Here is a 56,772-nt window from a genome sequence, read left to right as displayed (position 1 = left end):
TGGCCGTGGCCGCAATGCATTCCGGCGTGCCAAACAGCTTCAAGTATAGCTTCTATGTATTTGTTTATTCTGTGTTTGCATCGATCGACAGCGCATGAATGCCGTTGTCCATCAACCCTTCAAGCGCCGCATAGATCATCCGGTGACGCTTCAGCGGCAGTTGGCCGGCAAACGCGGCACTGACGATCCGCACATGGAAATGCCCCTTGCCCTCGCCCGCGTGGCCGGCGTGCTTGTGGCCTTCGTCGATGATTTCCAGCGCCGTCGGTGCAAAGGCCGCTTCCAGCCGCGCGCGGATCTGCGCCATGACCGGCGACCCGTTCATGCTGCCGGCAGCGCCTTGAGGAACGGCTTGACCGAGGTTTCGCGATAGACACCGGCAGCGATGTACGGATCGGCGCCCGCCCATTCCTGCGCCTGCGCCAGCGAGGCGAACTCGGCCACGATCAGGCTGCCACTGAAACCGGCCGGGCCCGGCTCGGGCGAATCTATGGCGGGAAACGGGCCGGCCAGCAGCAAGCGGCCTTCGTCCTGCAACTGCTTCAACCGGGCGATATGGGCCGGGCGCGCAGACTTGCGTCCCGCCAGTGATTCGGGATTGTCAGTGCCGACGATGGCGTACCACATGGCGAACTCCATTTGAGGTTGATGAGGTCGAGGCCGCTCCGCGTAGGAGCCCACCCTGTGGGCGATCGCTTTTCGTCACGCTTGAATTAAAAGCATCGCCCACAGGGTGGGCTCCTACACACGCGCGATGTCAGGCCTCGGGGCGCATATAGGGGAACAGCAGCACGTCGCGGATCGAGGCCGAATCGGTCAGCAGCATCACCAGCCGATCGATGCCGATGCCCAGGCCACCGGTGGGCGGCAGGCCGACTTCCAGCGCGCGGATGTAGTCGGCATCGAAGTGCATGGCTTCGTCGTCGCCGGCGTCCTTGGCGTCGACCTGGGCCTGGAAGCGGGCGGCCTGGTCTTCCGGGTCGTTCAACTCGGAAAAACCATTCGCCAGCTCCTTGCCGTTGACGAACAGCTCGAAGCGGTCAGTGATGCCCTTGTCGGTGTCGCTCTCACGCGCCAGCGGTGACACCTCGACCGGGTGGTCGGTGATGAAGGTGGGCTGGATCAGGGTGTGCTCGACGGTCTTCTCGAAGATTTCCAGCAGCAGTTTGCCCCAGCCGTAACCGGGCTTGACCTGCACGCCGACGCGCTTCGCGTGCGCGGCCATCGCCTCGCGGTCGCGCAGCTCCTCGCGCTTGATCCCGGGGTTGAGTTCCAGCACCGCGTCTTCCATGCGCCAGCGGCGGAAGGCTGGGCCGACGTCGATGTCGGCGCCGTCCCAGGTCAGTGCGGTGGTGCCCAGCACGCTCTGCGCGATGTCGCGGATCAGGCCTTCGGTGAGGTCCATGATCTCGTGATACGTGGCGTAGGCCTGGTACAGCTCCAGCATGGTGAACTCGGGGTTGTGCCGGGTCGACACGCCCTCGTTGCGGAAGTTGCGGTTGATCTCGTAAACGCGATCGAAGCCGCCGACGACGAGGCGCTTCAGGTAAAGCTCCGGCGCCACGCGCAGGTACAGCTCCAGATCCAGCGCGTTGTGATGCGTGGTGAACGGCCGCGCGGTGGCGCCGCCGGGGATCATGTGCATCATCGGCGTTTCCACTTCCATGAAGCGGCGCGTGGGCGCTTCCAGCCACTGGCGCATGCTGCCGATGATCTTCGAGCGCAGGATGAAGGTGCGGCGCGCTTCCTCGGTGACGATCAGGTCGACGTAGCGCTGGCGGTAGCGCTGCTCCACGTCGGCCAGGCCGTGGAACTTGTCCGGCAGCGGACGCAGGCTCTTGGTCAGCAGGCGCAGCTGATCCACCCGCACGGAAAGCTCGCCGGTCTTGGTGCGCATCAGCAGGCCTTCGGCGCCCACGATATCGCCCACGTCCCAACCCTTGAACGCTTCGTAGGCCTCGCCCAGCGTGCCCTGATGCACGAACAACTGGATGCGGCCGGTCTGGTCCTGCATCTGCACGAAGCTGACCTTGCCCTGCCCGCGCTTGAGCAGGATGCGTCCGGCCACCTTCACCCGTCGCGCGAGGGCGTCGATCGCTTCGGCCGTATGGACGTCCTTGTCGGCGTATTCGGCCTGCAGGTCGCCGGCAAAGCTGTCCACCCGGAAATCGTTGGGGAACGCGATGCCCTGCGCGCGCAACGCCTTCAATTTTTCGCGACGCTCGGCGATAAGCCTGTTTTCGTCAGGCTTGTTTTCATCGGGCTTGCTGTCGTCGGTGATCGGGGTGTCGGTCGATGCGCTCATGGAAACTCTGTTGCTCCGGGCAGCCGCCGCGATGGGCGCGTGGCTGGTTGTCGATGACTGTTGTCGGATGACGGCTCGCGCGCGTCAGTCGCCCTTGCTGAAAACCTTTTTGACCGCATGCGTGGTGGCGTTCCAGCCGTCGCGCGCACCGTGCCCCACGGCCACGCCCGCGTCTTTGGCGCCATGGCCGATGCCCACGCCAGCGTCCTTCGCACCGTGGCCGATTTTCTTGCCCACGCGGGCGCTGGCGTGACCCACGTCGCGGGCGCCGTCGGCGATGCCGTGGCCGGCCGATTTCGCGCCCTGCTTGACGCTCTGGCCGAAGCTTTCCTGGCCCGCGTGGGCGGTCATGCCAAACATGGCAAGGCCGGCGCACATCGCCAGCAGGATGCCGTTCTTCTTGCGATTCATGGCTTCACTCCCATTCGGGCAGATACAGGGAACCCGGACGTAGGCACTCAGGCGTCACTGCGCTTGGAGCCGGCTTCGAGGCCCGACTTCAAACTCGCTTCGATGAATTCGTCCAGGTCGCCGTCCAGCACTTTCTGCGTATCGGTGCGTTCGATGCCGGTGCGCAGGTCCTTGATGCGGCTCTGGTCCAGCACGTAGTTGCGGATCTGGCTGCCCCAGCCGATGTCCGACTTGGTCGCTTCCAGCGCATCCTTCTCGACATTGCGCTTCTGCACTTCCAGTTCGTACAGCTTCGCGGCCAGCATCTTCATCGCGGTATCGCGGTTGGCGTGCTGGCTGCGGCCGGTCTGGCAGGCGACCACGGTATTGGTGGGGATGTGCGTGATGCGCACGGCCGATTCGGTCTTGTTGACGTGCTGGCCGCCCGCGCCGGAGGAGCGATAGACGTCCGTTCGCAGGTCGGCCGGGTTGATGTCGATGTCGATGTCGTCATCGACTTCGGGCGACACGAACACCGAGGTGAAACTGGTATGGCGGCGGTTGTCCGAATCGAACGGCGACTTGCGCACCAGGCGGTGCACGCCGATCTCGGTCTTCAGCCAGCCGTAGGCGTAGTCGCCCTCGACGCGGAAGGTGGCGGACTTCACGCCAGCCACGTCGCCGCCGGAGACTTCCATCAGCTCGGTTTTCCAGCCGCGGTTTTCGCACCAGCGCAGGTACATGCGCAGCAGCATCTCGGCCCAGTCCTGCGCCTCGGTGCCGCCGGCGCCGGCCTGGATATCGACGAACGCATTCATCGCATCCATCTTGCCGGAGAACATGCGCTGGAATTCCAGCTTGCCGACCTGGCTCTCGAGCCGCGTCAGGTCGGTGATGACCGATTGCGCCGTCTCGTCGTCCTCGTCGGCGATGGCCATTTCCAGCAATTCACCAGCGTCGGTGAGCCCGGCGGTGAGCGTGTCGATGCCGTCGACGATGGTGTGCAGGCGGGCGCGCTCGCGGCCCAGTTCCTGCGCGCGGGCCGGGTCGTCCCACACGGTGGGGCTTTCCAGCTCGCGGGTTACTTCTTCCAGACGTTCGCTTTTTGTAGCGTAGTCAAAGATACCCCCTAAGCGACTCGACCCGGTCCCGAAGGTCCGCGATCTGCGCATGGATGGGATTGGTCTCGATCATCGTGAAATCTTGGTGGGAGGCAAGCACGCAAGAATACCAGAGGAGGCACCGCCCTCGCCGCCCTACGCACTACACTGGCCGCGCTTATCTCCGAATGGAGTCCGCCATGCCGATCGACCGCCGGGCGTTTCTGAAACTGGGTGGACTGACCCTGGCCGGCGCCGCGCCCGGCCTGCTCCACGCCGGCGACGCGCTGACAATGCAACCAGCTGAACCACTTCGCCCCGCCGACCACTCGCTGCGCATCGGCCGCGGCCTGGTGGAACTGGCGCCGGACCACATCGTTTCCACCCGCACCTACAACGGCCAGTTTCCCGGGCCGCTGTTGCGGCTGAAGCAAGGTCGGCCGGTGGTGGTGGACGTCCACAACGACACCGACACGCCCGAGCAACTGCACTGGCACGGGCAATTCCTGCCCGCCGCGGTGGATGGCGCGGCCGAAGAAGGCACGCCGTACATTCCGGCCCACGGCATGCGCCGGATTGCCTTCGTACCCGGCCCGGCGGGGCTGCGCTTCTATCACACGCATGTGCGCGCCGGCGCCGATCTCGACCAGGGCCAGTACAGCGGCCTGGTCGGCCCCGTATACATCGAGCCGCCGCACGAGTCCGGCGCCTGGGACCGCGAGGTGTTCATGACGCTGAAGGAGTTCGATCCGTTCTTCAGCAAGGGCGGCGACATGGCGATGGATTTCCTGCAGCCCGACAAGCGCGACCCGATCTTGCAGCAGCGCGGCGAAACAGCGATGAAGGCGTCGCTGGCCGATGGCGCCGCGCACGGGTATGAGGTGGGCTACCAGTCGTTCTCGATCAACGGCCGCATGCTCGGCCATGGCGAGCCGATCCGCGTACGCGCCGGCGAGCGCGTGTTGCTGCACATCATCAACGGCAGCGCCACCGAGATCCGCAGCCTCGCCCTGCCCGGTCACGCGTTCACGGTGGTGGCGCTGGATGGCAACCCGGTGCCGCACCCGGCCACGGTGCCGGTGTTGTGGCTGGGCACCGCCGAACGCATTTCGGCCATCGTCGAGATGACGCATCCGGGCGTGTGGATACTCGGCGACCTCGCCGATGACGATCGCAACCGCGGCATGGGCATCGTGGTCGAGTACGCCGGCCACGGCGGCAAGCCGCAATGGATCAAGCCGCCGCCGTTCCGGTGGGACTACCGCCGCTTCGCCTCGCCGGATGCGCCACCACCAGCCACTCCCGACGAGACCATCGAGCTGACATTCGCCAAGCGCAACGCGGCGCTCCATGGTTTCAACCAGTGGACCATCAACGGCCAGCCGTTCGACATGCGCGCGATGCAGCCGGGGTTCCGCCTGCAGTACGGCAAGCGCTATCGGCTGCGCATGCACAACGCCAGCGACGACATCCACCCGATGCACCTGCACCGGCACAGCTTCGAGATCACCCGCATCGCCGGCCAGCCCGTCGCGGGCGTGGTCAAGGACGTGGTGATGCTGGGTGGCTACCAGAGCATGGATGTCGATTTCACCGCCGACCAGCCCGGGTTGTCGTTGTTCCACTGTCACATGCAATTACACATGGACTTCGGCTTCATGGCGCTGTTCGACTGCGCATGAGCGATGCATCCGCGCCGGCCGGCTCTGCCCGGGAAGTGCTGAGTGCGTTTCTCAGGCTGGGCATGACTTCGTTCGGCGGACCGATCGCCCATCTGGGCTATTTCCATCGCGAATTTGTCGAACGGCGACGCTGGCTGGACGACGAGCATTTCGGCCAGATGCTGGCGTTGTGCCAGTTCCTGCCGGGGCCGGCGAGCAGCCAGCTGGGCTTTTCCATCGGCCTGCTGCGAGCCGGTGGCTGGGGCGGCGTTGCCGCCTTTGTCGGCTTCACGCTGCCATCGGCCCTGTTGATGTTTGCCTTCGCCGCGCTGAGCGCGCATTGGTCCGGCGCGCCGGGCCAGGCGGCGATCCACGGCTTGAAACTGGTCGCCGTGGCGGTGGTCGCCCAGGGCTTGCTCGGCATGGCGCGCCGGCTCACGCCAGACTTGCCGCGCCTGCTGCTCGCCGTGTTCGCCTCCTTGCTGGTCACAGTCAGCGGCAACGCATGGATGCAATTGATCGTGATCGCGCTGGGCGCCCTGCTGGGCCCGTGGCTGTGCCGCTCGGTGACGGCGCATCCGGGTCAGCCGCTGACGCTGCGGCATGGACGGCGCAGCGGCATCATGCTGCTGGCCGTGTTCGCCACGCTGCTGCTTCTGTCGCTGTTGCCGTGGGCCGATGCACCGGCGTGGGCCCGGATCACCGCCGGTTTCTATCGCACAGGTGCGCTGGTCTTCGGCGGCGGCCACGTGGTGCTGCCCCTGCTGAAACAGACCGTGGTCGATCCCGGCTGGCTCGATGGCAACAGCTTCCTCGCCGGCTACGGTGCCGCCCAGGCGGTACCCGGCCCGATGTTCAGCCTGGCGGCGTTTCTGGGCGAGCGCATCGGCATCGGGCACAGCGGCGCACTGGGCGCCGCCATCTGTCTGCTGGCGATCTTCCTGCCGGGGTTGCTGCTGGTTTCAGCGGCATTGCCGTTCTGGCGGGCACTGGCCGCGCGCAACGATGCGGCGCGCGTGCTGGCCGGCGTCAACGCCGCCGTGGTCGGCCTGCTGGCCGCCGCGCTGTACAACCCGGTGTGGACCGGTGCCGTACAGCGCCCGCGGGACGCCATCGTCGCGTTGAGTGCCTTCGCCCTGTTCGCCTGGGCCCGCTGGCCGGCACTCGCCATCGTGGGATGGTGCGTGACGGCCTCGCTGCTTGCGGCGCTGCTCTGACGACTCAGGCCAGCGCTTTTTCGTGCACGCCCTTCACCGCACGACCGGACGGGTCGGCGGCCGCGGCGAAGGACGGATCCCAGGCGATGGCCGCCGGCGACGAGCAGGCGATCGACTTGCCGCCCGGCACGGTGGCCGCGCAAGCCTCACTGGGATAGTGCTGCTCAAAGATGCGGCGGTAGAAATACGCTTCCTTGGTGGCCGGCGTGTTGAACGGGTAGCGCGCGGCCGCGGCGGCGAATTCGCGATCGCTGACGGACTGCTCGGCGTGGTCCTTCAGGCCGTCGATCCAGCCGTAGCCCACGCCGTCGCTGAACTGCTCTTTCTGCCGCCACAGGATTTCCTTCGGCAGCGCACCGTCGAACGCCTCGCGCAATACGTGCTTCTCGATCTTGCCGTTGCCGGCCATCTTGTGCTTCGCGTCCAGGCCCATCGCGGTGTCGAGGAATTCCAGGTCCAGGAACGGCACGCGCGCTTCCACGCCCCAGGCCATCATCGACTTGTTGGCGCGCAGGCAGTCGTAGCTGTGCAAAGTGTCGAGCTTGCGCACGGTTTCCTCGTGGAACGCCTCGGCCGACGGTGCCTTGTGGAAGTACAGGTAGCCGCCGAAGATCTCGTCCGAGCCCTCGCCCGACAGCACCATCTTCACGCCCATCGCCTTGATCCGGCGCGCCAGCAGGAACATCGGCGTGGCGGCACGGATGGTGGTGACGTCGTAGGTTTCGATGTGGCGGATCACCTCGGGAATCGCATCCAGGCCTTCGGCGAAGGTGTAGACGAAGCCGTGGTGCACGGTGCCCAGCGCGTCGGCGGCGATCTGCGCGGCAGCCAGGTCGGGCGAGCCTTCCAGGCCGATGGCGAACGAATGCAGCCGCGGCCACCAGGCCTCGCTGCGGTCGTTGTCCTCGATCCGCTCACGGGCGAAGCGCGCGGCGCAGGCGGCGACCAGCGACGAATCCAGGCCACCGGACAGCAGTACGCCGTAGGGTACGTCGGTCATCAGCTGGCGGTGCACCGCCTGCTCGAACGCCTCGCGCAAGGCTGCCGGGGTCAGGTCGTGGCCGCGGGTGTTGGCGTACTCGCGCCAGTCCTTCTTGTAGTACTGACGCAGTTCGCCGACGGCGCTGTCGTAAACGTGGCCGGGCGGGAACGGCGCCACGTCGGCGCACAGCGTGGCCAATGCCTTCATCTCCGACGCCACGCACAAACGACCCTGCGCATCGTGACCCCAGTACAGCGGGCACACACCGATGGGATCGCGCGCGATCACGTAGCGCTTCGCCGCGCCATCCCACAGCGCGAACGCGAAGATGCCGTTGAGCTTGTTGACGAAATCGCCGGCGGCATCGGTGGCAGCCTGCTCGCGGTACAACGCGTTGATCACTTCGCAGTCGGAGCCGGTGGTGAAGTCGTAGCTGCTGGCGGCGCGCAATTCGCGGTGGTTGTAGATCTCGCCGTTGACCGCCAGCGCCAGCTCGCCGTCGCGCGAACGCAGCGGCTGGGCGCCGCTGGTCGGGTCGACGATGGCCAGCCGTTCGTGCACCAGGATCGCGCCTTCATCGACGAACACGCCGCTCCAGTCCGGACCGCGGTGGCGCTGGCGCTGCGACAGCTCCAGTGCCTGGCGGCGCAACGCACCCAGGTCGTCGCCCGGCTGCAGATCAAACATCCCGAAAATCGAACACATGCCACTACCCCTTTCTCGTCAATGTGGTTGATGGTGTCGCCGGTTGCCCGGCAAGATTCTGTCGCACCCAAAAACAAAAAGGCCCGCACTGGGCGGGCCTTTTCGCGTATGGGATGAAACTTCAGCTACGCGCCGGCCCGCCAATGGTTGGCGTTATTATTCGCGCGATTATTATTGCGACCGACCAGCACACCAGGACGCGCCAGAGCGGCGGCGTCGATGAAAAAACTGGCGGGCTGAAAATGCATGCTGGTCAATAGAACAGATTGGACGTCCATACGCAAGTGCCGCGTTGCAACATCAAGGCAGTAATTCGGCGATCCAGCGTTTGGCCGTCTCCAGGTCAGCCAGCGAAAACAGGCGGAACTCGCCGGGCATCATGAAACCCATGGCGTTGGCGGTGGCGCGCAGCCAGGTCACATCGGTCACCAGGGCCACTCGCTCCCAGCCGCTGAAATGGCGCGCACCCATCTTCACGTCGTCCCACATGGCGCCGGGATCGAATCCGGTGAAGTCCTCGTCGATCACGTACAGCAAGCGCAATTTGCGGTTGAGCGCGAACGCCGCCTCCACGTCGGGCACGACCACGCGCTCGTAGTCGTCGGCGGTGACCCGGCCGTGGGCGCGAAAACCCAGCGTGCCGGCGGGCAATCCTTCCATCTGCTTGATCATGGCGTTCTCCGGGCATGGGACGCCGCAAGCGTGAAACACCGCCTGTGAAGAGCGGGCAATGGCTGGCGTGGAGATTCAGGCCGGCTCGATATGCCGCAACAGCAGCCGCGGCGATTCCCGCCCCTGCCAGTCGTTGATGGTCAGCTCGTAGGCGGCGCGCAGCGAGGTCGGCGGCGGATGACCGTGGTAGGCGTTGAACATCACCGCGTCGTGTTGGGCGCCGTCGCGCGGGTCGCGCAATTGCAGGCGCAGGTGGCGCTCGCCCATCACCTTCCAGCTGATGCAGTCGAAGACATCGTCGAACAACGGCTCGGGGAAAGCCTGGCCCCAGGGGCCGGCGTGGCGCAACTGCCGCGCCAGCGCCAGCGAGGCCGCGCCGGGCGGCAAGCCACCGTCGGTGAGAAGCACGGCCTGCAGGCGTTCTGCGTCAATCAACTCCTGCGCGACCGCGTCGAAGGCCGCCGCGAAACGCGGGTAATCGCAGGTTTTCAGGCTCAACCCGGCGGCCATCGCGTGACCGCCGAAGCGCTCTATCAGGCCGGGGTGGCGCGCGTCGATCACGGCCAGCGCGTCGCGGATATGGAAACCGGCGATCGAGCGGGCCGAGCCGCGCAGGTCGTCGGTGTTGTCCTCGCTGGCAGGCGCGAACGCGATCACCGGCCGATGCAGGCGATCCTTCAACTTGGACGCCACCAGCCCCACCACGCCGGCATGCCAGGACGGCTCGTACAAGGCCACGCCGATCGCGTCGGTGTGCGCCATGTTGGCGGCCATCACTTCTGCCTCGGCCACCATCGACGCCTGCAGGTCGCGCCGTTCCTGGTTGATCGCGCTGAGTTCTTCGGCATGGCGGCGCGCCTGCCCCACGTTGTCGGTGAGCAGGCATTCGACGCCCAGTCGCATGTCTTCCAGGCGACCAGCAGCATTCAGCCGAGGGCCGACGGCAAAGCCCAGATCGCTGGCGCACAGCGTCGCCAGGCTGCGCTTGCCCGACTCGACCAGTGCCGTGATACCGGCGCAGGCCTGGCCGCTGCGGATGCGCTGCAAGCCGGCGGCCACCAGCACGCGGTTGTTGAAATCCAGCGGCACCAGATCCGCCACCGTACCCAGCGCCACCAGGTCCAGCAGACTGGAAAGGTCGGGACGCGCGGGCGAGCCGGCCGGAAACAGCCGCGCGCGCAACGCCAGCAACAGGTAGAACATCACCCCCACGCCCGCCAGCGCCTTGCTGGGAAAGCCGTCGCCGGCCAGGTTGGGGTTCACCATCGCGTCGCAATCGGGCAGTTGTTCGCCGGGCAGATGGTGGTCAGTGACGATGACGCGGATGCCGCGCGCTTTCGCCGCCGCCACGCCCGCCACGCTAGCCACGCCGTTGTCCACGGTGACGATGAGTTGCGGCGTGGGTTGCAGCGAGGCCACCAGCGCCGGGCTCAACCCGTAGCCATGGATGAAGCGGTTGGGCACGGCATAGCCGAGATGCCGCGCGCCCAGCAGTCGCAACCCGCGCATCGCCACGGCGGTACCGGTGGCGCCGTCGCAGTCGTAGTCGCCGGCGATCAGGATGCTCCAGTCGCCTTCGATCGCCTGTACCAGCAAGTCGACCGCCTGCTCCATGCCGCCCAGCATCTGCGGCGACAGCAGCCGGGCCAGCCGGTGCTCCACCTGCTCGGGGCCGAACACGCCGCGGGCGGCGTAGATCCGCTGCAACACCGGGTGCACCGAATCGGGCCAGCCGCTGACTTCGCCCAGACTGGCGCGGCGACGCAATTGCAGCGGGCTCGAGGCCACTGCGCTCAAGCGCCCGCTCCACGCCAGAAACGCCAGCGGTGCCAAGGTTTGCGCTGCCAGCGCTCGCCGCTGGCGAAGTGCAGCATCACCGGCTGACGCGCCAACAACGATTGCAGCGCGGGCCACCATTGGGTGGCGATGTCGCCGGCCGGCAGATCCTGCAAGTCGATCAGCCAGCCCTTGCCCGCCGCCGCCACCGTCTCGGCCGTGCGCGATTGATGCGCGGTTCCGGCGCGTGCCGCCAGCGCGTTGAGCACCACATCGTCACTGACCACGCCAGCCCATTCGCTGCGCAACGGACCCGGCAACACGCCGCCACCCCACAGCCACAGGCTGTTGACCGGCGACAGCCCCTGGGCCCGCCGCTGCGCATTCAAGGGATGCTGGTGCAGCAGGATCTGCACCTCATTGAGCAGCATGCGCCAGCGCTTGCCTTGCGGACCTTGCGGCAGGTGTTGCGCCAGATCCTCGCCCATCGCCTGCTCCGGCGCGGCGAACGTGGGCAACGGGCTGTCCTTGGCCAGGCGCAGGTGCCAGCGGTCGGGCGCGGTGATTTCCAACAGCATGCCGGCGTCGCCGAACACGGGTTTCAGGGGCGCGGCCAGCGCTTGCGCGTCGGCCATGCTCAGTTCCATCTGGCCGCATGCCAGCAGGCGCACGCCGTTGATGTCCGGCTGCACCCAGGCGGGGTCGGCCGACAACCAGCCATGCCCCGCCGCATCACCGCTGAGGTAATCACGCGTCAACGCCGCCGCCGGCAACGGCGAGCCCGCGCCGGGGAAATGATCGCCAAGCCCGTCGAGATACCCGATGGAACCGTCTGCCAGCCGATCGGCGCGAACCAGCAACTGGCGTAGCGGATGATCCGGCGCGAAGCGCGGCAGTGCGGGCAACCACAGGTGCAGCGGACGTTCGGGCTTCGCACTCACGACTTCATCACTCCTACGCTTCCAATCGTTCCACCAGTTCCAGCCACTCGGTTTCCAGCGCTTCTTTCTCGCGGCGCAGCTCGGTCTGGCGCTGGCCCAGCCGCATCAATTCCTGGGTGGGGCCGTTGTAGGTTGCCGGGTCGGCCAACTGGTTTTCCAGCGCGGCCAGCTCGGTGTCGATACTGGCGGTGCGGGTTTCGATGCGCTTTACCCGCTGGCGTGAGGTTTTCTCGTCCTCGCGCTGGGCGGCCGCTTGGCGGCGACGTTCATCGGGCGACACCTCCGGCGTTTTTGGCACCGGCTTGACGGTGGCGCTGGCCTTGGCGGCCTTCTTGTTGGCGGTGCCCCGGGTGCGCAGCCACTTGGCGTAATCGTCCAGATCGCCGTCGAAGCTTTCCACGCTGCCATCGGCCACGCGCCAGAAGCTGTCGCAGACCAGACCCAGCAGGTGACGGTCGTGCGATACCAGCACCAGCGCACCGTCGAAATCGGCCAGCGCGTCAGCCAGCGCCTCGCGCATGTCCAGGTCGAGATGGTTGGTGGGCTCATCCAGCAGCAGCAGGTTCGGCTTGTCCCACGCGATCAGCGCCAACGCCAGGCGCGCCCGCTCGCCGCCGGAGAAACCGTCGACGGATTCGAAGGCGCGGTCGCCGGCAAAATTCCAGGTGCCCAGGAAATCGCGCATCACCTGCGTGGCCACGCCCGGCGCCTTGTCCTGCAGGTGATCGAGCGGGCTCGATCCCTCGCGCAGGCTTTCCACCGTGTGCTGGGCGAAGTAGCCGATCTTCAGGTCCTTGTGCGCCTTGCGCTCGCCGCTGAACGGCTCCAGCTCGCCCACCAGGGTTTTCACCAGGGTGGATTTACCGGCGCCGTTCGGACCCAGGAGACCGATTCGCTCACCGGCTTCAATGGAAAAGCGCACGTCGCCCAGCACGATATGGGTAACTTCGCCGTTGCCCTCGCGGCTGGAGGGATCGACCGCGTAGCCTGCGGTGACGTCTTCCAGTTGCAGCATGGAATCGGGCAGCCGCCCGGGTGCGGGGAACTGGAAGCTGAAAGGCCGCTCGGCGCGCACCGCTTCGGTGCCAGCCAGTTTCTCCAGCCGCTTCATGCGCGACTGTGCCTGCTTGGCCTTGCTGGCCTTGGCCTTGAAGCGGTCGACGAAGGACTGCAGGTGCGCGCGCTCGGCCTGCTCGCGCTCGTGCGAGATCTGCTGCTGGCGCAACTGCTCGGCACGCAGGCGTTCGAACGCGCTGTAGTTGCCGGTGTACAGCTTCGCGCCACCGCCATCGAGGTGCATTGTGTGGGTGATCACGCCGTCGAGGAATTCGCGATCGTGCGAGATGATCAGCAAGGTGCCCTGGTAACGGCGCAGCCATTCCTCCAGCCACAGCACGGCGTCGAGATCGAGATGGTTGGTGGGTTCGTCCAGCAGCAGCAGGTCGGACGGGCACATCAGCGCGCGCGCCAGGTTCAAGCGGCCGCGCCAGCCGCCGGAGAACTCCTTCACCGCGCGCTCGTGCGTCTCGGGCGAAAAGCCCAGCCCGTGCATCAATTTGCCGGCGCGGGCGCGGCCGTCGTAGCCGTGCAATTCCTCGATGCGGTGATGGGCGGCTGCCATCGCCTCCATGTCGCCGCGCTCGCCGGCATCCGCCTCGGCGGCCAGCGCCGCGGCCAGTTCCTCGTCGCCGCCCAGCACATAATCGATGGCGGCATCGGGCAGCGCGGGGGTTTCCTGGTCCACCGAGGCCAGCCGCACCTTGGCCGGCATGTCGAGTTCACCCGCATCGCTTTCCAGCTTGCCCTGCAAGGCAGCGAACAGGCTGGACTTGCCGCAGCCGTTGCGGCCGATCACGCCCAGCCGCCAGCCGGCCTGGATCACCAGGTCGATATCGGAAAGCAGCAGGCGACTGCCACGGCGCAGCGCGAAGTGTCGAAAAGCAATCATGGAATGAGCAGGTATCCGGAAGCAGGCGTGCGGTCGCCACAGCCGTCCATGATAGCCGCCCGGCCATGCCACCGCCGATTCGGGCGACGATCACGCAGGTGAATGCCGATCACGTCGCACCCGGCGCCGCTGGACATGGCGTAGCATCGGCAGTTCTGATAAAACGACGCCGCATACAGCTTGTATGGAGAGGGGAATCCATGGTCACGTCCACGAACGGCTTGCCGATCATCGTCATGCTCGCTGCGCTCACCGGTCTTGCGGCCTCGCCCGCGGCCCACGCCCAATCCCGCACCACCCATGGTGACAACCTGCTGATCCACCGCGTGCAGCAGGAAAAGGGCATGAACCTGCCCAGCCGCGGCCTCAGCATGGCGCAGGTCGAACGTGATTACGGCGCGCCGTTGCGCAAGCTGACGCCACGCGGTGGCGACACCAAGAAGCACCCGGTCATCAATCGGTGGGACTACGCCAAGTTCATCGTGTATTTCGAGCACAACCACGTGATCCACTCGGTGCTCAACACGCCCGCGGGCAACAACACCAACCCGGCGGCGGTGCAGTAACAAGCGCTGGATAACGCCTTGCGGCATCGCGATGGGTGCCGCTCCCTTTACACTTGCTGTTTCGCCCGCCGGGCTTCGAAACGCGAGTGCCGACATGACCGCCAACCCCCAACTACGCCTGCCGGCGGAATGGGAGCCGCAATCCGCCGTACTGATCGCCTGGCCGCACGCCGGCACCGACTGGGCCGACCGCCTGGCCGCAGTGGAATCGACCTACGTGGCGCTGGCTGCCGCGGTCACCCGGTTCCAGTCGCTGATCATCGTGGTGGCCGACGCCACATTGATGGCGCACGCACGGGAAAATCTCGCCGCCGCGGGCGCCGATCTATCGCGTATCCGCTTCGTCGAGCTGTCGTACGACGACACCTGGCTGCGCGATTCCGGCCCGATCACGCTGGCCGCCGGCAACCATTTTCAGCTCGCCGATTTCCGCTTCACCGGCTGGGGCGGCAAGTTCGGCGCCGCGCAGGATGACGCGCTGGTGGCCGGGCTGGTCGACGCCGGCGTGTTCGGCAATGCCGCGCACAAGCGCATCGACTGGGCGCTGGAAGGCGGCGGTATCGAAAGCGATGGCGCCGGCACGATCCTCACCACCTGGCGCTGCCTGGTGCAGCGGCATCCGGACCAATCGCGCGAGGAGATGAGCACGATCCTGCGCGACGGCCTGCATGCCGAACGCGTGCTGTGGCTGGATTACGGCTATCTCGAAGGTGATGACACCGACGCGCACATCGACACCCTCGCCCGCTTCGCACCCGGCGACCGTATCGTCTACCAGGCCTGCGACGACGCCGGCGACCCGCACCACGACGAATTGCAACGCATGGCCGCCGAACTTGCCGCGCTGCGCACAGCGGATGGCCGTCCATATCAGTTGTATCCGTTGCCGTGGGCGCAACCGATCATCGACGAAGGCCGCCGGCTCGCCGCGTCCTATGCGAATTACCTGATCGTCAACGGCGCCGTGCTGGTACCCGCCTATGGCGACGACGCCGACGACGAAGCGGCGCGCATCATCGGCACGGCGCATCCCGGGCGCGAGGTGGTGCAGGTGCCATGCCGGGCGCTGATCTGGCAGAACGGCAGCCTGCACTGCATCACCATGCAATTGCCCGCGGGCGTGGCGCACTGACAAGTGGCTCGCCGCCCATGCGACGGCCTTGGCGGCGCCATCACCCCCACCCGCTAAACTGAGCCGATTGGCCCATTCGGCAGGACATCCCATGACCCGCAAGACCCTCAAGGTCGCGCTGCTGCAGGAAACCGACCGCGGCAGCCGCGACGCCAACCTCGATGCCATCGAAGCCGGCCTTCGCGAAGCGGCCGGCGCCGGCGCAGAACTCGTGTTGCTGCAGGAGCTGCACAACGGCCCGTATTTCTGCCAGCGCGAATCGGTGGAGGTCTTCGACCAGGCCGAAACCATTCCTGGCCCCGGCACCGCGCGCATCGGCAAGCTGGCGCAGGAGCTGCAGCTGGTGGTGGTGGCGTCGCTGTTCGAGAAGCGCGCCGCCGGCCTGTATCACAACACGGCGGTGGTGTTCGACCGCTCCGCCGAGATCGCCGGCAAGTACCGCAAGATGCACATCCCGGACGATCCGGCGTTCTACGAAAAGTTCTACTTCACCCCGGGCGACCTGGGTTTCGATCCGATCGACACCTCGGTGGGCCGGCTCGGCGTACTGGTGTGCTGGGATCAGTGGTATCCCGAAGCGGCGCGCCTGATGGCGCTGGCCGGCGCCGAACTGCTGCTCTACCCCACCGCCATCGGCTGGGACCCCACCGACGAGCAGCCGGAAAAGGATCGCCAGCGCGACGCCTGGATCACGGTGCAGCGCGGCCACGCCGTGGCCAACGGCCTGCCGCTGCTGGCGTGCAACCGCACGGGTTACGAGGCCGACCCGAGTGGCGTCGGCGCGGGCATCCAGTTCTGGGGCAACAGCTTCGTGGCCGGGCCGCAGGGCGAATTCCTGGCACAGGCGGGCACCGACCAGCGCGAGCTGCTGCTGGCCGACATCGACCTGCAACGCAGCGAACATGTGCGCCGTATCTGGCCATTCCTGCGCGACCGCCGCATCGATGCCTACGCCGACCTGCTCAAGCGCTTCCGTGATTGAGCCGGCGCCACTTCACTCCGCTTGTTCCGCATGCCGGTCATCCCCATGCTTGAACTTCACCCCGACCGGCCTGCTGACGCATGAGTGTTCCTGAAACCGATTCCACGTTATCCGCGCCGTTGGCGTTGCAGGACCAGCCCGTCGAGCGGGTGATCCGCGGCGGCGTGGAATACGTGGTGCTGGGCACCGCGCACGTATCGCGCAGCAGCATGGAGGCGGTCGAGGCGATGCTGGCGCACGAGAGCTTCGATGCGGTCGCCGTGGAACTCTGCGAGAGCCGTGCCCAGGGCATGCGCGATCCCGAAGCGTTCAAGCAGATGGATCTGTTCAAGGTGATCCGCCAGGGAAAGGCCGGCATGGTGGCCGCCAGCCTGGTGCTGTCCACCTTCCAGAAACGGCTGGCCGACCAGTCCGGCATCCAGCCCGGCGCGGAAATGAAGGCGGCGATGGATGGCGCCGAACAACGCCAGTTGCCGCTGTGGCTGATCGACCGTGAGGTGGGCACCACGCTGAAACGCGCCTGGCGCAGCGTGGGTTTCTGGCAGCGCTTCGGCTTGCTCGGCGGCTTGCTGGCCAGCGTGTTCGAGCGCGAGCAGATCGAGCAGGTCGAGATCGAGAAGCTGAAACAGGGCGATTTGCTGGAGAGCGCCTTCAGCGAATTCGCCAGCGAGTCCAAGCCGCTGTACGACAGCCTGATCGGTGAGCGCGACGCGTTCATGGCCGCGCGGCTGCGGCAGGAGTCGGCGCGTTCATCGGCATCGGAAACCCCGGCGCGGCGCGTGCTGGTGGTCATCGGCGCCGGACACCTCAAGGGACTGTGCGAGCAGTTGCGCACGCAGCAGGATGAGCCCTCCGCCAAGGTCATGGAGCTGGCCACCACGCCGCCCAAGGCACGCTGGCCGAAATGGTTGGCGGTGGCGCTGGTGTTGCTGGTGTTTGCCGCCATCGGCTACGCCTTCCATCGCAATACGGCGCTGGGCGCGCAGGCGTTGCGTGACTGGGTGTTGTTCACCGGGGGCTTCGCCGCGCTCGGCGCACTGGTCGCGGGCGGGCACCCGCTGAGCATCGTGGCGGCCTTCATCGCCGCGCCGATCAAACCGTTCCGCCCAGGCATTCCCGCCGGCGGCATCAGCGCGATGGCCGAGGCCTGGGTGCGGCGTCCACGCGTGGTCGATTTCGATACCCTGCGCGACGACATCGTGCACTGGAGCGGTTGGTGGAAAAATCGTGTCGCCCGCACGCTGCTGAATTTCTTTCTCGTCAGCGTGGGCACGATCATCGGCGAGTACAGCGCCGGCATCCATATTTTCAAGAGTCTGGTCTGAGCAGTCAGGCAGGCGCCGACGTACTCGTGTTGTCCCCGCGTCAACGCAACGTCTATACTTGGCCGGTTGCATACACTCCACACCGTCGCACCCGTGGGAACGAATTCGATGACTCGACTGCAATTGCTCGGCCTGGCCGTGGCGACCACTCTTTTTGCCGCCACCAGCGCACATGCCGAGGGCGACAAGGCCGCCGGCCGCAAACTGGTTTACACCTGCGCCGGCTGCCATGGCGTACCCGGTTACACCAATGCTTATCCGCAATATCCGGTGCCCAAGATTGCTGGGCAGAATGAGCAATACATCGTCAATGCCCTGCACGGGTACAAGAGTGGCGATCGCGTCCATCCCACGATGGATGCCCAGGCCGAGAGCTTGTCCGATACGGACATCCAGAACATCGCCGCCTATCTCTCCAGCCTCGCCAGCAAATAAGTCAGGGACTTCCGCATGAAACATGCACGCATTCTGCTTTCATTCGGCGCCGTCCTGGCGTTCGCCTCCACATCGTTGCTGGCCGCTGACGCGGGCAACGCGGCGAATGGCAAGGAAAAGGCCGCTACCTGTTTCGCCTGCCACGGCACCGACGGCAACGCGGTTGATCCGCAATATCCGCGCCTGGCCGGTCAGTACCAGCTGTACCTTTCCCACGTGCTGCACGAATACAAGAGCGGCCAACGCAACAACCCGATCATGAAGGGCATGGTTTCCACACTGTCCGACCAGGATATTGCGGATGTGTCCGCGTACTTCGCCGGCCTGCCGAGCAAGCTGGATACGCTCAAGGGTCACCTACAGGGCGACAACTGAGCCACTCGATCCACGATCGAAAAAAGCCCGCTTCGGCGGGCTTTTTGTTTCCGGGCAGAACAGCGTCAACCTGGCTCACACCGCGGCGGATGTACCCTCGTGCTTGCGGTAATACGGCTTTTCGCCACCCGCGTGATCGGTAGCATCGCGTACGGCGGTGATCTCGGGCACCCGCTCGCGCAAGGTCTTTTCCACACCCTGCTTCAGCGTCACATCGACCATGCCGCAACCGTGGCAACCGCCGCCGAACTGCAGCAACACCACGCCATCGGCATCGATTTCCAGCAGGCTGACACGGCCGCCGTGTGACGCCAGCTTCGGGTTCACCTCCGCTTCCAGCACATAACGCACACGCTCGATCAGGCCGGCTTCCACGCCTGGCACATGCCCCTTGATCATCGGCGCACGGATGTTGAGCTGGCCGCCGGTGGAGGTCGGTTCGAAATCGATGGTGGCGTTGTCCAGCCAGCGCGCACTGTCACCGTCGATATGGAAGTTGAAACCGGCGCACTCGATGGTCCATTCGCCGCCGATCAGGTCGATCGGCTCGCAGAACTCCAGCTCGCAGTTCGCCGCCGGTGTGCCTGGCGCCGTAACGCGCAGGCGAATGCTCAAATCGTCGATACCCTGTTGTGAAAGAAGGCGCAGGAAATGCTGCTGTGCGCGTTCCGAGATGTCGATCATGCCCACTCCGCCAAAGCTTGCGCCGCTGTTGCGGCTAATCAGCACCATTTTAGTCCAGTTTCCACCTGCACGCGCGGCTTTGACTTTTCAGGCGGCAACATCAACGCTGCATGGCTTCACCACGGATCCCCGGAGTAGCGCATGAAAGCGAACCATTTGTCCGCGCAGCATTGCCAGCCGCGCAAGGGAAAGGCGGATGCGGTAGACGCGTCACAGACGGCGGAGTTGTTGCAGCAACTGCCCGGCTGGAAACTCCTCGACGATGGAACGGCCATCACCAAGGATTTCCGCTTTGACGACTTCCACCACACGCTGGGCTTCATCGCCGCCGTCGGCTTCATGGCCAACCAGGAAGACCACCATCCCGATCTCGAGGCCGGCTACGGCCACTGCCAGCTGACGTGGTCGACCCACGATGTGGGCGGACTGTCGATGAACGATTTCATCTGCGCGGCGCGGGTCGAGGCGCTGCTTGAGCGCTGATCAGATATCCGTACGCGACTTGTCGCGGGTATAGACCAGCCGCTTGCCCTTGACGGCCAGCACGTCGAGAAAGGCCTTCAGGTCGTCCGGCAACGGCGTGGAAAAACTGTACGAGCGCCCGTCCAGCTCGAAACTGAGGTGCGCCGCGTGCAGGAACAGGCGCTGCAGGCCCATTTCGCGGAAACGCTTGTTCATCTCCCGGTCGCCGTATTTCGGGTCGCCCGCCAGCGGATGGCCGATATGCGCGGCATGCACGCGGATCTGGTGCGTGCGACCGGTGCCCAGCGTGGCCTGCATCAGGCGCGCGCCCGGGTACTGCTCCATTTCGCGGAAGAACGTCAGCGACGGCTTGCCGCTTTCAGCCACCCGCACCATCCGCTCGCCCCCTTGCAGCACCGACTTCAGCAGCGGCGCATTCACGTCGAACTTCGCCTTGGACGGGTGCCCGAGCATCAGGCACAGGTATTGTTTGGTGACCTCGCCGGCACGAATCAGCGCCTGCAAGCCGGTCAGGCCGGCGCGCGTGCGGGCAAAAACCAACACGCCGCTGGTATCGCGGTCGAGCCGGTGCACCAGTTCCAGGTGTTCCTGTGGCCGGGCCGCGCGCAGCAGTTCAATGGCGCCATGGCTGACACCGCTGCCGCCGTGGCTGGCCACGCCGGAGGGTTTGTCGATCACCAGAAAGTGTTTGTCTTCGAACAGGATCGCATCGGCCACCGAGGCCACCAGACCAGTGGCTGGTGCCCGGCCTTCCTCACGCTCGGCCACCCGGACCGGAGGGATGCGCAGCGTATCACCGTCCGCGAGACGCGTATCCGGCTTGGCCCGCTTGCCGTTGACGCGCACCTGGCCGGTACGCAGCAGCCGGTAGATCATGCTCTTGGGAACGCCTTTGAGCAGGGTCATCAACGCATTGTCGATTCGTTGGCCATCCCGTTCGGGGCCAACCACGACTTGACGCACACCTTGAGGTGCATCGGGGGAAGTTACCGTTTGCATTGAAAAAAACCTGCTTAAATAGGATACTCGGCGGGCGTCCACTTGGCCCGCCGATACATGGCTCGGGAGAGGTGGCCCACCCGCAACGTCGGCGAGGATGGCGGCGGTTGCCCGTTCGGCACCGACCACGATCTCCCTTTCATCGTAACGGTTGGGTTGTTGTTTGTCCGATGCCATGTGGTATCGGATACGACAACGCAAGTAGATCGAATCATCCCCGACACCGGGAACGGTGCCGTCATTTTGCCGCTTTACCGCTGCGGCGCGATCCCCGGCAGGCCGCCATTGAGGCGCCACCGCGGCACGCGACGCGCGGCAGGCCGAGGAAATCCACCATGAAACGTATGTTGATCAACGCGACTCAGCGTGAAGAGTTGCGCGTGGCCATTGTCGATGGCCAGAACCTGTACGACCTGGATATCGAAATCCCTTCGCGGGAACAGAAAAAATCCAATATTTACAAGGGTCGCATCACGCGGGTTGAGGCTTCACTTGAAGCCTGCTTCGTCGAGTACGGCGCCGAACGCCACGGCTTCCTGCCGCTGAAGGAAATCTCCCGCGAGTACTTCACCGCCGGCCTGGACCCGCACAAGTCCAACATCCGTGAGTTGCTGAAGGAAGGCCAGGAAGTCGTCGTCCAGGTCGAGAAGGAAGAGCGCGGCAACAAGGGCGCCGCCCTGACCACCTTCATCAGCCTCGCCGGCCGCTACATGGTGCTGATGCCGAACAACCCGAAGGCCGGTGGGGTCTCGCGCCGTATCGAGGGTGAAGACCGGCAGGCACTGAAGGAAGCGCTGGAGCACGTCACCGTACCCGACGATGTCGGCCTGATCGTGCGCACCGCCGGCCTCGGCCGCGACGCCGAAGAACTGCAGTGGGATCTGGATTATCTGCTGCAGCTGTGGAAATCGATCTCCGAAGCCGCCAGCAAGCAGAAGGCACCGTTCCTGATCTACCAGGAATCGAAGCTGTTCATCCGCGCCCTGCGCGACTACCTGCGCAGCGACATCGGCGAGATCCTGATCGACGAGGAATCGCTGTACAACGATGCCCGCGATTTCATGCAGCAGGTCATGCCCAACGCCCTGCGCAAGCTGAAGCTGTACCGCGACGACACCCCGCTGTTCACCCGCTACCAGATCGAGACCCAGATCGAGAGCGCGTTCGATCGCCAGGTACGCCTGCCCTCCGGCGGTTCGATCGTGATCGACCAGACCGAGGCGCTCACCGCCATCGACATCAACTCGTCGAAGGCGACCAAGGGCAGCGACATCGAGGACACTGCGTTCAACACCAACTGCGAGGCCGCGGTGGAAATCGCCCGCCAGGCGCGCATCCGCGACGCCGGTGGCCTGATCGTGATCGATTTCATCGACATGGACAGCCCGCGGCATCAGCGTGAGGTGGAAGACCGCCTGAAGGAGGCGCTGAAGCTCGACCGCGCGCGCGTGCAGATCGGTCGCATCTCTCGCTTCGGTTTGCTGGAAATGTCGCGTCAGCGCCTGCGCCCGAGCCTGGGCGAAGCCAGCGAGATCGTCTGCCCGCGTTGTGAGGGCCATGGCCACATCCGCGGCGTGGAATCGCTGTCGCTGTCGACCCTGCGCCTGATCGAAGAGCATGCGATGAAGGACAACACCGGCCAGGTGCTGGTGCAGGCGCCGCCGGCCGTCGCCAACTTCCTGCTCAACGAAAAGCGCGCCAGCGTGGTGGAGATCGAACTGCGCCACAAAGTGCACGTGGTTGTGGTGGCCGACGACAAGCTGGAAACGCCGCACATCGAGATCATGCGCATCAAGGAAGCGGAGATGGGCGAGCACAGCAAGCCCAGCTACGAGCGCCTCACTGCAGTCGCTGCCACCGAATTACCGAAAATGGGCCAGACCCTGGGCAGCAGCGAACAGCCGGCCGTCAGCGGCATCATGCCCGCCAGCCCGGCACCCATCCGCGAGGAAATCGCGCCGGCTCCCGTTGCTGCGGCACCAGCATCCAAATCGACGGCACGCGCCAAGCCATCGCCGACCACAGCACCCACTGGCGGCCTGATGGCGCGCATGCTGGGCTGGTTCCGCAGCAGCATGGAAGCGGCGCCGGTGGAAAAGTCGGCCGAAAAATCCGCGGCCAGCGGCGCCGATCGCAACAACCGTCGCGACGAGCGTTCCGGCCGCGGCCGTTCGGGGCAGCCTGCCCAGCAGAACGGCACGCCGGCACGTCAGTCCCGCCGTGACGGCGCATCGCCGTCAGCGGCCAAATCCTCCTCGTCACAACAGCCCAAGGGCAACCGCCAACGCAACAGCGAGTCCGGTCAGCCCCGGCAATCGCAGCCGGCGCAGAATGCCGCCCCGGCCCGCCAACCGCGTCCGCCACGTCCGGCTGCCACGGAAAGCGCCGCGGCCGTCACCCCGCGCCCCAACGCCCAGCCGCAGGCCAAGCCCGAGCGCCAGCCGCGCCCAGCCGTTGCCGAGCCACTGGAAGCCGCACCGCTCGCCGACGCCGCGCTGGAAGCGAAGCAGCTCGCCCCGGCTGTGACTTCGGTCGCCCCGGAAGCCGAAGAATCGCTCGATGCCGATGGCAGCCCGTCCCGCCGCCGCCGGGGTCGCCGCGGTGGTCGTCGTCGGCGCCGGCACGACGAAACGACGGTTGCCGCTGGTGGCACGGAAACCCAGGTGCCATCCATCGACGATGAGGACCGCGACGACGCAGCCAGCGATGTTGGCACCGAGAAGTCGAAGCCCACAACGCCCGTGCAGAACGCGCCAAAGGCAGTCGTCGACACGGCGGCCACCGACGAACCCGCACGCCGCGTCGTGGTGGAACCGTCCAACGTCACCGTAGCGGCCACCGCCGCTGTCGTCGCCAACGCATCCGGCAACATCACGGAGCAGGATCGCGCTGCACCCGTCGCCGCCGCAGCGGCCGTCACCGAACTCGAGCTGCCGCCGCTCCCGCCGATTCCCGCCCCCATGGCGGACTCGGCCGCTGCGCCAGACGACGCCGATATCGTGGTCAAGGCTTCGCCTGTCGCACCGTCGGTAGCGTCGCCGGTGGCTGCTGCCATCCCGGCATCGATCGCATCGGCCGACGCACCCGCACAGGCGCCTGCCAGGCAGCCAGCGCAAGAAGCAGCCGCAAGCGAGAAGACGAACACCGTCACGACGCCCGGTGTCCACACACCACTGGTAGCGGCCGTGGCAGCTGCGATCAACGGACCGCGTCGTGAGGATGTCGCGTTCGCCACCGTCTCCACGCCGGCACCCACACCAAAACCGACGATCGCGGTCGCCGCCGAGGAGGTCGCGCCGAAAGTGGTAGAGCTGTCACCCGCACCCGCGATCCCGGCACCGGAACAAGGTGACCTGCTGTCAGCCAATCGTGCTGCTTCCGAAAGCCACGACATCAGCACGACCGAGACCAATCGTCCAGCCGGACAGCCGCAAGCCGACTGAACCCGCGGCACAGCTGGGTAAACAAAAAAAGCCGGGCAATGCCCGGCTTTTTTTGCACCACGTCGTCTGCGATCAACCGCCGATGGCGTGGCCCGGATTGTCGATCAAACCATGCACCGTCATCAGGTGTGCCAGGTTGAGCACGTGATCCACCCGCAGCTTTTCCATCAGGCGCTGCTTGTACGTCGACACGGTTTTCGGGCTCAGGTTGAGCTGCTCGCCGATCAGGGTCAGCGGCTTGCCGCACACCAGCATCATTGCCACCTCCAGCTCGCGGCTGGACAATGCGTCGAATGGCGAGGTGCTGCCATCGAGAGTCGCCAGCGCCAGCTGTTGCGCCACGGCAGGCGCCAGGTAGCGCCTGCCGGTCGAGACCTGGCGAATGGCGGTAACCAGCTCCTCGGCCCTGCATCCCTTGGTGAGGTAGCCCAGCGCCCCCGCGTCCAGCAACCGTTTCGGAAAACGCGCGTCATCAACCACGGTGACCACCACGATGCGGGTCGACATCTTCGCGCGATTGACGCGCTCGGTAAGTTCGATGCCGCTCATGCCCTGCATATGGACGTCCACCAGCGCGATGTCCGGCTTCAGCGTGCGAATCAATCGCAAGCCGTCTTCCGCATTTCCCGCTTCGCCCTGGATACAGATGTCCGACTGCTGCTGCAAAATCATCCGGAAGCCGGTGCGCACCAGCTCATGATCGTCCACCAATATGACATTGATCACCGCGTGCCCCTCCCTGGTTAGGCTTAGTGAAATTAGGCTGCTGAACAAATCATTGCAAGCCATGAAGGCGCCGCCCACGAAAACAGGCAGCCACCTGCCGACGCCACGCACCGTGATCTGGCATCCCCGCCAATCATCGCTGCGGTAAATCGATCGCCAAAATTTGCCACGCCCACCCTTACCTCTTATGTAAGCGCTCGCCCTGGCATACCGTGCGGGAATGTCTGGCCTGCAAGCCGTCGATGGCATCCGGATCCCCGGTTGGATACCAAAAGACGATGGCGGCAGCATAAAAAAAACCCGCCGAGCGGCGGGTTTTTCCATTCCGCAGCAGTCTGCTGCGAAAGTACCAAATGGTGCCCAAGAGGGGACTCGAACCCCTACGACTCTCGTCGCTACCACCTCAAGGTAGTGCGTCTACCAATTCCGCCACCTGGGCAGGTGTGTTTCTACCGCGCCCTTTTCAGGGTTTTGTCGCAGGTTTCGGCTGGGGTGCAGCCGGTATTTCGCCTTGGTTGCCGGCGGGAGCCGTTGTGGCCTCGGGTACGGCCGTGGCCGGCGAGGTGGCTTGCGGCACTTCCGAGCTGACGGCTGTCTTGCTGGCGGGTACTTCAGCGGGCTTGGTGGCCACGCCGGACATCACGCCAAGATCGACGGCATCCTGATGAGCGTTGCCGTTGTAGTTCAGGTAAACACCCATGCCCAGACTGAGGGCAAAAAACACCGCGGCGAGCGCACCGGTGGCCCGGGTCAGGAAGTTGGCCGAACCGCGCGCACCGAATACGGTGGCAGAGGCACCGCCGCCGAAACCGGAGCCGGCACTGGCGCCCTGACCGTTTTGCAACAGGATCAGCACGGTCATTGCCGCCGCGACCAGGATGTAGAAGACGCTGAAGATGACGAACATGATTTCTCGGAACCTATGGCGCTTGATGCGCCGCGGCGCAGATGTCTAGGAAGTCGGTTGCAGTCAAGGCTGCGCCGCCTACCAACCCGCCATCGACGTCCGGTTGCGCAAACAGCTTTGCGGCGTTGACCGCGGTGACGCTGCCGCCATAAAGCAGCCTAGTCAGACGGGCGATTGTAACATCTTCTTTTTCGAGTTTGCTACGAATGAACGCGTGAACGTCCTGCGCCTGTTGCGGCGTTGCCGTCTCGCCGGAGCCGATCGCCCACACCGGTTCGTACCCGACCAGCGCCGTGTCGAAACTCGCAATGCCGTTGAGTCGCAGGACCGCTTCGAGTTGTTCGCCGATGACGTTTTCGGTTTCACCACTGTCACGCTGCTGGCGGGTTTCACCGACACAAAGGATGGGGGTGAGCCCTCCCGCCCTCGCGGCCGCGAATTTTCGCGCGACGCATTCGTTGCTTTCGCCGTGATAGCGGCGGCGCTCCGAATGACCCACCAAGACATAGTCCACGCCGACTTCCGCCAGCATCGCGGCGCTTACCTCGCCGGTATAGGCGCCCTGTCCTTCATGCTCGCTCACGTCCTGCGCACCCAATTGCAGGGCCGTGCCGACGAGTTGTTCGCTCAAGGTGTTGATGTATGGATACGGGGGAAACACGGCTACATCGATGTCGGCCGGCATGCTGGCGGCAATGGCGCCGGCCAGGTCCGAGGCCATCGAGCGACTGCCGTACATCTTCCAGTTTCCGGCCACAAGTTTTCTGCGCATGGTCTGCTTCATAGGCGAGCGAGCGGCAAGCTTACTGATGCCCCTGCCCCCCGGCAAACTGGTCATGCCGCCTGCCACAATCCAGTACCACTTTGCCTATAAATTGATACCACGGGCACCATCGGACCATACCAATTCACATTTGTGTGCGATCGCGAGTCGTGAGAGACCGTGATCGGCGAGGGCCAGCAACGCGTGTCGGGACCGGGGCCAGCAACGCGTTGACCGTCACAACCGCAGATAAGGCGCCAGCAAACCTTCCAGCCACCCCATGAATTCGCGAACCCTGCTGGGCAGGTTGCGGCGGTTGGCGTACAGGATCGACAACGGCATCGGTTCGGCTGGAAATTGCGGCAGCACTTCCACCAGTTGTCCCTGCTCGATCCACGGTTGCAGGCTTGCAATGGGTGACTGGATCAGCCCCAACCCGGCCAGGCAGGCCGTCGTATAGGCCTCGGTGTTGTTGACCGTCAGCACGCCCTCCATCGGCAGGCACGCGTATCCGGTGGCGGTGGGATATTCCCAGCCTGCTGGTTTGCTGCCCAGCGTGGATGCGTAGTGGATCAGCCGATGTGCCGAGAGATCCTCCAGCGTTTGCGGCGTGCCGTGGCGGCGCAAATAATCGGGGCTGGCGCAATTGATGACGCGCAGGTTGCCGAGCGGACGGGCCACGAGGTTGTTTTCCGCCAACGGGCCGGCGCGCAACACGCAGTCGAAACCCTCGCGCACCAGGTCGACCACGCGATCGGTGCTGCTCAACTCCAACTCGATCGATGGATGCGCCTGCAGGAATTCCGGCAATCGCCTGATCACGATGTTGCACGCCATGCCGGTGGACATGTCCACCCGCAAGCGCCCGCGCAGCGATTGACCACCTTGCTGGAACATTGACTGCAGCTCGTCCATGTCCCCCAACAGGTCCTTGCTGCGCTCGTAGAAGGCCTGGCCGTCATGGGTCAGGCTGACCTTGCGCGTCGTCCGGTGCAGCAGCCGTGTGCCGAGCAGGCTTTCCAACTGCTGCACGGCCATGGACGCGCTGGCCTTGGGCATCGCCAGGCTCTCGGCGGCGCGCGTGAAGCTGGCCATTTCCGCCACCCGCAGGAATATCCGCATCGCATCGAGTTTGTTCACGCGCTTTCCCGTGGAGGTACCGAGGCCTGACCAGGCACCTATTGTTCAAAAATGACAAACATACAAATCAATTAATGCCAATTTATCCCTTGTCTGTCGATCAATAAAGTCGCCTCTCCCACATCTGATCGGAGACAACCATGACTCGCCACGCACCTTCCATCGCCCTCATCACCGGCGGCAGTCGCGGCCTGGGCAGGAACGCCGCACTGAAATTGGCCGAACAAGGCACCGACGTCATCATCACCTACCGCACCAATCGCACCGAAGCCGAGGCCGTCGTGGCGCAGGTCGAGGCCATGGGCCGGCGGGCAGTGGCGCTGGCGCTCGACATGGCCGACAGCCGGCGCTTCGATGCCTTCGCCCAACAGGTGGGCGAGGTGCTCGAAAGCCGCTGGCAGCGCCAGCAGTTCGACTTTCTCGTCAACAACGCGGGTACCGGCGGGCACGTCAGCTTTGCCGAAACGACGGAAGCGCAGTTCGACGAACTGGTCGACGTGCACTTCAAGGGCGTGTTTTTCCTCACCCAGAAGCTGTTGCCGCTGATCGCCGACGGCGGACGCATTCTCAACGTCTCCAGCGGCCTGACGCGATTCACCCTGCCCGGCTATACCGCTTATGCGGCGATGAAAGGCGCCATCGAGGTACTCGCGCGCTACCTGGCCAAGGAACTGGGCCCGCGCGGTATCACCGTGAATACGCTGGCGCCTGGCGCCATCGCCACCGATTTTGGTGGCGGCGCAGTGCGCGACAACGCGCAGTTGAATGCTTTCGTGGCCTCGCAGACCGCCTTGGGTCGGGTTGGCGAAGCGGACGATATCGGCGGAGTGGTGGCGTCGTTGCTGACGTCCGCCAATGGCTGGATCAATGGCCAGCGGATCGAGGCCTCGGGCGGCATGTTCCTGTAACCATCGGCGGAAGTTCCACGGCGCCAGTCATGACACCACCGTCGTGACACCGCCAGCTCCACGGAGGGAGCTGGCGCTCAGGCGTTGCTGGCACGTTCGATGCGGCGATCCGGAATCAGCCACAACAACGCCGCCAACACGTACATGGCCTGGCCCGCCCACGGCCGCCAGAACGTCAACGCGATGCCCGTCAGATAGAGCAGTGGCGACAGTTTGCCCTTCCAATCCGACCCGATCGCCGTGGCGAGCACGGCGTCGCGGCCATCAGCCACGATAAGCGTGCGCTGCAGCAGCCAATAGGCGACCGCCGCCATCAACAGCACCACGCCATAGACGGCCGTCGGCGACGCGGCGAAGTGGTTTTCGCCCATCCAGGCCGTGGTGAATGGAAGCAACGACAGCCAGAACAGCAGGTGCAGGTTCGCCCACAGCACACGCCCCGATATGCGGTGCACGGTCGAGAGCATGTGGTGATGGTTGTTCCAGTAAATGCCCACGTACACGAAGCTCAACACGTAGCTGAGCAGAACCGGAGCCAGCGGCGCGAGCGATGCCAGCGCATGGCTTTCAGGCACTTTCAGCTCCAGCACCATGATGGTGATGATGATCGCGATGACGCCGTCGCTGAACGCTTCCAACCGCCCCTTGCCCATGTGTCGATCCCCGTTGGGCGCCCGACGGCCCCCAGGCGGCAAAGCTTGCCTCAGGAACGACGCGGTTGCACGGCAAACGTTGGATGGGTCTGCCTGTCGTTCCACCACTCGACAAAGCCGCGCATCATCCCCATCTTCAACCGCACACCAACCACCGGAGATTTCGATGACAGCCACCACTGATCGCGCCATTCTTGCCGGCGGCTGTTTCTGGGGCATGCAGGATCTTCTGCGCCGCCAGCCCGGCGTCGTCTCCACCCGCGTGGGTTATTCCGGCGGCGACGTGCCGAACGCGACGTATCGCCATCACGGCACCCATGCCGAGGCCATCGAGATCGTGTTCGATCCGCAGGTCATCAGCTACCGTACCCTGCTGGAGTTCTTCTTCCAGATCCACGACCCCAGCACCATCAATCGGCAGGGAAACGACCGGGGTACCAGCTACCGGTCGGCCATCTTCTACACCAGCGAAGCGCAGAAGGAAGTGGCCGAAGACACCATGGCCGACGTCGACGCGTCCGGCTTGTGGCCGGGCAAGGTCGTGACCGAGCTGGCGCCCGCGGGTGACTTCTGGGAAGCCGAGCCCGAACACCAGGACTATCTCGAACACTTCCCCACCGGCTACACCTGCCACTTCATCCGGCCGGACTGGATATTGCCGCGGCGCGCCTGAAGCACGACGTCGCCAAGCGTTGTCGTCCCGCTCGCGGGACAACAGCTTTCAGTGCGCCTTCTTGGGCCGCGCTGGCCATGGCGCAACGCGCCAGCAGGTGTAGTAGAAAACCTTGAGCTGTGCGCGCACCGGCTGCAACGGCATGGTGAAGCCATCACGGAAGGCATCGCTGCGGCCGCCGACCCATGCGCCGACCGACCACGCCGATATCAGATCCACCAGATCGGCAGGCGGCAGATCACGGCGGATCACCAGCGCGTTGCCCATCGCCTGCGCGCCGCCGCGTGGCTGGCTCAACCGCTTTTCGTCGCCGAGCTGAAAATAGGAACTACCACCACGCAAGGCGATTTGCCGCGCACGCGCGATGCCCACTTCGTCATACGCCGTCACCGTGGTCTTGCCCGGTTGGCACTGGACCGTGAGCCGGTGCGTTCCCTTGCGATCCGCCAGGCGCAAATCCAGTCGTGGCGCAGGCCTGGACAAATCATAAGTGGCCGTCGTCGGCAGCCGGCCATTGTTGGCCAGGCCAGACGCGGTCATCTTCTCGGCCGTCAGCCACGCCTCGCTGCCAAGCATTTCATCCTTGATCCCCATCGCTTTCAGATAAGTGACGGCATCGGGTGAGTGGCGCGTGGCCTGCGTCTGTGGCGAGCTGAATCCGATACGATCGCGCCCGCTGGGCACCCAGCGATACAGGCCACCGAGATAGGCGTAAAGACAGGCATCCATGCAGATAGCCGTCTTGGCCTCGACGCTCGCCCACTTCGGCTGCCGTGGCGTACCCAGATGCGTGGCCATGCCGCCAGCGCGAAACATCCTGCCCAACGCCATGCCGGCAGCGCGGTCAGCGCCGCGCGCGTTGAGATAGACGTCCGAACCCCTTTCGATGCGACCGGACGCAACCAGCGCCGCGAACCGCTGTGGCGCACCGGCATCGATCTCGCCATGCAGATACACCTGCGGGTAATGCGTCAATGACAGCGTCAGCCGATCGCGGACGACGTCGATCTTCAGTGGCTTTCCGCGGCCGGTCGACGCGCTGCCGAACGCGGGCATCGCGACAGACAGGAGCAACAGCACGCACAGCAGCGCGGCACAGCGCGCGGCGTGGCGGACAATCGAAATGGGGCCGGGATTGCGGTGCACTTGCATGACTCGGGATCAGGCCCTCCAGTGTGTGGGTTGCTGAATGTCTCGAGAGTGAATATCCGTCCGGATCCATCGCCTGCCGGTCGCCATTGATTTTGGAAACGATCCATTCCAAAATGACGGCATGAGTCCATCCAATCCACCTAGGACCACGCGCCCCCGAGGACGCGGACGGCCGCGAGAATTCGACATGGCCAAGGCCCTGGACGGAGCAGTCCGGGTTTTCCGCGAGCGTGGTTACAACGCAACGACGATTGCCGATCTCACCCAGGCCACCGGGCTGGTCGCGGGCAGTATCTACAAGGCGTTCAAGGACAAGCGCGGGATATTCCTGGCCGCCTTCGACCGTTATGTCGAGGAAAGGGACGCCATGCGCCATCTTGCCCTGCGCCATGCGGGCAACGGGCGTGAGCAGCTCGGGGAGTTGCTTGGCCTCTACGCCGCGGCATCCTCCGGATCAGAGGGAAAGCAGGGTTGCATGGTGGCCGGTAGCGCGACCGAGCTGGCAACCATGGACGCGGACACTGCACGGCGCGTGCGAGCCGCCTATGCCCGCAATGAACGACTGCTCGTCCGCACCATCCGCGATGGTCAGGCGGATGGATCGATCCGGGCGGATCTGGACAGTGCAGCGGCCGGTCGACTGATGCTGTGCGTCCTGCAGGGCATGCGCGTCGTCGGCAAGACCGGGCGATCGCACGACGACATGAACGCGCTGGTCTCGCTCGCCCTGAAAGTCCTCGATTGATTTTTTTTGACTTATTAGGAAATGAACATTTCCTTTTTGCATTGGTAGAGGAATCCATGATGAAAGACCGGGAAGACAACAATGCACAGGCTGGAGAACGGTTGCCTGATTTTCCGTCGAGCGCGAGGCCCGAGCTGTCGTCGCCGGGCTTTGTCCACCGGTTCGCAAACGTCGACGGCGTTCGGCTGCATTACGTCCGCGGCGGGCGGCCAGGGGGCGACACCATCGTCCTTCTGGCCGGCTTTCCGCAGAGCTGGTATGCATGGCGCCAGGTCATGCCGTGCCTGGCATCGACCCACGACGTGATCGCGATCGACCTGCCCGGACAAGGTGATTCCGACCGACCCGACGGTGGTTACGATACCGGCGCGCTGGCAGCGAAGGTGCACGCGCTGCTGCAACAGCTCGGGGTCAATCGCTATGGCCTGGCCGCGCATGATGTGGGCGCCTGGGTCGCCTACCCGCTTGCCGCCCGCTACGGCAGTGAAGTACGGGCGCTGGCACTGCTCGACGCCGGCATCCCGGGTGTGACCTTGCCTGATCGCCTGCCGGTAGCGCCGGAACAGGCGTGGCGCACCTGGCACTTCGCCTTCCATGTGATTCCGGATTTGCCCGAGATGCTGATCGCCGGCCACGAGCGCGAATACCTGGCCTGGTTTCTGCGTCGAAAGGCGGCCGATCCGTCGGTTTTCAGCGAACAGGATCTGGATGAGTACCTGCGCGTCTTCACGCTACCCGGTGGACTGCGCTCCGGCCTGGCCTATTACCGGGCAACGCCCGAATCCGCACGCCAGAACCGCGCATTCGCCGCCACGGGGAAACTCGCGATGCCCGTGCTGGCCCTGAGTGCGGATCAGGGTTCGATCCCCGATATGGCCGCACCGTTAAGAGCATTTGCCGAAGACGTACGCGGAGGCAGGATCGCCAACTGCGGTCATTTCATGCCGGAGGAACAGCCCGCCGCCGTAGCCTCCGAGCTGGCAGCCTTCTTCCAAACCTCGGACGAGGCCGCCGGATGACCGCCAGCGGCCTCGTGCCGTTCAGTCCGCCTGCCAGGCCAGCGCCAGCTCGGCGGCGAAATCACGATAGCGACGGGGCGGATGGCCAAGCAGCCCTGCAAGTGTTTTCATCGCAAGCGGTTTGCCGAGCATGCCATCGACATGGAATCGCGCGAGCATCAGGCGCAGGTCGTAGGCCGACCACGAAGGCATGATCCCGGCCATGAAACCTTCGAACGCAGCGAGGTCATTGCCCGCGTACGTTATCGGCTTGCCCAGCACACCGGACCAGAGCGTTGCCAGCGCATCGCCGGTCAATACATCCGGCCCCACGATTTCGATCACCTCGCGCGGCAGCGGCGTCGGCGCATTCGCGCGGCGCAGCAGCGCGGCGACCGCGATCTCGGCGATGTCACGCACATCGACCATCGATATCCCGACGTCGCCCACCGGCATGCCGTAGCGCCCCTGCAACAAGCCGTCCCTGAGCCTGGCGTCGTTCTGCATGAAGTACGAAGGGCGCAGCACCGTCACCGGCAAGTCGAGCTGTTCGATCATCCGTTCCACCGTGTACTTGCCGGTGAAATGCGGCACGTCGGTATACGTATCGCTGTTGAGCACCGACAGATAGACGATGCGTTCGATACCCGCCTCGCGCGCCAGGCTCAGGGTACCGATCGCCTGGGTCACCTCGTCGGCGACCACGGCGTTGAGCAGAAACAGCATATCGACCTGTTTCAATGCGGCCCGCATCGAGGGGATGTCGGTCATGTCGCCCTTGACGGCGGTGACGCCGGCGGGAAACGACGCCTTGTCGGGGTTGCGCGTCAGCGCATGGACGCTGGCGCCCTGTGCCGCCAACCCTTGTACGACCAAGCTGCCAATGGTGCCGGTACTGCCCGTGACCAGAATGTTCATGAGGTGTCTCCTGTCTCTGTGGATGTGGGAGCCACATCCTGGTGTTTCATGGAAACCCGCGATAGCCGCATAATCTGGACATCCCGTCTCACTCATGGAACACCCATGGATCTCCTCGCCCTGGCCGATTTCAACGACGTGGCGCGACATGGCGGCTTCGGTCGCGCCGCGCGGATCACCGGCCGCCCCAAGGCCACGCTCTCGCGTCGCGTGCGCCAGCTCGAGGACGCGCTGGGTGTGCGTCTGTTCGAGCGTGGCGGCCACACCTTGCGCCTGACGATGGAAGGGCGCGAGCTGCAGGAGCGCACCCAGTCGCTGCTGGAACACATCGACGAAGTGGGCGATGCGCTGCGGCGTGGGGTCAGCACGCCACGCGGCCGGCTGCGGGTCAGCGCGCCGGTACTGTTCGGGCAGCGCGGCCTGGGCCGCATCGCCGCGGATTACGCCCTCGCCTATCCGCAGGTACAACTGGAGGTGGTGGCGGAAGACCGCTTCGTCGATCCCGTGGATGACGATTTCGACCTGATCATCCGCGCCAACCCCGACCCTTCAACCGAGTTGTCCGGCCGATGCTTCCTGCGCGACGTGATGGTGGCAGTGGCCACGCCGTCGCTGCCTCTGCCGACAAAACGAGCTGACGCCGCGGTGCCGGTCATCACGTTGTCGCGCACGCCGGCCGACGCCTCCTGGCAGCTCAGCCGCGCGCGCGGCGTGCGCAGCATCGCGACCCGTACGGTATTGCGGCTGTCGTCGATGTCGATGATCCGCGATGCAGTCATTGCCGGCATCGGTGCGGCCGCCATGCCGCGCTCGCTGGTACAAGCCGATATCGACGCCGGTCGCCTGATCGTCTGGGGCGTGCTCGCCGCCCATCCGGTGGAGGTGTGGGCGCTGTACCCCTCGCATCGGCATGTGAGCGCGCGCGTCTCGGCGTTCGTGAAGCTGCTGCTGGAGCGGTTCGAGAACGCCTCGCCCGCCGCCTTCGCCGGGCTCACCCATGCAAGCTGATGCCTGTGCATCGACAACCCGCCGGAAGCGACTTCACCGCGAAGGAAGAGGATTCTGGTAATTTCGATATCCATGCAACGGCGACGTCATGTCGCCGCCGGGCATGCCACCAACGCAGATTGATGACTCCGACGTTACCGCCCCTTGCCGACGTACTCGACCTGATGCCCGATGCCGTGTGCGTGGTCGACGTCGATGGACGTTTCCTGTTCGTCAATGCCAGTTTCCAGCGCATTTTCGGCTACATGCCCGACGAGGTGCTCGGCCGGCTGATCTTCGACCTGGTCCATCCCGACGACCGCGACGCCACCGCCAGACAGGCCGAATCGGTCATGGCAGGCGAACTGCAGCGCCACTTTCGCAACCGCTACATCCACAAGGACGGCCATGACGTGGACATCCAGTGGTCCGCGCGCTGGCTGCCCGACCATCACGTGCGTATCGGTGTCGGCCGCGAAGTGACTGAGCTGCGGCGTCTGGAACGCGAACTGGAATATCGCGCGAACCACGACTCCCTGACCGGTCTGGCCAACCGTGATCGCCTGCGCACGGAAATCCGCTCCGCCATCGACCACGCCGCGCACGCCGATCACGGCTTCACGCTGCTTTACCTCGACCTGGATGGCTTCAAGTTTGCCAACGATCGCGCCGGACATGATGCCGGCGACCAACTGTTGCGCGACGTCGCCGTGCGCCTGCAAGAGAGCATCCATCCCGACGACGTGTTGGCCCGCATCGGCGGCGACGAGTTTGTGGCGCTGCTTCCCGCTTGCCACGACACGGCTTCGGCCCAGCGGGTAGCCGATTCATTGCGCGCTCGCCTCACGCAACCTTTCAGCCTGCCCGATGGCCCGTTCCTGCTGGACGTCAGCATCGGCATCGCCCGTTTCCCCACGGATGGCACCGACGCGGACAGCCTCCTGGCCCACGCCGACCGCACCATGTACGCCGCCAAGCGACAACGATCGTTGCCCGGTTGAGCGGAACGTCGCACAACGGCACCGGCGCTGACTCGGGCAAACGACCTCATCTGAATTGTTCCGCCGCGATGGCGTTGCGCGGAACTCAGGCGTCGGCCGCCACAGGCAATTCGGCCAGAAGCCGTCCGATGCTGGCGCCCAGCGCAAGATCATCCGCCACACCGAAATGCTGCTGACGCAAACGTCCTTCCGCGTCGATCAGAACCAGGGTTGGCGTACCTTGCATGGCATAGCTGCGCATCGTCCGGGGCAACGGGTCGCCCTCATCGTGTGCGTCCACGCCCACCGGAAAGTCGTAGCGATACTCATGCAGGAAGGCCGCCAGCGAAACCGGACCCTGCGCGTCGTGATGTTCGAACACGGTGTGCAATCCCACGACGGCGAGGCGCTCATCCGCAAAGGCGCGCCGTACACGTTGCATCTGCGGCAGCGCCTGCATGGCGCAGGCGGGGCACAACATCTGGAACGCATGCAGCAACACGACCCTTCCGCGCAGGTCGGCCAGGGCCAGCGGTTCACTGTTGAACCAGCGCGACACCTGCCACGCGGGCGCCATGGGCGAGGTCATACCCTTCTCCTGTCGAGACTGCATGACATCACAGTTTACGCGCTGCACGCGCGGCGGATGATCCCCACGCGGCAACTTGCTAACCTGCCCCGACAAGCATCGGGAGGCACCATGACAGTCCACGGCATCCACACCATCGACACCGGTTTCGTGCGCCCGCGTTTCGATGCCGCCTACCTGATCGTGGAAAACGGACGCGGCGCGTTTATCGATTGCGGCACGAATTTCGCCGTGCCGCGCATGCTCGACGCACTGCGCCAGGCAGGCCTCACGGCGGATGATGTGGACTGGCTGATCCTCACCCACGTCCATCTGGACCATGCCGGCGGCGCCGGTGCATTGATGGCGCAACTGCCCCACGCACGCCTGGCCGTGCACCCGCGCGGCGCACGCCACATGATCGACCCCGCGCAACTCTGGGCCGGCGCCAGCGCGGTCTATGGGGAGGCGGTGATGGAGCAGACCTATGGCCGGCTGCAGCCCGTCCCGTTGGAGCGCGTGGTGGAAGCGCCGGACAACCACATGATCGACCTGGCGGGGCGACCGCTGCGCTGCCTGGATACGCCCGGCCACGCGAAACACCACCTGTGCGTTTACGACGAGCGCTCCAACCGCTGCTTCAGCGGCGATACGTTCGGCCTCAGTTATCGCGAGTTCGATACCGCCAACGGACCGTTCGTCATTCCCACCACGTCGCCGGTGCAATTCGACCCCGAGGCATTGCATGCATCGCTACATCGTTTGATCGCCCTGCAACCGGAGGCGATCCATCTCACCCACTACGGCGCGGTCGAGCAGGTGGAAAAACTTGCCGACGATCTGCACCGCCGGATCGACGCCATGGTGGCGCTGGCCCGATCGACAGGCGAGTTGCCCGACCGGCAAGCGCGCCTGATGGAGGCTCTCACCGATCTTTACGCCCAACACGCCGCCGCGCACGGCTGGACCGGCAGCCGCGCAACGCTGTGCGAGCTGCTGGGCATGGATATCGAACTCAACGCGCAAGGATTGCTGGTGTGGCTGGATCGGCAAGCGCGGCACTGAATCCGCTCAAGCCATTCGCGTACCGTTGGGCACCGGCCTCTCCAGCGTGGTGATCACCACGCCCTGCTCCGTCGCAAAACCGGTCAACAGGAACTGCGAACGGAACGGGCCTATCTGCTTTTCGGGGAAATTGACGACGCCCACGATTTGCCGGCCGACCAGCTCCGCGGCGCCGTAGAGCGCCACGATTTGCGCACTGGTTTTACGCTCGCCGTACGGGCCGAAATCCACCCAGACCTTCCACGCAGGCTTGCGCGCTTCCGGAAATGCCTCCACCCGCGTGACCGTGCCCGCAACCATGACGACCTTTTCGAAGTCCGCCCAGGATATTTCGGCGCCGGGGGCGCGCGCGATTTGTTGCCCCATATCGCTCATCGTTCCAGCTCACTCTTCAACCAGTCGCGGCTTTGCTGCCACCAGTAGTGGGTTTGCGCCCCCAGGTAGCCCCAGGGGCGATGTGTGCTGCGCAATCCGTAATCGCGGAATTGTTTCCAGCTCTCGTCGCCGTGCGCGATGGCGGCAGCAAGCAGTTCGCCGGCGGCGCAGGTTGGCGCCAGCCCGTGCCCACCGAACGCCTGCGCCCACCACAAACCTTCCGTATTGCCACCGATCTGGGGCATCTGGTGTCTCGCGTAGCTCATCAGGCCCGACCACGCGTAATCGATGCGCACGCCCCGCAGTTGGGGAAACACCCGCAGCATGTCAGCGGTGAGAAGCTGTTCTATGGCACGCGCGGAACGTTCGCGAATCGAGATGCGAGCGCCCCACAGCAGGCGCGTGTCGGGCAGTGGTCGATAGTAGTCGAACGCAAACCGGGTGTCGTACACCGCCGCCCGGGTCCGCAGACAGGTTTGCAGCCGTTCGCCCAGCGGCTCGGTCACCATGACATAGGTGGCGATCGGCAGGATCGCGCGATCAATCGATTCTTCGAGCCCCGCCAGATAACCGCCACAGGCCAGCACCAGCTGATCGGCGAGCACGCTGCCGTGCGCCGTATCGACACGCCAGCGCGAACCCTCACGGCGCACCTGCAGCGCACCGCTGTTTTCGTGCAGGGTCACGCCACGGCTCGCCGCCGCACGCGCCAACCCGGTCGCGTAATTGAGCGGATGCAGATGCAAGGCATCGGATTCGTACAGCCCGCCGTGGTACCGCGCGCTGTCGACCATCTGGCGCAGCTGCGTCGGCGACAGGGTCTCCCAGTGCACGTCGTAGTGATCGGCAAGCAACTGCTGGCGTCGACGCAGGATGGACGGGTCGCGAAACCAGTTGGCCCAGATCACGCCCTCGTCCACCACGTCGCAAGCAATGTCGTATTGCGCGATACGTCGACGGATGCGCTGCACTGCTGCGGTGGTCAGCGCAAACAATGCGCGGGCACGCGGCGCACCCGATTGATCGAGCAGGCTCTGCTCGCCCAGCGAATAACCGGCAAAAACGAAACCGCCGTTGCGTCCGGACGCACCGAAGCCGACCTGCTCGCGCTCCAGCAACATCACTCCGCGCACGTCGCGCTCGGCCAGGCCCAGCGCGGTATTCAGCCCCGCGTAGCCGCCACCCACGACGACCACGTTCGCCTCATGCGAGCCATGCAACGTTGGATACGGCGCATACGCCGTGGCGGTGGCGCGGTAATAGGAGGTTGGCAGGCCGTCGGGCATGGCGTCACCCTACAACCCGGGCGCGCAACCCGACGAGTGCCGAGGGTCGGGTGGTGCACGGGTTTCAGCTCACCGCTGCGCGTGCATGCGCTGGCGTGCGGTCAGAGGTCCGCGAGAAACGAGCGCACCGTCGGCTCCAGCGTCGGGTCCTGCATCGCCATGTGCATGGTGGCGCGCACCAGGCCGGCCTTGTTGCCGCAATCGAAACGGGTGCCTTCGAAGCGATAGGCCAGCACCTTGCCCTGCTCTTTCAGCAGCGCGTCGATGGCGTCGGTCAGCTGGATCTCGCCGCCGGCACCGGGCACGGTCTGTTCAAGCAGCTGGAAAATCCGGCTCGGCAGGACATACCGGCCCACCACGGCAAGGTTCGAGGGTGCGTCGGCGGGCTTGGGCTTCTCCACCATGTGGTCGATGCGCGCGCTGCGCTCATCGATCGCGGTTGCCGCGACGATGCCGTATTTGTCGGTTTCGTTGTGCGGCACCTCTTCCACCGCAATCACGCCCGCCTGCTGCTCGTCGCCCAGCTCGGCCATCTGCCGCAGCGCACCCTTGCCTTGGCCGTTCCAGATCAGATCGTCAGGCAACACGATGCCAAACGGTTCGTCGCCCACGACGGGCTTGGCACAAAGCACGGCATGGCCGAGGCCAAAGGCCTCGGGTTGCGTGACAAAGATGGCGCGGACATTCTTGGGCAACGTCCCCTGCACCAACGCCAGCAACGCCTCCTTGCCCTTGGCGTGAAGCTTGGCCTCAAGCTCGTAGGCCTTGTCGAAGTAGTCGGCGATCGCGTGCTTGTAGCGGTTGGTCACGAAGATCAACGTGTCCGCGCCCGCATCCACCGCCTCATCCACCGCGTACTGGATCAGCGGTTTGTCCAGCACCGGCAGCATTTCCTTGGCCACCACCTTGGTCGCCGGAAGAAAGCGTGTACCAAGCCCCGCCACGGGAAACACCACTTTGCGCAGAGGCTTGCTCACTTACTTGTCTCCTGATTCATTGCGACGGATGGACACCACGTTGTCGGGCTGCGCCACTTCGCTCCAGCGGAACGAAGGCAGCAGGCTGGAAACGCAGCGCCGCAGATCTTCCTCCCTGAAATCCCGTACCGCGTCGACGGATTTGTTCAGCAGCGCATGCAGCAGTTCCCACGACACCTCGCGGTGCTGCGCCAGGAAAATCTTGGCGTGCGCGGTGCCACTGTAGTTTTCCAGCGGGTGGAACAATTCCTCGAACAGCTTCTCGCCGGCGCGCAACCCCGTGTAGACGATGGGAATCTCGCTGCCCGGCTTCTTGCCGGCAAGCCTGATCATCTGTTCGGCGAGGTCGCGGATGCGAACCGGCTCGCCCATGTCCAGCGCGAAAATCTCGCCGCCCTTGCCGAGGCTTGCCGCCTGCAGGATCAGCTGGCATGCCTCCGGAATGGTCATGAAGTAACGCGATATCTCCGGATGCGTCACCGTCACCGGGCCACCGGCGCGGATCTGGCGGCGGAAAAGCGGTACCACGGACCCGGCCGAATCCAGCACGTTGCCAAACCGCACGGTCATGTAGCGTGTCGACGTCTGGGCATTGAGGTTCTGGCAATAGATTTCGGCCACGCGCTTGCAGGCGCCCATGACGCTGGTCGGGTTGACCGCCTTGTCGGTGGAGATCAGCACGAAACACTCGACGCCGGTCTCGCTGGCCAGATCGGCCACCGTGCGCGTACCGAGCACATTGTTGCGGAAGGCCGAACGCAGCTGCGTCTGCAACATCGGCACATGCTTGTAGGCTGCCGCGTGGAATACGACCTGGGGCTGCGCCTCCACGAACACCTTGTGCATGGCGGTGCGATCGCCGCAGTCGGCCAGTACACCGTCCAGGATGAGTTCGGGGAAATCGGCGCGCAATTCCTGGGTGATGCGATACAGGTTGTATTCGCTCTGGTCGACAACGACGAGCGATTGCGCCCCCAGCCTCGCCAGCTGCCGGCACAATTCGGAACCGATCGAACCGCCACCGCCGGTAACCAGCACGCGGCGTGTGGTCAGCGTCTGGCGGATCGCGGTCCAGTCCAGCTCCACCGCGTCGCGACCCAGCAGATCCTCGATCGCCACGTCCTTGATTTCGTTGAACTGCGCGCGACCGGCCACGACGTCATCCAGACGTGGCACGGTGCGATACGGCAAATCGGTGGCGTCACACAGCGCAACCACGCGGCGCATCTCGTTGGTCGAGGCACCGGGCATGGCGATCAACAGCATGTCCACCGCCGCTTCCCGCGCCACGTCAGGCAACTGCTCCAGATCACCCAGCACGGGGTGGCCATTGATGCTGGCGCCGCGCAACGTCATGCGGTCATCCACGAAACCCACCACGGCGTAGCCGCTGTCGCGGCGCAGGTCACGTGACAGCACCTCGCCGGCACGGTCGGCACCGACGATCAAGACCCGTTTGATGGACACGCCACGACGCGAGTCATCCCGACTGTCTTTCCAGAACCGGTAGGTGAGCCGCGGTACACCCAGCAACCCGGCCAGGACCATCGGATACATCAGCAGTACCGACCTCGGGACGCCCTCCAGACGGTTGTAGAGGAACAGCGACAGCCCGATCGCCAGCGCGCCCATGAGCACGGCACGCAGGATGTTCCACAGGTCTGGCAAGCTGGCGAAGCGCCAGACGCCCTTGTACAACCCCGTCCAACGGAAGATGAGGCCCTGTACCAGCAACACGATGGGAAACTCGAACAGCATGAAGCTGACGATCTCGTCCGGCTTCAACGCATAGCGCAGCAGTTTGCTGATCCACCAGGCCAGCGCCGTCGCCGCGAGGTCGTGCAGCACCACGGCGACACGCGGATGGATGAAGGCGGCCATCTTACGCAGCAACATGGCGACCTCCTGCGGTAGGGCGCTGCAGGCAGCGACGTTTCATGACCAGCCAGAGCACCGCCGCAATCGCGTAGATTGCGACAGCAATCGGCAAGGCGGCCTGCGGATGGCTGGCCATCCACCATGCAGCAGGCGCCGCTATCAACAGGTTCCAGACCAGGTAACGCGCGTCAACGCCGGCATGCGACATGCCGCTGCGCACCATCCATTGATAGAGATGTTCACGGTGAGCGCTATGCCACGAGCGTCCGCCCGTCATTCTCGTGAGGAGGGTCAGGCTGGCATCGGTGACAAACGCCGACGAAAGCACCAGTGCCGCCCATGCCAGCGACGGTTCAACGCGCCACAGCAGGACGGAAAAAACAAACACCAGCAGTCCCGCGCTGCCGCTGCCCACGTCACCCATGAAAATGCGCGCAGGCGATCGGTTGTAGAACCAGAAACCCACACCGGCCGTCATGACCGTACCCGCCCCGATCGCCAGAGCCGGCTCTGCAACGGACCAGGCCAGGCAGCCAAGGGCGCCCGCCACGAAAACGATTTGCTGCGCAAGCAAGCCATCGATGCCATCCATGAAGTTGTGCAAGTTGATGCTCCACATACCCGCCAGCAGCAATAACGGGAACCAGTACCACGACAAGTTTGTAGCGATCAGCGTGAAGGAAAACAAAACGACGGCGGCCGCCTGTGTCCCCAACCGCGGCCATACCGGCAGCGGGCGATGGTCATCCCACCACCCGACCAATGCGACCAGAAACAACGCTGCCGCCATTCCCGCCACAACCAGCACGGATATCGGCTTTGATAATGTCAGCAGTGCTCCGGAAGCGCAGATGAACACAGCCACTACCACGCCGATACCGCCACCGCGCGGCGTCGGAATGCGGTGGGAGCGACGATGGCCGGGTTGATCGAACATGCCGCGTCGGCGCGCGTAGTAAATGGCGGCACCCACCAGCAGCGACGTCAGAACGAATGACGATACCAACCACCCCGCTGCCAGCCCTGGCACGACAAATCCATGCTCATTCATTGGCAACCCCGTGAATGGGCCGGATGGTGCTCCAGTTCTTGCAGCTGGGGCATTGCCAATGATGGGCTTTGGCGCCGAAACCACAACGGCTGCAGCGATACATCGCCTGCCCTTCCAGCAGCTTGCGCATCAGCTCGCGCAATATCTGGAAATTCTCCCTGGCCTCACCGTCGATCTTGTCCATGGTGGCGTCGATCAAGGTCATCAGCCCGCGCACCGACGGCCGCTGGCGCAATTGCGCGGTGAGAAACTCCACCGCCTGCCGGTCGCCGTCGCGCTGCCGATACAAGTTCGTCAACGCCAGAACCGGTGACACACCGTGATAACGATCGAGCAGGCCACGCAGAAAATGCTCCGCACGGCCCATTTGCCGCGACCGTTCATAGCTGTCGAGCAGCGGCGGCAGGATATCCGGCACAAACGCCACATCCGCTTCGACGGCGGCTTCGTAGGCTTCCACTGCCGCGTCGTACGCGCCGTCTTCCGAGTGCAGGCGGCCGGTCAGCATGAAGGCACGCACGCATTGCGCCTGGCTCGCGAACGCCTGGGCGAGATAATCGCGCGCCTCGCTTCGCGCGCCGTGCTGGCGTGAACGCTCGGCGAGCTCGCAATAGAACTGCGCCATCATCGGCGTCTCGTCCTCGCCCGTCATGGTCTCCAGCCGGCGCGCGTGTTCGATCGCCTTGTGCCAATCCCGCTCGTGCTGGTAGATCGCGATGAGATGACGCAACGCCGACGGCGCGTGGGCATCCATCGCCACCAGGTCACGGAACAATGCCTCGGCGCGATCAAGCAGCCCGGCCCGCATGTAGTCCTCGCCCAACTCCAGCAGGGCCACCGTTTTCATGGCGTCATTCAAGCCGGGGCGTGACACCAGGTGTTGATGCAAACGAATGGCGCGATCCACTTCGCCGCGACGGCGGAACAGATTACCGAGCGCCAGGTGGGTTTCCACCGTATCGCGGTTGTACTCGGCGAGTTTGAGGAACACCTCGATCGCCTTGTCCTGCTCTTCATTGAGCAGGTAGTTCAGGCCACGAAAATAATCAGATGAGAGTTCGCTGACCTTAGCGCCCGAGCGACGCACGCCTGCCCGGCGCGAGGTCCACCAACCGAGCGCGAAGGCCGCCGGCACCGCCATCACCAGCAGATACAGGAGGCTCATGCGCCAGCCGCTGGCTTCTTGTTTGCCTTGCGTTGTTGGCGACGATGGCTGGTGCTCACGCCAAACCAGGCGGTAAGACCACCGAGCAGCCAACCAATGACCAGACTCCCCAGCAGGCCGGCGCCCTTGGGCAACTGGATACGCGCAAAGCCCAGGTCGTAACCGACGAGGTCGGCATTCAGCGCCCCCAGCAAAACGCCAGCAGCGAGGAAGGCAATGAGGAGTAGCAATACGAGCAATCGCATGGCAGGACTTTACCTGATTGACTGACGTCGTCACAGCCAGGCCGCATGCACGATCAGGCATGGGTCAGCAAATGATGCGGATGGGTGGCCATCAAAAAAAGAAAGGCAGGAACGACACCTGTCGCCTGCCTTGATCAACGCGTGGCCGTGCTTCAGGCCGTCGCGCTTTCCAGCTGCAGGTTCACGCGTTCGCGCAATTCCTTGCCGGGCTTGAAGTGCGGCACATGCTTGCCGGGGAGCGCAACCGCTTCACCCGTTTTGGGATTGCGGCCCATCCTTGGCGGACGGTAATGCAACGCGAAACTGCCAAAACCGCGTACTTCGATGCGTTCGCCATGGGCCAGCGCGTGACTCATCTGCTCGATCACACTTTTTACGGCCATCTCCACGTCCGCGAACGCAAGATGGGTCTGGCGTCTTGCCAGCGCTTCTATCAATTCGGATTTGGTCATGGTCCCCAATGTCCGTGACATGAAACAGCGGGGCGGCGTGATGCCGCCCCGCGTCAACTCGGCAATGTCGCTGCCGATCAATCAGCCTTGTTGAACTGCTCTTTGAGCAAGGCACCAAGCTTGGTCGTACCGCTTGCGGCTGCCGAGTAATCGACGGCCACGTCGGGTGCATCTTCCTCGTCCTTGGCGCGAATCGAGAGCGCCAGCTGGCGACCCTTGCGATCCATGCCGGTGAACTTGGCTTCGACCGCGTCGCCCACCTTCAGATGCTGGGTGGCATCGTCGATGCGCTCCTTGGCGATGTCGTTGGCGCGCAGGTAACCCTCGACGCCTTCGCCCAGATCGATCACGGCGCCCTTCGCGTCGACTTCCTTGACGGTGCCGTTGACGATCGTGCCGCGCGGATTGGCAGCCATGAACTGGCCGAACGGATCCTGCTCCATCTGCTTGATGCCCAGCGAGATGCGCTCACGCTCCGGATCGACGGCCAGCACCACGGCCTCGATCTCTTCGCCCTTCTTGAAGTCGCGCACGAGATCTTCGCCGGACACCTGCCAGGAGATGTCGGACAGGTGCACCAGGCCGTCGATGCCGCCGTCCAGGCCGATGAACACGCCGAAGTCGGTGATCGACTTGATCTGGCCGGAGACCTTGTCGCCCTTCTTGTGCATGGCGGCGAAGGCTTCCCACGGGTTCGAGCGGGTCTGCTTGATACCCAGCGAGATGCGGCGACGCTCCTCGTCCACGTCCAGCACGGTGACTTCGGTTTCGTCACCGACCTGAACCACCTTGGCCGGGTTGACGTTCTTGTTGGTCCAGTCCATCTCGGACACGTGCACCAGGCCTTCCACGCCCGGCTCGATCTCGACGAAGCAGCCGTAATCGGTGACGTTGGAGACCTTGCCGAACAGGCGGCTGCCGACCGGGTAACGGCGGGCGATGGCGACCCACGGGTCGTCGCCCAGCTGCTTCAGGCCCAGCGAGACGCGGTTGCGCTCCTTGTCGTACTTCAGCACGCGCACGTCCAGCTCGTCGCCGACGTTGACGACTTCGGACGGATGACGCACCCGCTTCCACGCCATGTCGGTGATGTGCAGCAGGCCGTCGATGCCACCCAGGTCCACGAATGCGCCGTAATCGGTGAGGTTCTTCACCACACCCTTGACGACGGCACCCTCGGTCAGGCGCTCAAGCAGCTTCTCGCGCTCCTCGGAGAACTCGGTCTCGACGACGGCGCGGCGGCTGACCACCACGTTGTTGCGCTTGCGGTCCAGCTTGATGATCTTGAACTCGAGCTCCTTGCCCTCGAGGTAGGTCGGCTCGCGCACCGGGCGCACGTCGACCAGCGAACCGGGCAGGAACGCGCGAACGTCCTTGATGTCGACGGTGAAACCGCCCTTGACCTTGCCCGAGATCATGCCCTTGATCGTTTCTTCCTTGTCGAACGCCTGCTCCAGGTCGTCCCACACCATCGAGCGCTTGGCCTTCTCGCGCGACAGCTTGGTTTCGCCGAACCCGTCTTCCAGGGCTTCGAGGGCAACCTTCACCTCGTCGCCAACCTGCACCTCCAGCACGCCCTGCTCGTCCTTGAACTGCTCGATCGGGACGATGCCTTCGCTCTTCAGGCCGGCGTTGATCACGACGACGTCGTTGCGGATTTCCACAACGATGCCGGTGACGATGGCGCCGGGCTTCAGCTTGGAGATAGCCTGTTGGCTCTGTTCAAACAGTTCGGCAAAACTTTCAGTCATGTTGATTCCATAGTGGGAAAGGACCGCTGGCTGTGGCGTCTATGTTGGCCACGAAATCATCGATCCACCGGTTGAGGGTGTCTTCGGCGGTTCTTCGAACCGGTCGCAAGCCACCGTTGGCCAAAATCCCCTGCCGCGGCAGGGGCGCAAAAACCGCCGTGCAACCGGTCAGGGCTGCACGACGGCAAGTACTTTCGCGACGACCTCGTCGATGCCCATGCCGGTGGTATCCACCAGCAACGCATCGGCGGCGGGCTTGAGCGGCGCGACCGCGCGCGATGCATCGCGGCTGTCACGCGCCTCAATTTCGCGCTGAAGGCCGGAAAGTGTAACGCTGAGTCCCTTGTCTTTCAACTGCTTATAGCGTCTTTTCGCACGCTCGGCGGCGCTGGCGGTGAGGAAAACCTTGAACGCGGCATCGGGGAAGATCACCGTGCCCATGTCGCGCCCGTCCGCCACCAGCCCGGGTGCCTTGCGGAAGCCCAATTGCAGGGAAACCAGGGCCTCGCGCACCGATGGCACCGATGCGATCGCCGACGCCGCCGCCCCGGCTGTCTCGGTGCGCAATTCATCGGTGGCATCGTGGCCGTTGACGATCACCCGCGTCTCGGCGCCCTTCTTCGCCCGGAACTGGATCCGGGTGGTCTGCGCGCAGCGCGTCACCGCCTCCACATCCGACAGGTCCAGCCCTTCCATGCCGGCCGCATAGCCGACCGCGCGGTACAGCGCGCCGGAATCCAGCAAATGCCAGCCAAGTTGCTGTGCCACCAGCGCGCTGATCGTGCCCTTGCCCGATCCGGACGGCCCGTCGATGGTCAACACGGGAACGGATGAAGCGTGCGGCATGGAAATTCCTGGTCGTAACGTCGAATCGCGAAGTTTAACCCGTCACCGCCACGAAGCCCGACGTGGACACCGGCTTCCTCCGTATTTCCGCGCTCACCGCTGCGCGCATGACTACGCCCCTTGCTTTTACCGCCTCGATACCGGCACATTCATACGACCGTTTGAGGTGGCACCGCCATGAATTACCCGCACCTGTTCGCTCCGCTGGATCTCGGCCATGTCGTCCTGCCCAACCGCATCCTGATGGGGTCGATGCACACCGGGCTCGAAGACAAGGCTCGCGATTACGACAAGCTGGCGGCCTATTTCGCGGAACGGGCACGCGGCGGCGTAGGCCTGATGGTCACCGGCGGCATCGCCCCCAGCATCGCCGGCTGGCTCAAGCCCTTCGGTGGTCGACTGACCCTGCCCTGGCACAAACCGCGGCATCGCAAGCTCACCACCGCCGTGCACGCCGAAGGCGGGCGCATCTGCCTGCAGATCCTGCACGCCGGCCGCTACGGCTATCACCCGCTGTCGGTGGCGCCGTCGAAAATCAAATCACCGATCACGCCGTTCACACCCCGCGCGCTGTCGCCACAAGGTGTCGAGCACACCATCGACGACTTCGTCCGTTGCGCACGGCTGGCGCGGGAAGCCGGCTACGACGGCGTGGAAGTGATGGGTTCGGAAGGCTATCTGATCAACCAGTTCATCGCCGAACGCACCAACCACCGCAACGATGCCTGGGGCGGCGATGCCGAGCGGCGGATGCGGCTGCCGATCGAAATCGTGCGCCGCACGCGCGAGGCGGTCGGTCGCGACTTCATCATCATCTATCGCCTGTCGATGCTCGACCTGGTCGAGGGCGGCCAGCAATGGGATGAAATCGTGACGCTGGCCAAGGCCATCGAGGCGGCCGGAGCCAGCATCATCAATACCGGCATCGGCTGGCATGAAGCGCGTGTGCCCACCATCGTCACCAGCGTGCCCCGCGCCGGTTTCTCCTGGGTCACCAGGAAACTGAAAGGCGAGGTGTCGATCCCGCTGGTGGCCACCAACCGCATCAACATGCCCGAGGTGGCCGAAGGCGTTCTTGCCGCTGGCGAAGCGGACATGGTCTCCATGGCGCGGCCGCTGCTGGCCGATCCGGCCTGGGCGAACAAGGCAAAGGCCGGGCACAGCGAACGCATCAATACGTGCATCGCCTGCAACCAGGCCTGCCTCGACCACGTGTTCCAGAACAAGCGCGCCAGTTGCCTGGTGAACCCCCGCGCCTGTTACGAAACCGAATTGCGCGCCGAGCCCGTTGCCACGCGCAAACGCATTGCCGTGATCGGTGCCGGCCCTGCAGGCATGGCGTGCGCCAGCACGCTGGGCGAGCGCGGCCATGCGGTGACGCTGATCGAGCAGGCCACTGAAATCGGCGGCCAGTTCAACTACGCCAAACAGATCCCGGGCAAGGAGGAGTTTCACGAGACCTTGCGCTATTTCCGACATCAGCTGGCCGATACCGGGGTCGACGTGCAACTGGGCACGACCGCGACGGCCACCTCGTTGCGCGATGCCGGATACGACGACGTGGTGATAGCCACCGGCGTCACGCCGCGCGCCGTCAATTTCCCTGGCCACGATGACCCGCGCGTGCTGAGCTATCTCGATGTGCTGGCACGCCATCATCCGGTGGGCGCGAAAGTCGCCATCATCGGTGCCGGCGGCATCGGTTTCGACGTCGCCGAATTCCTGGTGGAACACCCGCCCTCACCCACCACCGACACCGTGCGCTGGACGCGCGAGTGGGGCGTGGACATGAGTCTGCAGAACCGTGCCGGCCTGCAGAAACCCCAGCCCGAGGCACCCGCGCGACAGGTCTGGCTGCTGCAACGCAGCCAGGGGCGGCTTGGCGCACGGCTCAACAAGACCACCGGCTGGGTTCACCGCGCCACGCTGAAGGCCAAGCAGGTCACCATGCTGGGCAACGTGGGCTACCAGCGCTTCGATGACGATGGACTGCACATCACGGTCGACGGCGCATCTCACGTCTTGCCGGTCGACCACGTCGTGATCTGTGCCGGACAAGAGCCGAACCGTGCGCTGGCCGATGCCCTGATCGCCGCCGGCCTGCGCGTGCACGTCATTGGCGGCGCCGACGTGGCGGCGGAACTGGACGCCAAACGCGCCATTGCGCAAGGCACGCAGCTGGGCTGTCGTCTCTGACCCGACGCGCGTTCCGCCAGCATTGGCGGATCGCAAAAACAAGAACGCCCCGCAAGTGCGACGCGTCAATATGGGCCCGAGGGGGAGGGGAGCCAGATATCGCGATAGCGTCGCTGCGGGGCGAGGGCCACCATCACCAAGGGGGAGGAAGTGATGGGACAGGGATAGTTTATGACCGACGCAATAAAGAAACCAATATATATTTAGCGCTCCACTTAGTCGGTATTGCTATATGTTCGATTTCCGCCAGCTGCGCTACTTCGTCGCCGTCGCCGAGGAACTCAGCTTTACCCGCGCCGCCATTCGGCTGCATCTTTCGCAACCGCCCCTTTCGCAGCAAATCCAGGCACTTGAGCGCGACCTCGGGGTTCGGTTGCTGGAGCGCGACAAGCGCAATGTGGCGCTGACCGAGGCCGGCAGGGTTTTCCTCGAAGAGGCCCGGCAGATCCTGGCCAAAGCCGAAGAGGCACGCAGTCACGTCCTGGCGGCTGCCGCCGGCTACAGCGGGCAGCTGCGCCTGGCGTACACCGTATCGGTATCGTTTCACCCCGCCCTGCCCCAGGCCTTGCTGCGTTACGGCCAGATCGCGCCGAACGTGCGCATCCAGCTCAATGAGATGTACAGCGAACCCCAGTTCGCCGCGTTGCTGGCCGGGCAGATCGACGTGGGCTTCGTCCGTGACGAACCGCAACATACGAAGGACGCCCGCAGCCTTCGCCTCACCGTGATCGACCGCGAACCGCTCCTGCTGGCGCTGCCGTCGGGCCATCCGCTGGCCGCCAGGAAAAGCGTGCGGCTGGCCGAAGTGGCCGATGATGCCTTCATCACGCAACCACGCGAGCTGGCCGCCACCTTGTACGACCGGCTGGTGAAGCTGGCCGCCAAGGCCGGGTTCAAGCCACGCATCAACCAGCACGCGCAGCAGATCAATGGCTTGCTGGCGCTGGTGGCCGCCGGCCTCGGGCTTGCCCTGGTACCCGCCACCATGCGCACGGTAAGGCTGGCGGGGGTGAGCTATGTGCCGCTGGAAGATGCCGACGCCTACCTGCTGCTGGCCGCCGCCAGCCGGATCCAGGACCAGTCCCCGGCACTGGAGAAATTCCTGGCCACGGTGGCGGAAGTCGCGGTAGTGTCCAGCTTGTGATAAACGCGACAAGCCATTACACTTGCTGGCTTGTCCATTGTTTAGTATCAGGAGCCGGCCGTGAAGGTGCTTAACTCTTTGAAGTCCGCCAAGGCGCGGCACCGCGACTGCAAGATTGTGCGTCGTCGCGGCAAGGTGTTCGTGATTTGCAAGAGCAACCCGCGTTTCAAGGCTCGCCAGCGCTGATTTCAGCCAAGGTTGAGTTGAAGAAAAAGGCCGCGAAAGCGGCCTTTTCTTGTTCCATCTCGGGGGCCGCGAAAGCGGCCTTTTCTCGTTCCTGGCCCGGCGCCGATGGCGCCGAACCAATGTGACCAGATACGCGCTCAGATATAGCGGACGCTGATGATCTCGTAATGCTTCACGCCGTTGGGTGCCGTGAACTCGATGCTGTCGCCGGCACTGTGCCCGATCAGCGCGCGCGCGATCGGTGACGACACGGCAATCATCTGGCGTTTGATGTCCGCCTCCAGGTCGCCCACGATCTGATACGTCACCGCCGTACCGGCATCCTCGTCTTCCAGCTCCACGGTGGCACCGAAAACCACCCGCTCGCCGGGCTTGAGCTGCGCCACGTCGATGACCTCGGCGTTCGACAGCAAGCCTTCCAACTGGCCGATGCGGCCCTCGGTGAAGCTCTGCTGTTCGCGGGCGGCGTGATACTCGGCGTTTTCCTTCAGGTCGCCGTGCGCGCGTGCCTCGGCGATCGCCGCGATGATCCGCGGGCGATCGACGAACTTCAGTTGTTCAAGCTCGGTGCGCAAACGTTCCGAGCCCGCTTTGGTGATCGGTGGGCGACTCATCTGGTCAGCTCCCTGTGCAGTTCCTGCAGGCTGTGCACTTCGCCATCGCTGTGGAAATCCAGCGAGTGGACCAATGCGCGTGCGCCTGCCACGGTGGTGGAGTACGTAACACGGCGCTGCAGCGCCTCACGGCGGATCGAGAACGAATCGGCGATGGCCTGCTTGCCCTCGGTGGTATTGACGATATAGACGATCTCGCCGTTCTTGATCAAGTCCACGATGTGCGGGCGTCCTTCGAGCACCTTGTTGATGCGCTCGCAAACCACGCCATGCTCGGCCAGGTAGCTCGCCGTACCCGACGTGGCCACCAGGGTAAACCCGCGCGCCAGCACTTCCTTGGCCACCGGCAGCAGGCGCTCCTTGTCGGCATCGCGCACTGACACAAAGACCTTGCCGCGCGGCGGCGTGCGGATGCCGGCGGCCTCGTGGCCACGCGCAAACGCGGCGCCAAAGCTGCGGCCCACGCCCATCACCTCACCGGTGGAGCGCATTTCGGGACCGAGGATCGGATCGACGTTCTGGAACTTCAGGAACGGGAAGATCGCTTCCTTCACCGAGTAGTACGCCGGAATAACCTCACGCGTGGCGCCCAGTTCGGCCAGCGTGCGGCCGGCCATTACGCGGGCGGCGATCTTGGCCAGCGGCACGCCGGTGGCCTTGGATACGAACGGCACGGTGCGCGAAGCGCGGGGGTTCACTTCCAGGATGTAGACCGTGTCGCCCTGGATCGCGAACTGGGTGTTCATCAGGCCGACGACCTTCAGCTCGCGCGCCATCGCCGCGGCCTGGCGGCGCAGCTCATCCTGTATCTGCGGCGACAGCGAATACGGCGGCAGCGAGCAGGACGAATCGCCCGAATGCACGCCGGCCTCCTCGATGTGCTCCATGATGCCGCCGATCAGCACCTGGCCGGTGGCGTCAGCGATCACGTCGACATCCACCTCCACCGCGTGGTCGAGGAAACGGTCCAGCAGCACGGGCGAATCGTTGGACACTTTCACCGCATCGCGGATGTAACGCGACAGGTCGGCGTCGTCGTGCACCACTTCCATCGCGCGGCCACCCAGCACGTAGCTGGGGCGCACCACCAGCGGATAGCCGATCTCGCGCGCCAGCGCCAGCGCCTCGTCGGCGTTGCGCGCGGTGCGATTGGACGGCTGTTTCAGGCCGATCTTCTCGATCATCTGCTGGAACCGCTCACGGTCCTCGGCCAGGTCGATGCTGTCCGGGCTGGTGCCGATGATCGGCACGCCCGCCGCTTCCAGCGCACGCGCCAGTTTCAGCGGGGTTTGGCCGCCGTACTGCACGATCACGCCCTTGGGTTTTTCCAGCTCCACAATTTCCAGCACGTCTTCCAGCGTCAGCGGCTCGAAGTACAAGCGATCCGACGTGTCGTAGTCGGTGGACACGGTTTCCGGATTGCAGTTGACCATGATGGTTTCATAGCCATCCTCGCGCAGCGCCAGCGAGGCATGCACGCAGCAATAGTCGAACTCGATGCCCTGCCCGATGCGGTTCGGACCGCCGCCCAGCACGATGATCTTGTCGCGGTTGGTCGGCTCGGCTTCGCACTCTTCCTCGTAGGTCGAATACATGTAGGCAGTGCTGGTGGCGAACTCGGCCGCGCAGGAGTCCACGCGCTTGTATACCGGGCGCACGCCCAGCGTGTGGCGCAGGTGCCGCACGGCAGCCTCGTCGGAGCCGAGCAGCTCGGCCAGCCGCGCATCGGAGAAACCGAGCCGCTTCAGTTCACGCAGCCGCGGCTCGTCCAGCGCGGTGACGCCTTGAGCCGCTACTTCGCCCTCGGTCAGCACGATGTCCTCGAACGCGGCCAGGAACCACGGGTCGACCCGGCTGAGGTTGAATACTTCCTCCAGCGACAGGCCGGCACGGAACGCGTCGGCCAAATGGAACACGCGGTCCGGCCGCGGCTCGCGCAATTCGCGCTTCAGCGTGGCCAGGCCGTCTTCGGTGCTGATATCCAGCCCGGTCGGGTTGAGTCCGGTCTTGCCGATTTCCAACCCGCGCAACGCTTTCTGCAGCGACTCGTGGAAGGTACGGCCGATCGCCATCACCTCGCCCACCGACTTCATCTGGGTGGTGAGCCGGGCATCCGCCGACGGGAATTTCTCGAACGCAAAACGCGGAATCTTGGTGACCACGTAATCGATGGTCGGCTCGAACGATGCCGGCGTCAGGCCACCGGTGATGTCGTTCTTCAACTCGTCCAGCGTATAGCCCACCGCCAGTTTCGCGGCGACCTTGGCGATCGGGAAGCCGGTGGCCTTGGAAGCCAACGCCGACGAACGCGATACGCGCGGGTTCATCTCGATCACCACCACGCGGCCGGTATCGGGGTTGATGCCGAACTGCACGTTGGAGCCGCCGGTATCCACGCCGATCTTGCGCAACACCGCGATCGACGCGTCACGCAGGCGCTGGTATTCCTTGTCGGTAAGCGTCTGCGCCGGCGCCACGGTGATCGAGTCGCCCGTGTGCACGCCCATCGGATCGAGGTTCTCGATGGCGCAGATGATGATGCAGTTGTCCGCGGTGTCGCGAACCACTTCCATCTCGAATTCCTTCCAGCCCAGCAGGGATTCGTCGATCAGCACTTCGTTCGTTGGCGAAAGCTCCAGGCCACGCTTGACGATGACCTCGAACTCTTCCTTGTTGTAGGCGATGCCGCCGCCGGAACCGCCCAGCGTGAAGCTGGGCCGGATGATGGCGGGGAAGCCCAGTTCGGCCTGGATCTCCAGCGCATGCTCGAAATTCTTGGCCACGCCGGAGCGCGGGCTTTCCAGCCCGATGTCGGTCATCGCCTGCTTGAACAACTCGCGGTCCTCCGCCATGCGGATGGCATCGCGCCGCGCGCCGATCAGCTCGACGTTGTACTTCTCCAGCACCCCGTGATCGGCCAGGTCGAGCGCGCAATTGAGGGCCGTCTGGCCTCCCATCGTGGGCAGCACGGCGTCGGGGCGCTCCTTGGCAATGATGTGCTCCACCGTCTGCCAGTTGATCGGCTCGATGTAGACCGCGTCGGCGGTTTCCGGGTCAGTCATGATGGTGGCGGGATTGGAGTTCACCAGGATGACCCGGAAGCCCTCCTCCTTCAGCGCCTTGCATGCCTGGGCGCCGGAGTAGTCGAACTCGCAGGCCTGGCCGATCACTATCGGGCCGGCGCCAATGACGAGAATGCTCTTGAGATCGGTACGCTTGGCCATCAGCGGGCCTCCTCCATCAGTGCGGCAAACCGCTTGAACAAATAGCCGACGTCCAGCGGGCCGGGGCTCGCTTCCGGATGGCCCTGGAAACAGAACGCGGGACGATCGGTGAGCGCAAAACCCTGCAGCGAACCGTCGAACAGCGAGGTGTGGGTGACGCGGGCGTTCGCCGGCAGCGTGGCCGGATCAACGGCGAAGCCGTGGTTCTGCGAGGTGATCAGCACGCGGCCGTCGTCCAGATCCTTCACCGGGTGATTGGCGCCGTGATGGCCGAACTTCATCTTCACGGTGCGCGCGCCCAGCGCCAGGCCCATCAACTGATGGCCGAGGCAGATGCCGAACAGGGGAATCTTCGCCTCCAGGAACGCGCGCGTCGCCTCGATGGCGTAGTCACACGCGGCCGGATCACCGGGGCCGTTGGAGAGAAACACGCCGTCGGGTTTCATCGCCAGCACATCGGCGGCCGGTGTCTGCGCCGGTACCACGGTCACTTCGCAACCCTGTTCGGCCAGCAGGCGCAGGATGTTGAGCTTGGTGCCGAAGTCGTAGGCGACGACCTTGAAACGCTTTGCCGGCTGGTTGAAGGTGGTGCGATCGAGATCGTAAATGCCTTCGTTCCACACATACGATTCACGCGTGCTCACCACTTTGGCCAGATCCATGCCGTTCAGGCCGGCAAACCCGCGCGCGCTGGCCAGTGCCGCCTCCGCATCGATCTGCTCGCCCGCCACGATGCAGCCGGACAGCGCGCCCTTGACGCGCAGGATGCGGGTGAGGCGGCGCGTGTCGATGCCGGCAATGGCCACGACGTCGTGGCGTTTCAGGTAATCGGACAGGCCTTCATTGCAGCGCCAGTTACTGGCGCGACGCGGCACGTCGCGCACGATCAGGCCGGCGGCTTGCACCTTGCCGGACTCGACGTCTTCGGCGTTCACGCCGGTGTTGCCCACGTGCGGATAGGTCAAGGTGACCATCTGCCGCGCATAGGAGGGATCGGTGAGGATCTCCTGGTAACCCGTCATCGCCGTGTTGAACACCACTTCGCCAACGGTTTCACCGTTGGCGCCGGCGGCATGACCATGAAACAGGCTGCCGTCTTCGAGGGCAAGCAGAGCGGGAATGGGCATATGGTATCCGCCTTTTAGATGCAGCAAAGTCCGCAAGCCGCGGGGGTGCTGGCTTGTGAACAGTGGAAAGAAAGGTATTGGGGCGGCTGGAAATGATAGGTGGCGACAGGGGGTTCTGTCCACCTTACGACGCATGAATGACTCGTCATCCACGTCTTCGGCATGGCCGTGATCACGGGTACACTTGCCGCGATTACATGGAGTTGAATGACGTATGCACACCGCTGTCCTGCTTGATCCAGCGCGTCTTGATCGCCCGGACACCACGGTGCATCTACAGCCTTTCCCCTTCCTGCTGGCCCATGGCCAGTTGCCGGACGAAGCCCGCGGGGATCTGGAGCACGATTTTCCACGCTACCCCAGCGCGGGGTTTTTTCCCTATGACCCGGGTGACTGCGGGCCGTCCGTCAATGCGTTGGTGGAGCACATGACGGCACCCTCTTTCGCCAGTGCCGTGGGCCGCCGGCTGGGCATCGACGGGCTGGAGCAATACCCGACCCTGGTGACGGTTTGCCGTCTGCTGAACAAGCGCCACGGCACCATCCATACCGACAGCCGCTCGAAAGTGGTCACCGCACTGCTTTATCTCAACCACAGCTGGCCCGATACCAGCAACGGCTGCCTGCGGTTCCTGCACAAGATCGACGACATCGACGCGATGGTGGCGCCGGAATTGCCGCCGCTGTACGGCGAATTCGCCGCCTTCAAGCGCTGCGACAATTCATTCCACGGCCACCTGCCCTATGAAGGCGAACGCCGGGTGATCCAGGTTTCCTGGCTCACCAGCGAAGAGGAAAAGCAGCGCAAGACGCGGCGTGGAAAGTTCTCCCGCATGTTCAAGAAAATTTTCGGGAAACTCGATACGCGCCTCGGCGCCGGACGCGATCGCAACGCCTCGCATCCGGATTGAACACTATCGCCGGCCTCATGCGCCGGCGAAATGCCAGGCCA

At 64.7% G+C, this 56,772-nt stretch carries 55 protein-coding genes and 1 tRNA gene (1 of these 56 only partly in view); 21 read left to right on the top strand and 35 right to left on the bottom strand.

Annotation, left to right across the window (positions count from 1 at the left end; genetic code table 11):
• Positions 1-64: 64 nt before the first annotated feature.
• From ASD22_RS03350 to prfB, 5 genes are all read right to left on the bottom strand, one after another.
• Positions 65-325: a BolA family protein gene (locus tag ASD22_RS03350; RefSeq protein WP_056078866.1), complete on the bottom strand. Its 261-nt coding sequence runs from the start codon at positions 323-325 to the stop codon at positions 65-67.
• Positions 322-627, bottom strand: coding sequence for a YciI family protein (locus tag ASD22_RS03345; protein ID WP_007080751.1), 306 nt, complete (start codon positions 625-627; stop codon positions 322-324). The genes ASD22_RS03350 and ASD22_RS03345 overlap by 4 nt, the downstream gene beginning before the upstream one ends.
• A 130-nt stretch (positions 628-757) precedes the next feature.
• Positions 758-2,305, bottom strand: a complete 1,548-nt coding sequence (gene lysS / locus ASD22_RS03340) for a lysine--tRNA ligase (protein ID WP_156458929.1) — start codon at positions 2,303-2,305, stop codon at positions 758-760.
• An 84-nt stretch (positions 2,306-2,389) separates the two neighbouring features.
• Positions 2,390-2,716 (bottom strand): hypothetical protein, encoded by a 327-nt coding sequence (locus ASD22_RS03335; RefSeq protein ID WP_056078863.1) that lies wholly within the window; start codon positions 2,714-2,716, stop codon positions 2,390-2,392.
• 47 nt (positions 2,717-2,763) lie between these two features.
• Positions 2,764-3,889, bottom strand: a protein-coding gene (gene prfB, locus ASD22_RS03330) for a peptide chain release factor 2 (protein WP_156458928.1) whose coding sequence is annotated in 2 segments (ribosomal slippage) — positions 2,764-3,813 and positions 3,815-3,889 — 1,125 coding nt in all. Because the reading frame shifts where the segments join, the coding sequence is not laid out codon by codon here.
• Positions 3,890-3,995: 106 nt separating this feature from the next.
• Between prfB and ASD22_RS03325 the strand changes: the two genes are divergently transcribed.
• Together ASD22_RS03325 and chrA are read left to right on the top strand one after the other, a co-directional pair.
• Entirely contained in the window at positions 3,996-5,477 is a 1,482-nt protein-coding gene (locus tag ASD22_RS03325) for a multicopper oxidase domain-containing protein (protein ID WP_056080879.1), read from the top strand.
• Positions 5,474-6,673 carry a chromate efflux transporter gene (gene chrA / locus ASD22_RS03320; protein WP_056078860.1) on the top strand — a complete coding sequence of 400 codons (1,200 nt, stop codon included), beginning with the start codon at positions 5,474-5,476 and terminating at the stop codon, positions 6,671-6,673. The genes ASD22_RS03325 and chrA overlap by 4 nt, the downstream gene beginning before the upstream one ends.
• Positions 6,674-6,677: 4 nt before the next feature.
• On the opposite strand, the gene asnB is transcribed toward chrA, so the two are convergent.
• The 5 genes from asnB to ASD22_RS03295 all read right to left on the bottom strand — a co-directional run bounded on the left by asnB (position 6,678) and on the right by ASD22_RS03295 (position 13,697).
• A complete protein-coding gene (gene asnB, locus ASD22_RS03315; protein WP_056078857.1) occupies positions 6,678-8,360 on the bottom strand; it encodes an asparagine synthase B in 1,683 nt (560 codons plus the stop codon).
• Between the two features lie 300 nt (positions 8,361-8,660).
• Positions 8,661-9,032 (bottom strand): STAS/SEC14 domain-containing protein, encoded by a 372-nt coding sequence (locus ASD22_RS03310; RefSeq protein WP_056078855.1) that lies wholly within the window; start codon positions 9,030-9,032, stop codon positions 8,661-8,663.
• Positions 9,033-9,107: 75 nt separating this feature from the next.
• Positions 9,108-10,829, bottom strand: a complete 1,722-nt coding sequence (gene recJ / locus ASD22_RS03305; RefSeq protein ID WP_056080875.1) for a single-stranded-DNA-specific exonuclease RecJ — start codon at positions 10,827-10,829, stop codon at positions 9,108-9,110.
• Positions 10,826-11,749 (bottom strand): hypothetical protein, encoded by a 924-nt coding sequence (locus tag ASD22_RS03300; RefSeq protein ID WP_056078852.1) that lies wholly within the window; start codon positions 11,747-11,749, stop codon positions 10,826-10,828. The genes recJ and ASD22_RS03300 overlap by 4 nt, the downstream gene beginning before the upstream one ends.
• 13 nt (positions 11,750-11,762) lie before the next feature.
• On the bottom strand, positions 11,763-13,697 hold the full coding sequence (locus ASD22_RS03295; protein ID WP_056078851.1) for an ATP-binding cassette domain-containing protein: 1,935 nt from the start codon (positions 13,695-13,697) through the stop codon (positions 11,763-11,765).
• A 200-nt stretch (positions 13,698-13,897) separates the two neighbouring features.
• Here ASD22_RS03295 and ASD22_RS03290 point away from each other — a divergent pair, with 200 nt between their 5' ends.
• From ASD22_RS03290 to ASD22_RS03265, 6 genes are all read left to right on the top strand, one after another.
• A complete protein-coding gene (locus ASD22_RS03290; RefSeq protein ID WP_056078848.1) occupies positions 13,898-14,263 on the top strand; it encodes a hypothetical protein in 366 nt (121 codons plus the stop codon).
• A 94-nt stretch (positions 14,264-14,357) separates the two neighbouring features.
• Positions 14,358-15,395, top strand: a complete 1,038-nt coding sequence (locus ASD22_RS03285; RefSeq protein WP_056078845.1) for an agmatine deiminase family protein — start codon at positions 14,358-14,360, stop codon at positions 15,393-15,395.
• Positions 15,396-15,486: 91 nt separating this feature from the next.
• Positions 15,487-16,377 (top strand): carbon-nitrogen hydrolase, encoded by an 891-nt coding sequence (locus ASD22_RS03280; protein ID WP_056078842.1) that lies wholly within the window; start codon positions 15,487-15,489, stop codon positions 16,375-16,377.
• Positions 16,378-16,457: 80 nt separating this feature from the next.
• Entirely contained in the window at positions 16,458-17,702 is a 1,245-nt protein-coding gene (locus tag ASD22_RS03275) for a TraB/GumN family protein (protein ID WP_056078839.1), read from the top strand.
• A gap of 108 nt (positions 17,703-17,810) precedes the next feature.
• Positions 17,811-18,137 (top strand): cytochrome c, encoded by a 327-nt coding sequence (locus ASD22_RS03270; protein ID WP_007080738.1) that lies wholly within the window; start codon positions 17,811-17,813, stop codon positions 18,135-18,137.
• Between the two features lie 15 nt (positions 18,138-18,152).
• Entirely contained in the window at positions 18,153-18,512 is a 360-nt protein-coding gene (locus ASD22_RS03265) for a cytochrome c (RefSeq protein ID WP_056078836.1), read from the top strand.
• Positions 18,513-18,587: 75 nt separating this feature from the next.
• Here the strand turns inward: ASD22_RS03265 and ASD22_RS03260 are convergent, their stop codons facing one another.
• A complete protein-coding gene (locus ASD22_RS03260) occupies positions 18,588-19,196 on the bottom strand; it encodes an NfuA family Fe-S biogenesis protein (protein WP_056078833.1) in 609 nt (202 codons plus the stop codon).
• A gap of 141 nt (positions 19,197-19,337) precedes the next feature.
• On the opposite strand from ASD22_RS03260, the gene ASD22_RS03255 reads away from it, so the two are divergent.
• Positions 19,338-19,679 carry a 4a-hydroxytetrahydrobiopterin dehydratase gene (locus ASD22_RS03255; protein WP_056078830.1) on the top strand — a complete coding sequence of 114 codons (342 nt, stop codon included), beginning with the start codon at positions 19,338-19,340 and terminating at the stop codon, positions 19,677-19,679.
• Here ASD22_RS03255 and ASD22_RS03250 read toward each other — a convergent pair whose 3' ends face one another.
• Positions 19,680-20,678 carry an RluA family pseudouridine synthase gene (locus ASD22_RS03250; RefSeq protein WP_082520100.1) on the bottom strand — a complete coding sequence of 333 codons (999 nt, stop codon included), beginning with the start codon at positions 20,676-20,678 and terminating at the stop codon, positions 19,680-19,682.
• Between the two features lie 335 nt (positions 20,679-21,013).
• Here ASD22_RS03250 and ASD22_RS03245 point away from each other — a divergent pair, with 335 nt between their 5' ends.
• A complete protein-coding gene (locus ASD22_RS03245; RefSeq protein ID WP_056078825.1) occupies positions 21,014-24,121 on the top strand; it encodes an Rne/Rng family ribonuclease in 3,108 nt (1,035 codons plus the stop codon).
• A gap of 72 nt (positions 24,122-24,193) precedes the next feature.
• Here the strand turns inward: ASD22_RS03245 and ASD22_RS03240 are convergent, their stop codons facing one another.
• From ASD22_RS03240 to ASD22_RS03220, 5 genes are all read right to left on the bottom strand, one after another.
• Complete coding sequence (locus ASD22_RS03240; protein ID WP_056078824.1) at positions 24,194-24,847, bottom strand: response regulator; 654 nt, start codon at positions 24,845-24,847, stop codon at positions 24,194-24,196.
• A gap of 354 nt (positions 24,848-25,201) precedes the next feature.
• A tRNA-Leu gene (locus tag ASD22_RS03235) sits at positions 25,202-25,286 on the bottom strand.
• Positions 25,287-25,310: 24 nt separating this feature from the next.
• Positions 25,311-25,754, bottom strand: a complete 444-nt coding sequence (gene secG / locus ASD22_RS03230) for a preprotein translocase subunit SecG (protein ID WP_056078821.1) — start codon at positions 25,752-25,754, stop codon at positions 25,311-25,313.
• Positions 25,755-25,767: 13 nt separating this feature from the next.
• Complete coding sequence (tpiA, locus tag ASD22_RS03225) at positions 25,768-26,526, bottom strand: triose-phosphate isomerase (protein ID WP_056080872.1); 759 nt, start codon at positions 26,524-26,526, stop codon at positions 25,768-25,770.
• A gap of 228 nt (positions 26,527-26,754) precedes the next feature.
• A complete protein-coding gene (locus ASD22_RS03220; protein WP_156458927.1) occupies positions 26,755-27,657 on the bottom strand; it encodes a LysR family transcriptional regulator in 903 nt (300 codons plus the stop codon).
• Positions 27,658-27,797: 140 nt separating this feature from the next.
• On the opposite strand from ASD22_RS03220, the gene ASD22_RS03215 reads away from it, so the two are divergent.
• Positions 27,798-28,565, top strand: a complete 768-nt coding sequence (locus ASD22_RS03215; protein WP_056078815.1) for an SDR family oxidoreductase — start codon at positions 27,798-27,800, stop codon at positions 28,563-28,565.
• Positions 28,566-28,642: 77 nt separating this feature from the next.
• On the opposite strand, the gene ASD22_RS03210 is transcribed toward ASD22_RS03215, so the two are convergent.
• Positions 28,643-29,395: a TMEM175 family protein gene (locus ASD22_RS03210; RefSeq protein ID WP_235577495.1), complete on the bottom strand. Its 753-nt coding sequence runs from the start codon at positions 29,393-29,395 to the stop codon at positions 28,643-28,645.
• On the opposite strand from ASD22_RS03210, the gene msrA reads away from it, so the two are divergent.
• On the top strand, positions 29,385-29,891 hold the full coding sequence (msrA, locus tag ASD22_RS03205) for a peptide-methionine (S)-S-oxide reductase MsrA (RefSeq protein ID WP_056078809.1): 507 nt from the start codon (positions 29,385-29,387) through the stop codon (positions 29,889-29,891). The genes ASD22_RS03210 and msrA overlap by 11 nt on opposite strands.
• A gap of 48 nt (positions 29,892-29,939) precedes the next feature.
• Here the strand turns inward: msrA and ASD22_RS03200 are convergent, their stop codons facing one another.
• A complete protein-coding gene (locus ASD22_RS03200) occupies positions 29,940-31,043 on the bottom strand; it encodes a hypothetical protein (protein ID WP_235577494.1) in 1,104 nt (367 codons plus the stop codon).
• Between the two features lie 187 nt (positions 31,044-31,230).
• Between ASD22_RS03200 and ASD22_RS03195 the strand changes: the two genes are divergently transcribed.
• Together ASD22_RS03195 and ASD22_RS03190 are read left to right on the top strand one after the other, a co-directional pair.
• Positions 31,231-31,788 (top strand): TetR/AcrR family transcriptional regulator, encoded by a 558-nt coding sequence (locus tag ASD22_RS03195; RefSeq protein ID WP_056078806.1) that lies wholly within the window; start codon positions 31,231-31,233, stop codon positions 31,786-31,788.
• A complete protein-coding gene (locus tag ASD22_RS03190; protein ID WP_235577493.1) occupies positions 31,785-32,807 on the top strand; it encodes an alpha/beta fold hydrolase in 1,023 nt (340 codons plus the stop codon). The genes ASD22_RS03195 and ASD22_RS03190 overlap by 4 nt, the downstream gene beginning before the upstream one ends.
• A gap of 21 nt (positions 32,808-32,828) precedes the next feature.
• Here the strand turns inward: ASD22_RS03190 and ASD22_RS03185 are convergent, their stop codons facing one another.
• Entirely contained in the window at positions 32,829-33,704 is an 876-nt protein-coding gene (locus ASD22_RS03185) for an NmrA/HSCARG family protein (protein ID WP_056078804.1), read from the bottom strand.
• Positions 33,705-33,809: 105 nt separating this feature from the next.
• Here ASD22_RS03185 and ASD22_RS03180 point away from each other — a divergent pair, with 105 nt between their 5' ends.
• Both ASD22_RS03180 and ASD22_RS03175 read left to right on the top strand, forming a co-directional pair.
• The gene (locus tag ASD22_RS03180) at positions 33,810-34,712 is read left to right on the top strand and encodes a LysR family transcriptional regulator (protein WP_056078801.1); all 903 of its coding nucleotides are present in this window, start codon (positions 33,810-33,812) and stop codon (positions 34,710-34,712) included.
• 122 nt (positions 34,713-34,834) lie between these two features.
• On the top strand, positions 34,835-35,692 hold the full coding sequence (locus tag ASD22_RS03175; protein ID WP_235577492.1) for a sensor domain-containing diguanylate cyclase: 858 nt from the start codon (positions 34,835-34,837) through the stop codon (positions 35,690-35,692).
• Positions 35,693-35,777: 85 nt separating this feature from the next.
• Here the strand turns inward: ASD22_RS03175 and ASD22_RS03170 are convergent, their stop codons facing one another.
• Complete coding sequence (locus ASD22_RS03170; RefSeq protein WP_235577491.1) at positions 35,778-36,230, bottom strand: TlpA disulfide reductase family protein; 453 nt, start codon at positions 36,228-36,230, stop codon at positions 35,778-35,780.
• Between the two features lie 141 nt (positions 36,231-36,371).
• Between ASD22_RS03170 and ASD22_RS03165 the strand changes: the two genes are divergently transcribed.
• Entirely contained in the window at positions 36,372-37,304 is a 933-nt protein-coding gene (locus ASD22_RS03165) for an MBL fold metallo-hydrolase (protein ID WP_056078793.1), read from the top strand.
• Positions 37,305-37,310: 6 nt separating this feature from the next.
• Here the strand turns inward: ASD22_RS03165 and ASD22_RS03160 are convergent, their stop codons facing one another.
• The 10 genes from ASD22_RS03160 to cmk form a co-directional block, all read right to left on the bottom strand.
• Positions 37,311-37,679 carry a tRNA-binding protein gene (locus tag ASD22_RS03160; RefSeq protein WP_082520099.1) on the bottom strand — a complete coding sequence of 123 codons (369 nt, stop codon included), beginning with the start codon at positions 37,677-37,679 and terminating at the stop codon, positions 37,311-37,313.
• A complete protein-coding gene (locus ASD22_RS03155) occupies positions 37,676-38,965 on the bottom strand; it encodes an FAD-binding oxidoreductase (RefSeq protein ID WP_056078788.1) in 1,290 nt (429 codons plus the stop codon). Before ASD22_RS03155 ends, ASD22_RS03160 begins: the two co-directional genes overlap by 4 nt.
• Positions 38,966-39,066: 101 nt before the next feature.
• Positions 39,067-39,942 (bottom strand): UTP--glucose-1-phosphate uridylyltransferase GalU, encoded by an 876-nt coding sequence (galU, locus tag ASD22_RS03150; protein WP_056078787.1) that lies wholly within the window; start codon positions 39,940-39,942, stop codon positions 39,067-39,069.
• The gene (locus ASD22_RS03145; RefSeq protein ID WP_056078784.1) at positions 39,943-41,838 is read right to left on the bottom strand and encodes a nucleoside-diphosphate sugar epimerase/dehydratase; all 1,896 of its coding nucleotides are present in this window, start codon (positions 41,836-41,838) and stop codon (positions 39,943-39,945) included. It abuts the gene before it with no gap.
• Positions 41,825-42,871: a glycosyltransferase family 4 protein gene (locus ASD22_RS03140; RefSeq protein WP_056078780.1), complete on the bottom strand. Its 1,047-nt coding sequence runs from the start codon at positions 42,869-42,871 to the stop codon at positions 41,825-41,827. Before ASD22_RS03140 ends, ASD22_RS03145 begins: the two co-directional genes overlap by 14 nt.
• On the bottom strand, positions 42,864-44,036 hold the full coding sequence (lapB, locus tag ASD22_RS03135; RefSeq protein ID WP_056078777.1) for a lipopolysaccharide assembly protein LapB: 1,173 nt from the start codon (positions 44,034-44,036) through the stop codon (positions 42,864-42,866). The genes ASD22_RS03140 and lapB overlap by 8 nt, the downstream gene beginning before the upstream one ends.
• Complete coding sequence (locus tag ASD22_RS03130) at positions 44,033-44,281, bottom strand: LapA family protein (RefSeq protein WP_056078774.1); 249 nt, start codon at positions 44,279-44,281, stop codon at positions 44,033-44,035. Before ASD22_RS03130 ends, lapB begins: the two co-directional genes overlap by 4 nt.
• Positions 44,282-44,433: 152 nt before the next feature.
• Complete coding sequence (locus ASD22_RS03125) at positions 44,434-44,733, bottom strand: integration host factor subunit beta (protein WP_007080710.1); 300 nt, start codon at positions 44,731-44,733, stop codon at positions 44,434-44,436.
• A 77-nt stretch (positions 44,734-44,810) separates the two neighbouring features.
• A complete protein-coding gene (rpsA, locus tag ASD22_RS03120) occupies positions 44,811-46,484 on the bottom strand; it encodes a 30S ribosomal protein S1 (protein ID WP_007080709.1) in 1,674 nt (557 codons plus the stop codon).
• Positions 46,485-46,652: 168 nt separating this feature from the next.
• Positions 46,653-47,330 (bottom strand): (d)CMP kinase, encoded by a 678-nt coding sequence (gene cmk / locus ASD22_RS03115; RefSeq protein WP_007080708.1) that lies wholly within the window; start codon positions 47,328-47,330, stop codon positions 46,653-46,655.
• 177 nt (positions 47,331-47,507) lie between these two features.
• Between cmk and ASD22_RS03110 the strand changes: the two genes are divergently transcribed.
• From ASD22_RS03110 to ykgO, 3 genes are all read left to right on the top strand, one after another.
• Positions 47,508-49,526 carry an NADPH-dependent 2,4-dienoyl-CoA reductase gene (locus ASD22_RS03110; RefSeq protein ID WP_056078769.1) on the top strand — a complete coding sequence of 673 codons (2,019 nt, stop codon included), beginning with the start codon at positions 47,508-47,510 and terminating at the stop codon, positions 49,524-49,526.
• 232 nt (positions 49,527-49,758) lie between these two features.
• Entirely contained in the window at positions 49,759-50,670 is a 912-nt protein-coding gene (locus tag ASD22_RS03105) for a LysR substrate-binding domain-containing protein (protein ID WP_007080706.1), read from the top strand.
• 60 nt (positions 50,671-50,730) lie between these two features.
• Entirely contained in the window at positions 50,731-50,856 is a 126-nt protein-coding gene (gene ykgO, locus ASD22_RS03100; protein WP_007080705.1) for a type B 50S ribosomal protein L36, read from the top strand.
• A 137-nt stretch (positions 50,857-50,993) separates the two neighbouring features.
• Here the strand turns inward: ykgO and greA are convergent, their stop codons facing one another.
• The 3 genes from greA to carA are packed head-to-tail and all read right to left on the bottom strand — an operon-like array spanning position 50,994 to position 55,821.
• Complete coding sequence (gene greA / locus ASD22_RS03095; protein WP_056078765.1) at positions 50,994-51,470, bottom strand: transcription elongation factor GreA; 477 nt, start codon at positions 51,468-51,470, stop codon at positions 50,994-50,996.
• Complete coding sequence (gene carB, locus ASD22_RS03090) at positions 51,467-54,694, bottom strand: carbamoyl-phosphate synthase large subunit (RefSeq protein WP_056078762.1); 3,228 nt, start codon at positions 54,692-54,694, stop codon at positions 51,467-51,469. Before carB ends, greA begins: the two co-directional genes overlap by 4 nt.
• Entirely contained in the window at positions 54,694-55,821 is a 1,128-nt protein-coding gene (carA, locus tag ASD22_RS03085; RefSeq protein ID WP_056078758.1) for a glutamine-hydrolyzing carbamoyl-phosphate synthase small subunit, read from the bottom strand. Before carA ends, carB begins: the two co-directional genes overlap by 1 nt.
• A 214-nt stretch (positions 55,822-56,035) precedes the next feature.
• Between carA and ASD22_RS03080 the strand changes: the two genes are divergently transcribed.
• Positions 56,036-56,731, top strand: a complete 696-nt coding sequence (locus ASD22_RS03080; RefSeq protein ID WP_056078756.1) for a 2OG-Fe(II) oxygenase — start codon at positions 56,036-56,038, stop codon at positions 56,729-56,731.
• 15 nt (positions 56,732-56,746) lie between these two features.
• Here ASD22_RS03080 and ASD22_RS03075 read toward each other — a convergent pair whose 3' ends face one another.
• Positions 56,747-56,772, bottom strand: partial view of a sodium:calcium antiporter gene (locus ASD22_RS03075; protein ID WP_056078753.1) — the 3' portion only. 982 nt of this gene lie beyond the right edge of the window; the window shows 26 of its 1,008 coding nt (coding positions 983-1,008); its start codon lies off the right edge, out of view; its stop codon occupies positions 56,747-56,749.

The organism is Rhodanobacter sp. Root480 (assembly GCF_001426645.1).
GTDB lineage: Bacteria > Pseudomonadota > Gammaproteobacteria > Xanthomonadales > Rhodanobacteraceae > Rhodanobacter > Rhodanobacter ginsenosidimutans.
This window is presented reverse-complemented; position numbering and strand designations above follow the sequence as displayed.

Bases quoted from the DNA above. Each gene is read 5' to 3' on its own strand.
- ASD22_RS03350 (WP_056078866.1), bottom strand. From the start codon at position 325: ATGAACGGGTCGCCGGTCATGGCGCAGATCCGCGCGCGGCTGGAAGCG.
- ASD22_RS03345 (WP_007080751.1), bottom strand. From the start codon at position 627: ATGTGGTACGCCATCGTCGGCACTGACAATCCCGAATCACTGGCGGGA.
- lysS (WP_156458929.1), bottom strand. From the start codon at position 2,305: ATGAGCGCATCGACCGACACCCCGATCACCGACGACAGCAAGCCCGAT.
- ASD22_RS03335 (WP_056078863.1), bottom strand. From the start codon at position 2,716: ATGAATCGCAAGAAGAACGGCATCCTGCTGGCGATGTGCGCCGGCCTT.
- ASD22_RS03325 (WP_056080879.1), top strand. From the start codon at position 3,996: ATGCCGATCGACCGCCGGGCGTTTCTGAAACTGGGTGGACTGACCCTG.
- chrA (WP_056078860.1), top strand. From the start codon at position 5,474: ATGAGCGATGCATCCGCGCCGGCCGGCTCTGCCCGGGAAGTGCTGAGT.
- asnB (WP_056078857.1), bottom strand. From the start codon at position 8,360: ATGTGTTCGATTTTCGGGATGTTTGATCTGCAGCCGGGCGACGACCTG.
- ASD22_RS03310 (WP_056078855.1), bottom strand. From the start codon at position 9,032: ATGATCAAGCAGATGGAAGGATTGCCCGCCGGCACGCTGGGTTTTCGC.
- ASD22_RS03295 (WP_056078851.1), bottom strand. From the start codon at position 13,697: ATGATTGCTTTTCGACACTTCGCGCTGCGCCGTGGCAGTCGCCTGCTG.
- ASD22_RS03290 (WP_056078848.1), top strand. From the start codon at position 13,898: ATGGTCACGTCCACGAACGGCTTGCCGATCATCGTCATGCTCGCTGCG.
- ASD22_RS03285 (WP_056078845.1), top strand. From the start codon at position 14,358: ATGACCGCCAACCCCCAACTACGCCTGCCGGCGGAATGGGAGCCGCAA.
- ASD22_RS03280 (WP_056078842.1), top strand. From the start codon at position 15,487: ATGACCCGCAAGACCCTCAAGGTCGCGCTGCTGCAGGAAACCGACCGC.
- ASD22_RS03275 (WP_056078839.1), top strand. From the start codon at position 16,458: ATGAGTGTTCCTGAAACCGATTCCACGTTATCCGCGCCGTTGGCGTTG.
- ASD22_RS03270 (WP_007080738.1), top strand. From the start codon at position 17,811: ATGACTCGACTGCAATTGCTCGGCCTGGCCGTGGCGACCACTCTTTTT.
- ASD22_RS03265 (WP_056078836.1), top strand. From the start codon at position 18,153: ATGAAACATGCACGCATTCTGCTTTCATTCGGCGCCGTCCTGGCGTTC.
- ASD22_RS03260 (WP_056078833.1), bottom strand. From the start codon at position 19,196: ATGATCGACATCTCGGAACGCGCACAGCAGCATTTCCTGCGCCTTCTT.
- ASD22_RS03255 (WP_056078830.1), top strand. From the start codon at position 19,338: ATGAAAGCGAACCATTTGTCCGCGCAGCATTGCCAGCCGCGCAAGGGA.
- ASD22_RS03250 (WP_082520100.1), bottom strand. From the start codon at position 20,678: ATGCAAACGGTAACTTCCCCCGATGCACCTCAAGGTGTGCGTCAAGTC.
- ASD22_RS03245 (WP_056078825.1), top strand. From the start codon at position 21,014: ATGAAACGTATGTTGATCAACGCGACTCAGCGTGAAGAGTTGCGCGTG.
- secG (WP_056078821.1), bottom strand. From the start codon at position 25,754: ATGTTCGTCATCTTCAGCGTCTTCTACATCCTGGTCGCGGCGGCAATG.
- tpiA (WP_056080872.1), bottom strand. From the start codon at position 26,526: ATGCGCAGAAAACTTGTGGCCGGAAACTGGAAGATGTACGGCAGTCGC.
- ASD22_RS03215 (WP_056078815.1), top strand. From the start codon at position 27,798: ATGACTCGCCACGCACCTTCCATCGCCCTCATCACCGGCGGCAGTCGC.
- msrA (WP_056078809.1), top strand. From the start codon at position 29,385: ATGACAGCCACCACTGATCGCGCCATTCTTGCCGGCGGCTGTTTCTGG.
- ASD22_RS03200 (WP_235577494.1), bottom strand. From the start codon at position 31,043: ATGCAAGTGCACCGCAATCCCGGCCCCATTTCGATTGTCCGCCACGCC.
- ASD22_RS03195 (WP_056078806.1), top strand. From the start codon at position 31,231: ATGGCCAAGGCCCTGGACGGAGCAGTCCGGGTTTTCCGCGAGCGTGGT.
- ASD22_RS03185 (WP_056078804.1), bottom strand. From the start codon at position 33,704: ATGAACATTCTGGTCACGGGCAGTACCGGCACCATTGGCAGCTTGGTC.
- ASD22_RS03180 (WP_056078801.1), top strand. From the start codon at position 33,810: ATGGATCTCCTCGCCCTGGCCGATTTCAACGACGTGGCGCGACATGGC.
- ASD22_RS03175 (WP_235577492.1), top strand. From the start codon at position 34,835: ATGACTCCGACGTTACCGCCCCTTGCCGACGTACTCGACCTGATGCCC.
- ASD22_RS03165 (WP_056078793.1), top strand. From the start codon at position 36,372: ATGACAGTCCACGGCATCCACACCATCGACACCGGTTTCGTGCGCCCG.
- ASD22_RS03160 (WP_082520099.1), bottom strand. From the start codon at position 37,679: ATGAGCGATATGGGGCAACAAATCGCGCGCGCCCCCGGCGCCGAAATA.
- ASD22_RS03155 (WP_056078788.1), bottom strand. From the start codon at position 38,965: ATGCCCGACGGCCTGCCAACCTCCTATTACCGCGCCACCGCCACGGCG.
- ASD22_RS03145 (WP_056078784.1), bottom strand. From the start codon at position 41,838: ATGTTGCTGCGTAAGATGGCCGCCTTCATCCATCCGCGTGTCGCCGTG.
- ASD22_RS03140 (WP_056078780.1), bottom strand. From the start codon at position 42,871: ATGAATGAGCATGGATTTGTCGTGCCAGGGCTGGCAGCGGGGTGGTTG.
- lapB (WP_056078777.1), bottom strand. From the start codon at position 44,036: ATGAGCCTCCTGTATCTGCTGGTGATGGCGGTGCCGGCGGCCTTCGCG.
- ASD22_RS03130 (WP_056078774.1), bottom strand. From the start codon at position 44,281: ATGCGATTGCTCGTATTGCTACTCCTCATTGCCTTCCTCGCTGCTGGC.
- ASD22_RS03125 (WP_007080710.1), bottom strand. From the start codon at position 44,733: ATGACCAAATCCGAATTGATAGAAGCGCTGGCAAGACGCCAGACCCAT.
- rpsA (WP_007080709.1), bottom strand. From the start codon at position 46,484: ATGACTGAAAGTTTTGCCGAACTGTTTGAACAGAGCCAACAGGCTATC.
- cmk (WP_007080708.1), bottom strand. From the start codon at position 47,330: ATGCCGCACGCTTCATCCGTTCCCGTGTTGACCATCGACGGGCCGTCC.
- ASD22_RS03110 (WP_056078769.1), top strand. From the start codon at position 47,508: ATGAATTACCCGCACCTGTTCGCTCCGCTGGATCTCGGCCATGTCGTC.
- ASD22_RS03105 (WP_007080706.1), top strand. From the start codon at position 49,759: ATGTTCGATTTCCGCCAGCTGCGCTACTTCGTCGCCGTCGCCGAGGAA.
- greA (WP_056078765.1), bottom strand. From the start codon at position 51,470: ATGAGTCGCCCACCGATCACCAAAGCGGGCTCGGAACGTTTGCGCACC.
- carB (WP_056078762.1), bottom strand. From the start codon at position 54,694: ATGGCCAAGCGTACCGATCTCAAGAGCATTCTCGTCATTGGCGCCGGC.
- carA (WP_056078758.1), bottom strand. From the start codon at position 55,821: ATGCCCATTCCCGCTCTGCTTGCCCTCGAAGACGGCAGCCTGTTTCAT.
- ASD22_RS03080 (WP_056078756.1), top strand. From the start codon at position 56,036: ATGCACACCGCTGTCCTGCTTGATCCAGCGCGTCTTGATCGCCCGGAC.